Annotated in this window: 52 protein-coding genes (1 of these 52 running past the window's edge); 15 read left to right on the top strand and 37 right to left on the bottom strand. The window is 32.4% G+C overall.

What is annotated here, in order from left to right; genetic code table 11:
* Position 1: 1 nt before the first annotated feature.
* The 5 genes from PG914_RS04910 to PG914_RS04930 form a co-directional block, all read right to left on the bottom strand.
* Positions 2-1,282, bottom strand: a complete 1,281-nt coding sequence (locus tag PG914_RS04910) for an alpha-amylase family glycosyl hydrolase (protein ID WP_488822595.1) — start codon at positions 1,280-1,282, stop codon at positions 2-4.
* Positions 1,283-1,286: 4 nt separating this feature from the next.
* Complete coding sequence (locus PG914_RS04915) at positions 1,287-2,675, bottom strand: sugar ABC transporter permease (RefSeq protein ID WP_488822596.1); 1,389 nt, start codon at positions 2,673-2,675, stop codon at positions 1,287-1,289.
* A gap of 3 nt (positions 2,676-2,678) precedes the next feature.
* Entirely contained in the window at positions 2,679-5,120 is a 2,442-nt protein-coding gene (locus PG914_RS04920; protein ID WP_488822597.1) for a carbohydrate ABC transporter permease, read from the bottom strand.
* 96 nt (positions 5,121-5,216) lie between these two features.
* On the bottom strand, positions 5,217-6,566 hold the full coding sequence (locus PG914_RS04925; RefSeq protein ID WP_488822598.1) for an extracellular solute-binding protein: 1,350 nt from the start codon (positions 6,564-6,566) through the stop codon (positions 5,217-5,219).
* 11 nt (positions 6,567-6,577) lie between these two features.
* Complete coding sequence (locus PG914_RS04930; protein WP_488822599.1) at positions 6,578-8,080, bottom strand: pullulanase-associated domain-containing protein; 1,503 nt, start codon at positions 8,078-8,080, stop codon at positions 6,578-6,580.
* A gap of 189 nt (positions 8,081-8,269) precedes the next feature.
* Here PG914_RS04930 and pulA point away from each other — a divergent pair, with 189 nt between their 5' ends.
* The 3 genes from pulA to PG914_RS04945 all read left to right on the top strand — a co-directional run bounded on the left by pulA (position 8,270) and on the right by PG914_RS04945 (position 13,209).
* Positions 8,270-11,221: a type I pullulanase gene (gene pulA, locus PG914_RS04935; RefSeq protein WP_488822600.1), complete on the top strand. Its 2,952-nt coding sequence runs from the start codon at positions 8,270-8,272 to the stop codon at positions 11,219-11,221.
* Positions 11,218-11,586, top strand: coding sequence for a hypothetical protein (locus PG914_RS04940; RefSeq protein ID WP_488822601.1), 369 nt, complete (start codon positions 11,218-11,220; stop codon positions 11,584-11,586). The genes pulA and PG914_RS04940 overlap by 4 nt, the downstream gene beginning before the upstream one ends.
* A gap of 279 nt (positions 11,587-11,865) precedes the next feature.
* Positions 11,866-13,209 carry a hypothetical protein gene (locus PG914_RS04945; protein WP_488822602.1) on the top strand — a complete coding sequence of 448 codons (1,344 nt, stop codon included), beginning with the start codon at positions 11,866-11,868 and terminating at the stop codon, positions 13,207-13,209.
* Positions 13,210-13,264: 55 nt separating this feature from the next.
* Here the strand turns inward: PG914_RS04945 and PG914_RS04950 are convergent, their stop codons facing one another.
* From PG914_RS04950 to PG914_RS04960, 3 genes are all read right to left on the bottom strand, one after another.
* A complete protein-coding gene (locus tag PG914_RS04950; protein ID WP_488822603.1) occupies positions 13,265-14,836 on the bottom strand; it encodes an alpha-amylase family glycosyl hydrolase in 1,572 nt (523 codons plus the stop codon).
* A 99-nt stretch (positions 14,837-14,935) separates the two neighbouring features.
* Positions 14,936-15,751: a DUF1189 family protein gene (locus PG914_RS04955; protein WP_488822604.1), complete on the bottom strand. Its 816-nt coding sequence runs from the start codon at positions 15,749-15,751 to the stop codon at positions 14,936-14,938.
* A 1-nt stretch (position 15,752) separates the two neighbouring features.
* Positions 15,753-16,247 (bottom strand): RDD family protein, encoded by a 495-nt coding sequence (locus tag PG914_RS04960; RefSeq protein ID WP_488822605.1) that lies wholly within the window; start codon positions 16,245-16,247, stop codon positions 15,753-15,755.
* A gap of 121 nt (positions 16,248-16,368) precedes the next feature.
* Here PG914_RS04960 and PG914_RS04965 point away from each other — a divergent pair, with 121 nt between their 5' ends.
* The 5 genes from PG914_RS04965 (at position 16,369) to PG914_RS04985 (ending at position 22,295) form a co-directional block, all read left to right on the top strand.
* Positions 16,369-17,490, top strand: a complete 1,122-nt coding sequence (locus tag PG914_RS04965; protein WP_488822606.1) for an ABC transporter ATP-binding protein — start codon at positions 16,369-16,371, stop codon at positions 17,488-17,490.
* Positions 17,491-17,583: 93 nt separating this feature from the next.
* Positions 17,584-18,108 carry a glutathione peroxidase gene (locus PG914_RS04970; protein ID WP_488822607.1) on the top strand — a complete coding sequence of 175 codons (525 nt, stop codon included), beginning with the start codon at positions 17,584-17,586 and terminating at the stop codon, positions 18,106-18,108.
* A gap of 136 nt (positions 18,109-18,244) precedes the next feature.
* Positions 18,245-19,585, top strand: coding sequence for a hemolysin family protein (locus PG914_RS04975; protein WP_488822608.1), 1,341 nt, complete (start codon positions 18,245-18,247; stop codon positions 19,583-19,585).
* 56 nt (positions 19,586-19,641) lie between these two features.
* Complete coding sequence (locus PG914_RS04980) at positions 19,642-21,066, top strand: glycogen synthase (protein ID WP_488822609.1); 1,425 nt, start codon at positions 19,642-19,644, stop codon at positions 21,064-21,066.
* Between the two features lie 2 nt (positions 21,067-21,068).
* The gene (locus PG914_RS04985; protein ID WP_488822610.1) at positions 21,069-22,295 is read left to right on the top strand and encodes a glucose-1-phosphate adenylyltransferase; all 1,227 of its coding nucleotides are present in this window, start codon (positions 21,069-21,071) and stop codon (positions 22,293-22,295) included.
* Between the two features lie 109 nt (positions 22,296-22,404).
* Here PG914_RS04985 and PG914_RS04990 read toward each other — a convergent pair whose 3' ends face one another.
* Both PG914_RS04990 and PG914_RS04995 read right to left on the bottom strand, forming a co-directional pair.
* Complete coding sequence (locus PG914_RS04990) at positions 22,405-23,235, bottom strand: VOC family protein (RefSeq protein ID WP_488822611.1); 831 nt, start codon at positions 23,233-23,235, stop codon at positions 22,405-22,407.
* A gap of 139 nt (positions 23,236-23,374) precedes the next feature.
* On the bottom strand, positions 23,375-24,337 hold the full coding sequence (locus tag PG914_RS04995; protein ID WP_488822612.1) for a hypothetical protein: 963 nt from the start codon (positions 24,335-24,337) through the stop codon (positions 23,375-23,377).
* Positions 24,338-24,518: 181 nt separating this feature from the next.
* On the opposite strand from PG914_RS04995, the gene lepA reads away from it, so the two are divergent.
* From lepA to deoB, 5 genes are all read left to right on the top strand, one after another.
* Positions 24,519-26,339: a translation elongation factor 4 gene (gene lepA, locus PG914_RS05000; protein WP_488822613.1), complete on the top strand. Its 1,821-nt coding sequence runs from the start codon at positions 24,519-24,521 to the stop codon at positions 26,337-26,339.
* Positions 26,340-26,587: 248 nt separating this feature from the next.
* The gene (locus PG914_RS05005) at positions 26,588-26,740 is read left to right on the top strand and encodes a hypothetical protein (RefSeq protein ID WP_488822614.1); all 153 of its coding nucleotides are present in this window, start codon (positions 26,588-26,590) and stop codon (positions 26,738-26,740) included.
* A 108-nt stretch (positions 26,741-26,848) separates the two neighbouring features.
* A complete protein-coding gene (gene hemW / locus PG914_RS05010; RefSeq protein WP_488822615.1) occupies positions 26,849-27,940 on the top strand; it encodes a radical SAM family heme chaperone HemW in 1,092 nt (363 codons plus the stop codon).
* Complete coding sequence (gene xerD / locus PG914_RS05015; RefSeq protein ID WP_488822616.1) at positions 27,937-28,836, top strand: site-specific tyrosine recombinase XerD; 900 nt, start codon at positions 27,937-27,939, stop codon at positions 28,834-28,836. The genes hemW and xerD overlap by 4 nt, the downstream gene beginning before the upstream one ends.
* A 2-nt stretch (positions 28,837-28,838) precedes the next feature.
* A complete protein-coding gene (gene deoB / locus PG914_RS05020) occupies positions 28,839-30,032 on the top strand; it encodes a phosphopentomutase (protein WP_488822617.1) in 1,194 nt (397 codons plus the stop codon).
* 46 nt (positions 30,033-30,078) lie between these two features.
* Here deoB and PG914_RS05025 read toward each other — a convergent pair whose 3' ends face one another.
* The 5 genes from PG914_RS05025 to PG914_RS05045 all read right to left on the bottom strand — a co-directional run bounded on the left by PG914_RS05025 (position 30,079) and on the right by PG914_RS05045 (position 34,370).
* Entirely contained in the window at positions 30,079-31,062 is a 984-nt protein-coding gene (locus PG914_RS05025) for an asparaginase (RefSeq protein ID WP_488822618.1), read from the bottom strand.
* Between the two features lie 842 nt (positions 31,063-31,904).
* A complete protein-coding gene (locus tag PG914_RS05030; RefSeq protein WP_488822619.1) occupies positions 31,905-32,126 on the bottom strand; it encodes a YneF family protein in 222 nt (73 codons plus the stop codon).
* A gap of 62 nt (positions 32,127-32,188) precedes the next feature.
* Complete coding sequence (gene rsmD, locus PG914_RS05035) at positions 32,189-32,737, bottom strand: 16S rRNA (guanine(966)-N(2))-methyltransferase RsmD (RefSeq protein WP_488822620.1); 549 nt, start codon at positions 32,735-32,737, stop codon at positions 32,189-32,191.
* Positions 32,737-34,035, bottom strand: a complete 1,299-nt coding sequence (locus PG914_RS05040; RefSeq protein WP_488822621.1) for a pyrimidine-nucleoside phosphorylase — start codon at positions 34,033-34,035, stop codon at positions 32,737-32,739. The genes rsmD and PG914_RS05040 overlap by 1 nt, the downstream gene beginning before the upstream one ends.
* Before the next feature lie 44 nt (positions 34,036-34,079).
* Complete coding sequence (locus tag PG914_RS05045; RefSeq protein ID WP_488822622.1) at positions 34,080-34,370, bottom strand: hypothetical protein; 291 nt, start codon at positions 34,368-34,370, stop codon at positions 34,080-34,082.
* A gap of 105 nt (positions 34,371-34,475) precedes the next feature.
* On the opposite strand from PG914_RS05045, the gene PG914_RS05050 reads away from it, so the two are divergent.
* Entirely contained in the window at positions 34,476-35,033 is a 558-nt protein-coding gene (locus tag PG914_RS05050; protein ID WP_488822623.1) for a histidine phosphatase family protein, read from the top strand.
* Here PG914_RS05050 and PG914_RS05055 read toward each other — a convergent pair.
* The 20 genes from PG914_RS05055 to tgt all read right to left on the bottom strand — a co-directional run bounded on the left by PG914_RS05055 (position 34,979) and on the right by tgt (position 53,831).
* Complete coding sequence (locus PG914_RS05055) at positions 34,979-35,464, bottom strand: hypothetical protein (protein ID WP_488822624.1); 486 nt, start codon at positions 35,462-35,464, stop codon at positions 34,979-34,981. The two genes, PG914_RS05050 and PG914_RS05055, sit on opposite strands and share 55 nt — an antisense overlap.
* Before the next feature lie 211 nt (positions 35,465-35,675).
* Positions 35,676-36,476 carry a 1-acyl-sn-glycerol-3-phosphate acyltransferase gene (locus PG914_RS05060; protein WP_488822625.1) on the bottom strand — a complete coding sequence of 267 codons (801 nt, stop codon included), beginning with the start codon at positions 36,474-36,476 and terminating at the stop codon, positions 35,676-35,678.
* Between the two features lie 10 nt (positions 36,477-36,486).
* Complete coding sequence (locus PG914_RS05065) at positions 36,487-36,951, bottom strand: dihydrofolate reductase (protein ID WP_488822626.1); 465 nt, start codon at positions 36,949-36,951, stop codon at positions 36,487-36,489.
* Positions 36,948-37,814: a thymidylate synthase gene (gene thyA, locus PG914_RS05070; RefSeq protein WP_488822627.1), complete on the bottom strand. Its 867-nt coding sequence runs from the start codon at positions 37,812-37,814 to the stop codon at positions 36,948-36,950. The genes PG914_RS05065 and thyA overlap by 4 nt, the downstream gene beginning before the upstream one ends.
* Positions 37,815-37,835: 21 nt before the next feature.
* Positions 37,836-39,212, bottom strand: a complete 1,377-nt coding sequence (gene pepV, locus PG914_RS05075; RefSeq protein ID WP_488822628.1) for a dipeptidase PepV — start codon at positions 39,210-39,212, stop codon at positions 37,836-37,838.
* 86 nt (positions 39,213-39,298) lie between these two features.
* A complete protein-coding gene (locus tag PG914_RS05080) occupies positions 39,299-40,072 on the bottom strand; it encodes a hypothetical protein (RefSeq protein WP_488822629.1) in 774 nt (257 codons plus the stop codon).
* Between the two features lie 45 nt (positions 40,073-40,117).
* Positions 40,118-40,462: a single-stranded DNA-binding protein gene (locus PG914_RS05085; RefSeq protein WP_488822630.1), complete on the bottom strand. Its 345-nt coding sequence runs from the start codon at positions 40,460-40,462 to the stop codon at positions 40,118-40,120.
* Positions 40,463-40,632: 170 nt separating this feature from the next.
* Positions 40,633-41,889 carry a M16 family metallopeptidase gene (locus PG914_RS05090; RefSeq protein ID WP_488822631.1) on the bottom strand — a complete coding sequence of 419 codons (1,257 nt, stop codon included), beginning with the start codon at positions 41,887-41,889 and terminating at the stop codon, positions 40,633-40,635.
* Positions 41,879-43,093 (bottom strand): M16 family metallopeptidase, encoded by a 1,215-nt coding sequence (locus PG914_RS05095; RefSeq protein WP_488822632.1) that lies wholly within the window; start codon positions 43,091-43,093, stop codon positions 41,879-41,881. Before PG914_RS05095 ends, PG914_RS05090 begins: the two co-directional genes overlap by 11 nt.
* Entirely contained in the window at positions 43,090-43,800 is a 711-nt protein-coding gene (gene deoD / locus PG914_RS05100) for a purine-nucleoside phosphorylase (protein ID WP_488822633.1), read from the bottom strand. The genes PG914_RS05095 and deoD overlap by 4 nt, the downstream gene beginning before the upstream one ends.
* Positions 43,781-44,449, bottom strand: coding sequence for a deoxyribose-phosphate aldolase (gene deoC, locus PG914_RS05105; protein ID WP_488822634.1), 669 nt, complete (start codon positions 44,447-44,449; stop codon positions 43,781-43,783). The genes deoD and deoC overlap by 20 nt, the downstream gene beginning before the upstream one ends.
* Before the next feature lie 13 nt (positions 44,450-44,462).
* Positions 44,463-44,918 (bottom strand): nucleoside deaminase, encoded by a 456-nt coding sequence (locus tag PG914_RS05110; RefSeq protein ID WP_488822635.1) that lies wholly within the window; start codon positions 44,916-44,918, stop codon positions 44,463-44,465.
* Positions 44,919-44,935: 17 nt separating this feature from the next.
* Positions 44,936-45,793: a hypothetical protein gene (locus PG914_RS05115; RefSeq protein WP_488822636.1), complete on the bottom strand. Its 858-nt coding sequence runs from the start codon at positions 45,791-45,793 to the stop codon at positions 44,936-44,938.
* A 45-nt stretch (positions 45,794-45,838) separates the two neighbouring features.
* The gene (gene surE / locus PG914_RS05120) at positions 45,839-46,567 is read right to left on the bottom strand and encodes a 5'/3'-nucleotidase SurE (protein ID WP_488822637.1); all 729 of its coding nucleotides are present in this window, start codon (positions 46,565-46,567) and stop codon (positions 45,839-45,841) included.
* A complete protein-coding gene (gene ileS, locus PG914_RS05125) occupies positions 46,564-49,251 on the bottom strand; it encodes an isoleucine--tRNA ligase (protein ID WP_488822638.1) in 2,688 nt (895 codons plus the stop codon). The genes surE and ileS overlap by 4 nt, the downstream gene beginning before the upstream one ends.
* Positions 49,252-49,488: 237 nt before the next feature.
* Positions 49,489-49,806: a cell division protein SepF gene (gene sepF, locus PG914_RS05130; protein ID WP_488822639.1), complete on the bottom strand. Its 318-nt coding sequence runs from the start codon at positions 49,804-49,806 to the stop codon at positions 49,489-49,491.
* Positions 49,806-50,402: a YggS family pyridoxal phosphate-dependent enzyme gene (locus tag PG914_RS05135; RefSeq protein ID WP_488822640.1), complete on the bottom strand. Its 597-nt coding sequence runs from the start codon at positions 50,400-50,402 to the stop codon at positions 49,806-49,808. The genes sepF and PG914_RS05135 overlap by 1 nt, the downstream gene beginning before the upstream one ends.
* A complete protein-coding gene (ychF, locus tag PG914_RS05140) occupies positions 50,399-51,499 on the bottom strand; it encodes a redox-regulated ATPase YchF (RefSeq protein ID WP_488822641.1) in 1,101 nt (366 codons plus the stop codon). Before ychF ends, PG914_RS05135 begins: the two co-directional genes overlap by 4 nt.
* A gap of 38 nt (positions 51,500-51,537) precedes the next feature.
* Positions 51,538-52,665 carry a cell division protein FtsZ gene (gene ftsZ, locus PG914_RS05145; protein ID WP_488822655.1) on the bottom strand — a complete coding sequence of 376 codons (1,128 nt, stop codon included), beginning with the start codon at positions 52,663-52,665 and terminating at the stop codon, positions 51,538-51,540.
* Positions 52,666-52,715: 50 nt separating this feature from the next.
* Positions 52,716-53,831 (bottom strand): tRNA guanosine(34) transglycosylase Tgt, encoded by a 1,116-nt coding sequence (gene tgt, locus PG914_RS05150; protein WP_488822642.1) that lies wholly within the window; start codon positions 53,829-53,831, stop codon positions 52,716-52,718.
* A gap of 109 nt (positions 53,832-53,940) precedes the next feature.
* Here tgt and PG914_RS05155 point away from each other — a divergent pair, with 109 nt between their 5' ends.
* On the top strand, positions 53,941-54,432 hold the full coding sequence (locus PG914_RS05155) for a QueT transporter family protein (protein ID WP_488822643.1): 492 nt from the start codon (positions 53,941-53,943) through the stop codon (positions 54,430-54,432).
* Here the strand turns inward: PG914_RS05155 and mutY are convergent.
* Together mutY and PG914_RS05165 are read right to left on the bottom strand one after the other, a co-directional pair.
* A complete protein-coding gene (gene mutY, locus PG914_RS05160; RefSeq protein WP_488822644.1) occupies positions 54,420-55,427 on the bottom strand; it encodes an A/G-specific adenine glycosylase in 1,008 nt (335 codons plus the stop codon). The two genes, PG914_RS05155 and mutY, sit on opposite strands and share 13 nt — an antisense overlap.
* Before the next feature lie 37 nt (positions 55,428-55,464).
* Positions 55,465-57,671, bottom strand: the 3' portion of a protein-coding gene (locus PG914_RS05165) for an ATP-binding cassette domain-containing protein (protein ID WP_488822645.1). Its footprint extends 46 nt past the window's final position; 2,207 of the gene's 2,253 nt are visible here — the last part of the coding sequence; its start codon lies beyond the right edge, outside the window; it ends in the stop codon at positions 55,465-55,467.

A 57,671-nucleotide genomic window follows, 5' to 3' on the forward strand; every position in this document is an offset into this window, starting at 1 on the left:
TTTATAGTTTTATATCAAAAATTAGAGGTTGGTTGTCGAGTTTAAGGATGGAATCATTAATTTCATATGTTTTATTGGTTAAAAGGTTTTTATATAAACCATCTTTTAAATCAACTTTGACTTCTGATTTACTTTCTAAATTAAAGATACCTATTAATTTTCTTTGAGTATCTTTATAGGATAATACTGCAATTTCTTTAGATTCTAAGATTTCGAAAATTCCTTCACTAAGTAACGGATCTTTCTTGATTGTTGCTAGTCTAGTTATTAATGGTTCAATAGAATTTTCTTTATTCCAAGGTACTAAATCTTTTTCAAAAAGATCTGGTCTTTTAGTTACTTGATGTTCTTGTCCTGCGTAAATCATTACTGCACCTTTTAAGAAGAATTGAAGTGCAGTCATTTGAATTAATTGATCATAATTCTTGGTTTTAGATGCAATTCGATCTTGGTCATGATTCTCGAAACTACGTAGTTTAACATAGTTTTTAGGAAATACTGACTCTTGTCTATTAACTTCATATAAGTATCTTTCAAGTGTATTTCTACCTTTTAGATAACCATCCATGAATGAGAAGATATCATATTCATAAGCAATATCAAATGCTTCAAAAATTTGTGAGTCGGTTGATGCGTCAAAACCGATATCACGTAGATATTTAATAAATCCATATTCAACAGATTCAGATAACCATATAATATCAGGTCTAATTGCTGATACTTTTTCTCTTGCTTCCTTCCAAAAATCAAGAGGTAGAAGAGGAGCTACGTCACAACGGAATCCATCAACATATTGTGCCCAATATTTTAAGACATCAATTAAGTAATCCCAAACTTGTCTTTTACCAAAATCTAAGTCAGCGATATCACTCCAATCGCCAACGCGATTTGCTAAACTTCCATCAACTTTACGATAGAACCAGTCTGGATTAGTCTTAGTTAATTCGGAGTCACGTGATGTATGATTGAACACAATGTCAATCATTAATTTCATGTCTCGTTTATGAACTTCAGTGATTAATTCTTTGAAACTATTTAGATCACCATGTGCTTCATCAATTGCATAGTAATCTTTAATTGAATAAGGTGAACCAACTTCACCCTTTCGGTCGAGTTTTCCGATTGGGTGAATCGGTAATAAGTAGACAATATCTGTGCCTAATGATTTAATTCTGTCTAAGTCTTCAATTAAACCTTTAAAATCACCAGTTTTGGTATGTTGTCTAACAAAAACTTGATATAACATTAAGTTTCTGTAGCTGTTTGGTGTATTTTGAGCCATATGATTAACCTTTCGTTGCTCCAGCCATGATACCTTCAATTAAGTAACGTTGGAATACCATGTATATAATAGCAATTGGAAGACCTACAATTAAAGCTGCTGCAGCAAATGCTGGGTAGTTCGCGTTGTTTAAGTCATTAATGTAAGAGAAGATACCAACTGCAAGTGTCCATTGTTCTTGAATTTGACTAATATCTTTTCCAGGAGCTGGAACATTTAGTAAATATCCAGGAAGCATATAGTCCATCCAAGGTGCCATGAACATACCAACTGCTACGAATGTAAGAATTGGAACTGCAAGAGGTAGAATAATCTTTGTAAAGATTTGTAGTTTTGATGCACCATCAATCATTGCTGATTCATCTAAATCTTTTGGAATTTGAGATAAGAAACCTTTAATTAACCATAAGTTACCAGGGATTGATCCACCGATATAAAGAATTGTTAAGTAAATTGGTTGTCCAAGTAAATTAAACTTCCAGAATAAGACGAACATTGCGATTAATCCCATGAAGGATGGGAATGCTTGTAAAACTAAGATTGCAAGTAGTCCTGCTTTTTTACCCTTAAATGAGAATCTAGCAAATACGTATGAAGCACCAGTAATAATAACTGTACCAACAATCATATTAACTAATGCAATTAAGAATGTATTTAAGTACCAAGTTCCGAATTTAGATTCGCTGCTTGTAAATAAGTAGATAAATCCATTTAAACTTGGGTTTTCTGGCCAAATAGTATTTGGAACAGATGATAGTGATTCAGAGAATGCCATACCGAAGATGTACATAATTGGAATTAAGACAATAACCACGAGTAATGACAATTCTGCATACACTAGTAATTTTTTAACAATGTTACCTAATGAGAAGGTAGCTTTTAAAGCTTGAATTGAAATGTTACGACGTTTTGGACGTAATTTAAAATGAATAAATCCATATACTGGTACTAGACCAATTAATCCCGGCTCAATGCCTTCATAACCTTTCTTAAATGCATATTCTACAACTAAACCTTGATGAAGTAGAAGTATAACAACAATTAAGAAAATAGTAAGAGAAGTTGCCATGACGTTATTAACAAGTGATAAGTAACCTAGGATTGAAATTGGAATCATTAATAGGAAGAAACCTAATACAATTAATGATACTAAACCAACACGTTTGATAATATAGCTAAATGAATAAATGTATTCAAATTCAGCTGTTGAAACCATTGGCTTAAGGTTTTCTAAACGATCAACGTATTTATTACCCCAAAACGGTACTAAACTTGCTAATTTTATTTTTGTTACGCCTTCGTAACCCTTTTTCTTAGCAGTATCCCAAACTAAAGAGTAGTTTGTAAATAATGCAACTAATATTAAGAATATTGGAATGATATAAATTAACATAGACTAATCCTCGATAAATGCACGGGTTCTTGATAGGTTCCATGCAGTAATACTTCCGACAATTAAGAAGATCAAGACTGAGAATACTGATGCCATATTGTACAGCGCAATATGTGGATCAGTAGTTAATCGATACATCCAAGAAATTAAGATGTCCGTATCCCCAGCATATCCCTTATTTGGGTCAGTTAAGTCACCTGGACCACCACCTGTGATAAAGTAGATGACCCCGAAGTTATTAAAGTTACCTGAGAAAGTCATAATCAGAATTGGTGCGGTTGAATATAAAACAAGTGGCATTGTAATTGATGCAAGTTTTTGGAATCCAGAAGCACCATCGATATCTGCTGCTTCGTATAAAGATTTATCGATTGCAGTCATAATACCGGTCATTAATGCCATGAAATAAGGGAATCCTAACCAAATGTTTACAATAATTAAAGTTGCGCGAACGAAGTTTGGATTATGAGGGTTAGTAAACCATTGAATATTATCAAAACCTAACCAGAATGTCTTAGCCCAACCAACTGCATCTTGATAAGCAACACCTAAAATACCCCAATCTCTAAATAGATCATAGAGACCCATTGTTTGGAATATTTGGTTTACTAGTCCGTTTTCATTGAAAATAACTGAGAAGACCATTTGCGATAGAAGTGCTGGAATTGCCCAAGGTAAGATAAGTATTGTACGCCATAGTTTTCTAAATACAACTGATTCAGAGTTTAGAATTAATGCTTGGAAGAATCCTCCGAAGAATACAGTTACAGTAGACATAACTGCCCAAACAATTGTCCAACCAAGTACACGCCAGAATGCAATAGAGAAACCTTGTCCAATGCCTGACTCAGGATTAAAGATAGCAATAAAGTTTTCAAATCCTACCCAATTAAAGATATCATCCATTGATCCACTACCTTTAATTGATGTGAACGCAATGAAGAAACCGAAGATAATTGGCATGATTGAGATAAATGCTAATACAAATAGTGCAGGAGATAAAATAATGTACTCAAATCCGTTATCCCAAACTGATTTGAAATATTCTTTAGTTGATAATACTTGTTTTGCTAATCGTCTTTCTTCTGAAACTTTCCAAGTGTCGATCATTGACCATACACCAAAGATTAAGAAGAAGAATAGTAAGATAAGTGAAATTAAACCTTCAATTAATAATAAAGTTGATACGTGTCCACGAACAACGACTTGACCATCATAAGCAATCTTACCGCGTAAGTTTGAATTTGATGCCTCTCCTTCTTTACCAACCATTACATCATATAATGCCTGATGAGAGGTGAAAGTAATTTGTTCTGCTTCACCTAATGATGTTACTTGCCAGAAACCTTTAATGAAGATACCTGCTTTATCATAGAAGAAATTATCGAAACTATCCATGAAAGAGGATTTAATTTCTGGGTTCAACTCAAGATATACTCTAACCATTAATTTCTTGAAATCTTCAGATTGAATAGGATTGTTTAAGTGACCTTGAACCATTGCAAGTCTGAAGTATTTAGAAAATTCAGTTTGTTTGTATTGTAAACGGACACCATTGTGGAATTCGCCAGCTTTATATTTCTCATATATTACACTATCTTTTTCATATAGTGCACCAATGATTGAAGATTGAAGTGTTGGTGCAAAAACACCAACTACAGCTTGTTGAAGATTGAAATTAGTTGATGATAGTTCTAAGTATCTGGTAGCACCACCAACAATTACCTCAACATAATATGTGTTTAGGTTTTTATAAATACGTCCAGTCTTGTTGAATGTTGTAAAACCTTGTACTGATGTAATTACTGTTGTATTTGCATTATTAGCATATAAGTAATGTGTTTCAGTATATTCTTTGTTATCGTTTCCGCTTGTCGATGTTTCGATGTAGAATTTGTTATTAACTTGATCCCAATATAGATTTTCTTTTGTAACAAATCTAATCGCAGAATTAATTTCAAAATCAGCTTCAGGAATGAATGCTGATGTTGTCAAGTTTGTGAAGCCTGGTTTTGAACCCTCAGCAATGTCTTCTGCGAAGAATTTAATGAATTGTTCTTCTGTGAATAAACTTGCAGTAGGATTTGAAATTCCTGTTGGCCCACCGTAATAACGACCATTAGTCCCCTTTTGAACCCCTATTTCAGTTAAAAACTCTTCAAAGGCTTCATGAGGATTATTATTATTGATCGCTTGGTCATCGTATGTTTGGAATAATCTTTTTTCATACCAAGTACCAAATGATTCGCCGGCAATTTTGCTTAAAGCGACCTCATTCTCGTATTTTGGTTGATAGAAGTAGTTAGATGTCGCTAACTCGATTGTAACCATTATTGCGAAAAATATAAAAAAGAATAAAGACTTTAAGTATTGTCTATTAAAGAGTTGACCCAGTCCCCAAATAAAACCAGAAAGAATGGTTTTTATGACATTCCATGCTTTCATGTTGCACAACCTTTCTCTATAAAATAATCAAATGGAGGCGATAGAAAAGTCTATCGCCTTCACACTTGATGGATTAATGTTTATTTAAAATATTATTTATGCGCCAAGATTTTTTAAAGCTTGGTAAGCAATTTCTGCAGCAGCCACAGCATCTGAAGGAGCAGTACCTGTATTCCAAACAGAAATTACCATTGATTCACCAGGACCCCAGTAGTGTTGAACTTCTGGAATTGTTGGCATTGGGATAGCGTCGTTTAATTGTTCTGAGATAGCAACCATTAAATCATCATTCATAAAGCCATCGATGTTTGGTAATAATTCAGTCTTTAATGCAGGAACTTTGTACTTCATATCAAATTGAAGTTGCATAGCTTCATCACTTAACATGAATTCTAAGAAAGCAGATGCAGCAGCAGTATGTTTAGAGTACTTGTAAATTGCTAACATTTGGGCACCAGCAAATGGTTTACCAACTTGACCGTTAATTGATGGTAATGGAGCGATACCGAAATCACCTAAAGTAGTTGAATCTTTGTATTCTTGGATATTCCATGGACCAGCAATGATGTAAGGAATCTTACCTGCAACGAAGTTAGCATTAGCTGATACTGAATTGTGGTTACCGTTACCAGTAACAACAGGTTTTAAGCTATTAACCATCCAAGTTAATGCAGATTCAGCTTGAGCAAAACCAACATTATTTGGATTGTTTAATTCTGGACCAAATGGTTGGAAACCAAATGATGAGTAAATATGTTGAATGAAGTATGAGTCAGCCCAGTGAGAAGATGTACCTAAGTAGTAGTAACCTTTAGCAGCGTTTGTTAAACCTGAACCATCACTAGCTTGAGCAGCATTCCAAGTAGCACCAGCAGTTAGAATTTCTTCATAAGTTGTAGCTGGAGTTGATACTAATGCTTTGTTGTAGTATAAACCTACAGCTTCTAATGACATTGGAACAGCATATAGTTGTTCAGTAGCATTTGCACCAGGACCGAATTCGCCAGTTTCTTCATTATAAAGTAATGTAGCGATGTCTAATCCAAGTGGATGTGCACGTTCAGCAACTTTAGAAGCAGTACCTGCAGGAATTGGATATACTAAATCTTCTAAGACAGCAGTAGCTAAGTGGTCATGAGGGAATTGGAAAATATCCGCACCGTTACCAGTTAAACCATAAGTCTTTAATTTTTCACGAGCTTCAACTGATCCCATATGTTGGTGTTTAACAATAATGTTTTTACCAGCATCAGTAGCATTGAAAGCTTCGATTACAGCTTGCATATATTCACCGTCTTGGTCATCAATCCAAACAGTGATTGTTTCTTTTTCACCACGTAATTCTGAGAAATCGTAGATAGCACCATTATTTGTTTCACTTGGTGTACATGCGATAATTACAGCAGAGAATACAACTAAAAGTAATGCTAAGAATATTTTTTTCATGTTTTTCCTCCTTATGCCGCACTCTTAGTTACACGGAATGTGAATGTAACTTCACCCACGTTACCCCATGTATCTTCAACTTGTAATTTAATTACATAATCGCCTTCAGTTCTAGTGTCTAAAATTGAATTTGGACCAGCAGGAACGTAAACAGCTTGAGTTAAATTACCATCGCGATCATCATTTGCTTCATATAGTGGGAAGTCATCTAAGTCGAATGGTTGACCCCATGCAACAATAACAACACCATCTTCATCTAATAATGGGAAAGTGATTACTGGAGCTTGAGTATCCATAGCAACAGCGATTTCTGCTTCATTAGTTCCATCATTATAGAATAATACATATTCTTTAGTGTTATCTAACGGAGTAGCTTCTGGTAATACTACAACGAAGTCAGTTAATGATGCAGATCTAACTGAGAAGTCAACACGTTCTAATGCAATAGCATTACCGAATGTGTTTTCACCAGTCTTTTGTTTTAAAACAAACCAACCAACCATAGTTTCCATTGCGTCTTCTTTTTCATCAGCTTCTTCAGCTTCTGCATAAATGTTAGTAACAGCAGCAGAAAGTTTAACAATGATTTGAGTTGGACGTGGAGCATATGTACCATTAAATTGACCAGTCTTAGAATCGATTTGGAAAGGCATTAATTTAAATGAGAATGCGTCTTCTTCAAAATCAGCATATGCATCTAAACCATAGAATACATTGTCGTTAGCAGTATAAGCATCACCTTTTGATACTACCCATGCAAATGAAGTATCACCAACAGCATGAGTACCTTCACCAAATGCACCTTGTAAAGTCACGTCACCAGTTTTCTTATTAGCATCGCCACCAGCATAGATTAATAAACCAGCACCTGGAACTGCATCATCAGCAGCAGGAGCAGCAGATAACATACCAGCTTTAACTTGAACACCAGCAGCAGTTTCACCTGCAGTTGAGAATACTTTTAATGGAGTTCCCCAACCTGATGCTTCTTGTGACCAACCTGACCAGTTATGAACACCAAGGTTTTCTTCATAGTTACCAGTTGGATCAAAATAAACTAATAACATATTGAATTTATCAGAATCAGCTACATAATATCTTGGATCATCAGCTGATGAGTTTGCAGTTCCTTGGAAAACATAAACGTGTGTAGTTTTATTTGCTTGAACAACTGTTCTAGCGATGTTGATGTCACCAGTATATTTTGTGTTCCAGTCTGGATCACCACCACCAGGTCTACTTACACCAATAAAACCAATTGTTTCTGTGTTGTCAGCAGCAACAACTGGAACGTTGTTGAAGTTGAATACAGCACCGAAATCATCAAGTGCATCGTAAGTTGCTTTGTCACTTACGTTAGCACCCCAACCCCAGCTACCTAAATCTTGATAGTTATCATCCCATTTTTTGAAATGAACTACAAGGTTACCAGTTTCAACTTCATCAGCAAAAAATTGAGGAAGCGAAACAAGTAAGGCAACTAAAGCGAATAAAGATAAGATAATCTTTTTCATTTTACCCTCCTAAAAAGTATTGTTGTGATTCATCTTACAGCATTAAGTATATCACGAAATAGGTCTCGAATGTAAACGCTTTACAAGTGTAACGATTATGCAAACGGTTTCCTTTTGTAATCGCTAACATGTAAAAGTAATTTTTTTTAAGATTATGATATAGTGAGAACGTAAAGGAGGGTTTTTCGATTGAAAAAATTAGTTATATTTATGATGTTGTTTGTGTTTTCTGTTGTACTTTCGTTAAATTTTTCGTACGCAGCTACACCTAACACATTAGTGGTTCATTATTATCGCTACGACGATACATATGATCATACATTTTGGATGTGGGAATCAAAACCAACAGGGGGAACTGGTAAAGAATTTACTTTTAATCCAAGTAATAAGGATGAACACGGAGTTTATTTTGAAGTAAATCTTGGTGTCGAATATCCTAGTGCAACAGAAGTTGGTATCATTATTAAAAAAGGTGCCGGTTGGAGTGGTGAAAGAGAACCTGGCGGTGACAGATTCATCAACCTTTCAGATATTGAAGTAAAAAACGGTAAAGCACATGCTTACTTTGTTCAAGGATCAGTCAAATTTGCTACATCAGACGCTGACTTAGAAAATGGTGTGGTTGAATATGGTGCAACCATATTATATAACGGGTTTGCACGTAGAAATAATAAATTCTACATTGATGTGAATTTATCGAATTCGGCAGTAGATTATAAAGTTTATGCTAGTGGTGAACAAGTTCAATCTGGTGTTTTTGGCAATGGATTAACTCATTCAATTGAAATCACTTCATTAGACTTATCTAAAACTTATGAGATTGAAGTTAACTTTGGGGAAAAGGTTTCTAGAAAATTTGTTCAACTAAGTGGTATTTATGATACACCTGAATTTGAAGAAGAATATACTTATAATGGTCAACTTGGTGCAACCTATTCTAAAGAAAAAACTACATTTAGAGTATGGGCTCCTTTGGCATCAGAGTTAACATTAAATCTTTATAATCAAGGTCATCCAAATTATGATAGATTAGGAAATCCGAATCAAGAATTATTACCTTACGAAACTCATGATTTCGTAAAAATTGAGAATGGTGCATGGGAAGTAGAAGTTGACGGTGACTTAGATGCTAAATATTATACTTTCTCTGTAACTAATTATGAAATTACATCAGAAGTAACAGACCCATATAGTTATTCAACTGGTGCCAACGGTTTAAGAAGTATGGTTGTTAATTTTGATAAAACAGACCCAGCAAATTGGGAATTTGTTGAACGACCACAAACAATCGTTAATTTTACTGATTACATCATATGGGAACTTCATGTTAGAGATTTAACCACACATTCAAGTTGGGGTGGAAATCAAGCATGGCGTGGTAAGTTCTTAGGTTTATCACAAGGTGGTACTTCCTATACACAAGATGGAGTAACGGTTACAACTGGTTTAGACCATATTGAAGAATTAGGTGTAAATGCAGTTCATTTACTACCAATCTTTGATTTTGGTTATGTAGATGAAGTCGAATTATTTCAAAATCCAAATGCAACAAAATCATTTAACTGGGGTTATATGCCTTACCACTTTAATACTTTAGAAGGTTCTTATTCTACAAATCCTTTCGATGGATATGTTAGAATGTATGAATTTAAACAAGCAGTCAAAGCTATGTCTGACAAAGGTATAAGAGTAATTATGGATGTGGTTTATAACCATACAGCAGAATCTGAAGGCTCTAACTTTAATAAGTTAGTCCCAGGATATTATCATAGATTAACATCAAATGGAAGTTTTTCAAACGGTTCAGGAACTGGTAATGAAACTGCATCTGAACGTTCAATGTTTAGAAAATTTATGATCGATTCAACTACATTCTTGGTAACTGAATATAAACTTTCAGGATTACGTTTTGACTTAATGTCATTACATGATGTTGATACAATGAATGAAATTAGACAAGCAATGAATGCTATCGACCCAACAATCATCTTATATGGTGAACCTTGGGCAGGTGGTGACACATTAATTGATGGTTCAATCGCCGCTGGTATGACAAATACAAATGGTTGGGATAGAACACAAATTAGAAAATTAGATAATGGTGTGGCTGCATTTAATGATTTATTACGAAATGCTTTAAAAGGTGATCCTGATGGCCAAGGACGTGGTTTCTTGCAGGGTGATATGGATTATAACAAGATGCAAGACTTAAGAAAAGGTATCCTAGGTGCAACAGATCAATTTACTAATGAACCAACTCAAAATATCGTTTATAATGAAGCACATGATAACTTAACGCTACATGATAAATTAAGAAATACAGGATTCTCAGCAGCAGATGTTAAATTTGGTCAAATGCAATCCAATGCAATTGTGTTAACCTCAATGGGTATTCCATTCCTTCATGCTGGTACTGAATTCTTGCGCAGTAAACCACTACAAGGTGGTGGTTATGAACACAATTCATATGAATCACCAGATTCAGTAAACCAATTACGTTGGGATCGTAAATTACAGTACAATGAAGTATTTGAGTTCACAAAAGCATTAATTCATATTAGAAAAACTTATTCTGGTCTAAGAATGAGCACTACAGCTGAAATTCAATCAAGATTTGAATGGGTTACAACTTCTCAAGATGGATCAGATAAAGCATTAGCATTTAAGATTAAAGGTACAGCAACAGAACCAACCATCTTGGTTATTCATGCAGGTAAAACATCTGGTGCCACAAACGTGACATTAAGTGATGGAAAAACATATATGCAATTAACTGGTAGAGCTGGCACACAAGCTCTATATGATACCGAAATAGGTCTCGTTTCAAGAAAAGGCAATATCTCAATTGGCTCACAAAATACATCAGCAATTTTTGTAGAAGTGATGTCAACTGATAAAGCATCTATTAAATCTCAAAATGTGAATATAGAATTAGGTGCTTCATTTAATGCACTTTCAAATGTAAATATACCTACAGGTTCACAAGTTTATGCATCTTCAATTGATACATCTATCCCTGGATTTAAATTAGTTACAGTTATTGAAGTTGATTATCTTGGTAATAAGAATATACTATTCTATACTGTTAATGTTGCTGGTGGAAGATTCACAGGTTCAATCACTGTAGGAGGTCTAGCATGAAAAAATTATTAGTTAGTTTACTGCTATTAATGAGTTTTGTTTTAGTCGCATGTGATGGAACTGCTGATTCAGTTGTTGAAGTTCAGAATGCAACAATTACTGGTAAAACATTTACTGCAGATATTGTTATTTCGATTGAGATTGATGATGAAGATTATTTAACTGAAATAGTTACAAATGCAGTTTATAGTACTTACAATTCATTTAAAGAAGATTTTGGCGTAGATACCTATACATTGTATTTCACAGTATATTTATCAGATAGTGAAGAATCAATTGGTTCAATCGCTTATAAGATTAATGCCTCACTTCAAAAACCTGGTTTAAGTTATATTTCTGATACGTTAAAATTGTCATTAGAATAGTGGATATATTAAAGGTATGTTTATTAAGAACATACCTTTTTTTTGTGTTTAAAATTATGGCAACGATTTTACAAACAGCATAATTGATAAATGTAAGCGCATACTATATACTAATTATAAATATTTATCAGTATTTCACGAATACTTAAGGGGAGGGACTTTTGTGAAAGAAAAGAAAAAATATGTAGAACCTTTTGTTGAGGTGCTAGAATTTTCGTTTGAGGAGAGTATCGCATCAAGTGGGGTTGCATTCATTGAAGAGATGTGGGGTGAATTGTGATGAGACATAAATTTTCATTAATTTCACTCATTTTAGTTTGGATATTTGTATTTGTATTAGCAGTTATTCCAAGTTTGTATGCAGATGGTCCAGTTGGTAAAATTAATCTTAAAGTATATAAAGATGCTAGTGAGCCAGTTGTAAATATTGAATTATCAGGCTCATTGGGAGAATTAATTGATATAGAACTAGATGGTATTAAACCAAGTGATAAAGAATTTGCATTCTATGTTTACAATGGTCAGAAAGTCGATGATTCTGAGAGTTTTTTAGTAAGCGAATCAACAAATATTGCTGTATTTTTTAAGGCTGAAGAGGAAATAATCGCTGCATATGTGGATACAAATGGATATATTTTAGGTGTTCAATACGGAATTGATGAAATTGAACTAAACTTCCCGGGCATGGAAAATCCAACAAAACCTGGATTATCATTTTCTGGATGGAATTTGACAGGAGTAATTACTGAAGATGTCATAGTTAAAGCAGAATATGAGTTGAGTGATAATAATAAATACACAGTTACATTAGATAACGAAGCTGGTGTTTATGGTGCTGGCGAATACGACTATAATGAAATTGCTACAATTTCAACGGATTTGGAAGACTTCAGCCATTGGGTACAAGTTGGAAGTTGGACTGATGGTGCAATCGTAAGTTATAATAGAGAACTAAAGTTTACAGTCCTTGAGAATATTACATTAAAAGCAGTAACTGGATCGATAGAACCTCAGAATATAATTTACTTAAATGAAGTAACAGGTATTAGACCAGGTTATGAATCCTATGTAGGTCAAGTAAATTTAATTTCAGGATATACATTAGTAGAAGCGGGATTGGTATTGTCTAATATCATTCCAATGCCATCAATTAGTGATGAATTTGTTGATAAAGGTGCAAGTACTTCAATTCATTCGGTGACTAAAGAATTCTTATTAAGTATAGTTGATGATGCATTTAGATATGTAAGGGCATATGCAATTATTAGAAATGAATTAGGTGAATTTACAACTATTTATAGTCAAAATAGTAAGCACTCAACAGATGTAACTTTTCAACTTTGGGTAAATACTGATTGGCATCCTAGACCTACTGTGGAAGTAGTTTTTGATTATGACGGTGCTAATAATGATGTCCTTCTGATGTATCAACAGCCAAGTCCAGATAATGATTACTTAGCTACGAAGCGATTTGAGTGGTTTGGTGACGATGATAAATGGTTAATAATTCATTACAAATACAGATATAATTATGATTTTAATAAACCTGATGATGAAGACATTACTAGTTATATCGATTTCGAAGTCACTGATTTATTTTTAGAATGGGTTGGTGGACATTAAGATTTAAGTGGGTAATAAAATAAAACCGGGTCTCTTAATGAGAACCGGTTTTTAATTATTTAATATAATTATTCAATTGTGATGGATTGATTTCTAAAACAATTGTTCCATAAGCTGGAATATTTAATGATGAACCATATACAAAATCAATATAATCAGTACTTACTGAAGCTGCTGATGATGATACATTATGTAGGACTAATAATGCTTGTTCAACACCATGCGCATTGTAATATCTTACAAAACCTTGTATATTAGATGAATTATTCTTCCATGCTTTTAAGTAATTACCATACATTAGAGCTGGATTATCTTGTCTTAAATTTGCAAATGTTTTGTATGTATTTAATAGTGAATTTGAATTGTTTAATGACTGTGTAACACTTGGTGCATCATTAGAACCGTCATATGGCATTAGCCATGTAGTTTGTTTTGATGCATCACCCCAAATAAATGGTGCTCTTCGGTATTGATCCCAAATTGGACCTTGACCATTAAAGTCATTACCACCATAGCTTACACCTTTCATACCTAACTCATCTCCATAATAAATATGCGGTGAACCAGGGAGTGTTAACATAAAGGCAGCAGATTGTTTTAATTTTTCTAAACCATTAGCTCCAGAGTATTCACCACGAGAGGCAACCCTATCGATATCATGATTACTGATAAATACACCAGGAGTATAATTTGGATTATATGTCTTATAACTATCAAAAGCTCTAACGACATTTGAAACTAATTGATTTACACTGTTTCCGCTACCAATTTTACCCCAAATTTGACTAGCAACATAAAAATCAAATAATGAGTCAAGACCGATATAATATTGGTTATATGCGATATATTCATATTCGAATACTTCACCGACAAAGAATACATCAGGATTAATTGTCTTAGCATAATCTTTAAGATTTTTTAAGAATTGATAATTTTTTGCTTGCATTGAAGCAGGATTTGTATTTGGATTACCTAAGAAGAAGTGTTTCGCAGCATCGAATCTGAAACCATGAACACCTTTTTCAATCCAATAAGCCATGATTTCCTTAATTTCATTAACTACTTCAGTGTTGTCTAAGTTTAAATCCTTCATACCACCAGCAAAACTTTCAAAAGAAGTGTCTGGTGATGTCCATATGTACCAATCACGATATGGACTGTTTACACTAGATTGGGCTGATGTATACCAAGGATGTGTATCGGATGTATGGTTAATAACAAAATCCATAACAATTCTAATACCCATTTGATCAGCTGTTTCAATGAGGTTTTCTAAATCTTCTGATGTACCATATTCAGGATTAACTTTATAGTAATCTTTGACTCTATATCCGTGATACGAATTCCAATCGGTATCAGTCTCATTCCATGGTAACATCCAAATAGCAGTAGCACCTAAATCTTTTATGTACTCTAAATTTTCAGTAACACCATTAAAATCACCAACCCCATCACCATCACTATCAGCAAAAGAGCGAATAAATAATTGGTAATAAATATCGTTTTTAGGGTTTAGTGCTCTAAGATCAACATCAGGGTTTTCACCATCAGTATTGTCATTAGGATTACAAGCGATTAATACTAAAGCTACGAAAGCTAGTATCCATATAGTAAATATCTTTTTCATAATATCCCCCTTAAGGATTTTTACAAAGTTAATTTATCATAGCAAATGATAATTTCCCTAATACTTTGGCAAAAATATAAATATGTAAACGGTTTACTTTTATGCAACTGTCTTTTTAGCAAATACTAATAGTGTTATCATTACGATCAAGCCTAAAGCTAAATTGAATACCACTGGCGCAAATCCAGGAAGAATTAATCCTAAAATCATAGCAAGTATAGCCGGAATTGTTGATGAGAAAATAACAAAGTTAAGACCATCTTTATAATTTAAGAATTTAGCAAATCCAAAACGATAAATTTGGATGATACCTGATAGAAGTAAAGCAAACAGAATGGTTGCAGAAGTATTGAATACTTGGTTTCTAATGGTAACAAACAAAATGATGTAACCAGAGAAAGATGACTCAACACTTAAAGCAAATTCTTGGAACATTTGTTCACGTTCTAATCCGGTAGAATAGTTTAAATCATTTAAATTAATTATGGTTTTGAACCCATAATATCCATCAGAATCTAAGAAGTTACCTTCAAGGTCAATATATCTAATAAAGTCTTCGTAAAAGATAACTTGGTGCTTGTCGCTTGGATAATCAATATCTTCATCGTATCCAAAAATGAAAACATATTCTTTATATGTTAAATATCTGCCATCAGCATAATCTGAATCAAATCCTGTAAGTTTGCTCATTGTACCATCTGGAAGATTCGACCAAGTAGGTACACCATCAGTTAGATTTTCACGAATGAAATTGATTTGTTGTTGTTCATTTTGAAAGCCCATGACTGTTAATGGAAAATTCATAAATGAAACAATAAGTAAGAAGTAAATCAATGTTTTAATTAATGATTCACCACGATGTGTTAATAATTTTGGAATTTGAAATCCATATTTAAAATATCTAACTAAAAACATATTAATGTAGGTCCGTATCTCTCATAGTTTTTGTTCTAATGGCTTCATTAGCACGTTTATTTTGTGGAGAATAATCTAAATCGATTACTTTTGTCTTAAAAATGAAGTCATGAATTGTTCTTGAAACTTGATTTTCTGAAATAAAGAAATAAGCTACGATTAGGTAAACACCAAAGGTTGCAAGTGATAATCCGTACTTAACAAATTCTCTAGCAATTAACTTAATAACGTGTGGTTCACGATCATCCATGTTAACAACTTTTATTTTTTGAATTCTTTGTCCAAATGTTTGATGAGATTTCAAACATAGCGGTAAAATAATGATTAATATGAAGGCAACCGCTATAACAATAAATTGAACTAAATTTTTACCTTCAAAGTCAGGTAAGCCTAATGCTGTTAATAAAACTGCTACAGATAAACCTGAAATATCTGCTGCAAATGCTCTAACTCTTTTTTCAAATCTTGGAACCATATTTACACCTCGTCTTGTCATAACTATTATAACATTAAAATTTACTGAAACCGTTTGCAATAAAAATTATATTATTGTATAATAACTTTGATAGAAATCTTGCGTCTATCTAAATCAAAAATATAATTATTAGGGGGCTACAATGGCTACATTAGTTTTAAAAGACATTAACAAAGTCTATCCTAATGGTGTTCAAGCGGTCTTTGACTTCAACTTAAACATCAAGGATAAAGAATTTATCGTTTTTGTCGGACCATCTGGTTGCGGTAAATCAACCACCCTCCGTATGATCGCGGGCCTAGAGGACATTAGTTCAGGCGAATTATATATTGATGATGAATACAAGAACGACACTGCTCCAAAAGACAGAGATATCGCAATGGTATTCCAAAGTTATGCGTTATATCCACATATGACTGTGTATGATAACATCGCCTTTGGTTTAAAATTACGTAAAGTTCCAAAAGCAATCATCAAAGAAAAAGTACAAGCGGCAGCGGAAATTTTAGGTTTAGTTCCATACTTGGATCGTAAACCAAAGGCTCTTTCTGGGGGGCAAAGACAACGTGTTGCATTAGGACGTTCAATCGTTCGTGATGCTAAAGTATTCTTGATGGACGAACCATTATCAAACTTAGACGCGAAACTACGTGTGCAAATGCGTGGAGAATTAATCAAACTTCACAAGAAGTTAGACACTACAACAATTTATGTAACCCATGACCAAATCGAAGCTATGACAATGGCTACTCGTATTGTTGTTATGAACAAAGGTTACATCATGCAAGTTGGCGAACCTAAAGAAATTTATGACAAACCAGCTAACATGTTCGTTGCAGGCTTCATTGGTACACCTCCAATGAACTTTATCAATGGTAAAGTTGATGGTAAAGGTGTATTCCATGCAGGTCAATACAAGATTCAATTACCACAAGATAAATTTGAAGTTGTTAAACAAAACAAATTTATCGATAAACCTATCGTTTTAGGTATCCGTGCAGAAGATATTCATGACGACGAAGTTGTTATGCAAGCTCATCCTGCTGGTATCTTAGACGTTGTTGTCGACGTTGCTGAATTATTAGGTGCTGAAACTAACATCTATACTGTAATTAACGATTGCAATGTTATTGCTAAAGTTAATGCACGTACAAATGTTACTATGGGTGACAAGATCAAATTAGGATTTGACTTACATAAAGTTCATTTCTTCGATCCTGAAACTGAAGTAAGATTAGTATTCGACCCAAATAAAGCTGAATAAGCTTAAAAATCAATATAAATTGATAAATTACGGAGTAATCATGCAAGAGGGTTACTCCGTTTTCATTTATAATAAGACTAGGAGGTAGGTACTATGAACTTATTTGATATTAAAGTAAAGAATTTTAAACATGAAGTAACAACCCTTTCTGAATATAAAGGAAAAGTTATTTTGATTGTAAATACTGCAACTCGTTGTGGACATACGAAACAATATGATGGTTTACAAAAACTATATGCAGCTTATGAAGATAAAGGATTTGTGATCCTAGATTTTCCATGTAATCAATTTTTAGCGCAAGCACCAGGAAATGTAGAAGAAATTAAGGAATTTTGTGATTTAAACTTTCATACTACATTCCCGTTATTTGACAAAATTAAAGTGAATGGATTCTTTTCGCATCCGCTCTATAGATTTTTAAAATCAAATGCACCGTATGAGTTACAACCAAATCAAACTTTAGAGGACGTTAATAAGTTAAAAAAGACACCAAAACGAATTAAGTGGAACTTCACGAAATTCTTAATTGATCAAAATGGTGAAATTAAATATCGATTCTCACCTGGTTTTCAACCAAGTGATATTGAACCGTTTATAAATCGATTATTAATCACATAATTGACATTCGTACCGATTTTTGGTATGATATTAAACGTTACACACGATGTACACACGGAGGAAATAATATAATTATGGAAGATACAAGTTGTGGCCAGAGGACGAAAATAGACGAACCTGAGGAGGATATATTCTCATGGTTGTCAGTATAATATTAATATTTGTCTTTATAGGTCTCAATGGCATATTTGCCGCAAGTGAAATTGCATTAGTTTCAGCCAATCGTAAAAAGGTTGAAGCAGATGTTGAATTAGGTAAAAAGAAAGCTAAAAAAGCCAAAAAATTATTAGCTTTAATGGAGAATCCAACTAAATTCTTATCAACTATTCAAATTGGTATTACAATGTTTGGATTTATCAATGGTGCGATTGCCGCGAACTCATTTACAGAACAAATCGCTGGTACTTTATCAGTGGATTTCAACTGGGATATTGCTATTGCATCACCTATCATCACTGTTATCGTTACATTATTGCTGACGTACTTACAAGTCGTACTAGGTGAACTAGTACCAAAACGCCTTGCAATGAAAGCACCTGAACCAGTTGCTTATTTCTTTGTAGGTTTCTTAAGCGCTATTGCTTTAGTTATGCGTCCGTTTGTTATATTACTTACAGGCACAGCGAACTTACTTGTTAGAATGTTTGGTATTAATCCTAACGAAAACGATGATACGATGACAGAAGATGAATTAAGATTAGAACTTAATGCATCTGAACAAAAAGGTGTCATTGACAGTTCTGAAAACGAAATGATTCAAAACATTTTTGAATTTGATACAACAACTGTTGAAGAAGTTATGACACACCGAACAGAAGTGTCAGCAATCGATATTGAAGCAACTAGAGAAGAAGTTATTTCTTATGTAACAAATGAGAAATATACAAGATTCCCTGTTTATGAAGGAACGATTGATAAAATCATTGGTACACTTCATGTTAAAGATCTATTAAAATTCTTAGAGTTAAATCCTAATCAAGAAGAATTTAACTTAAGAAAATTGTTAAGAGATCCACTTTTCGTCCCTCAATCTAAAAATACTAGACAATTATTTAAAGATATGCAGGCATCAAAAGTACATATTGCAATTGTTATCGATGAATATGGCGGAACAGCTGGTATTGTAACATTTGAAGACTTAATCGAAGAAATCGTTGGTAATATTTTTGACGAATACGATGAAGATGAAGTTGAAATTGCAACAATTAAAGAAGATCAATATGAAATAGATGGTCTAACAAACATCGATGATGTTGAAGAATTGCTGGATGCACATTTACCTGTTGAAGAATATGACACGTTATCAGGATTTATCTTAGGTCAATTAGGCCGCTTCCCTGAACCAGATGAAACAATTGTTATTGTATACAATAATTATCGTTTTGAAGTTTTAGAAGTTGATGATAAAGTCATTGAAAGAGTCAAAGTTACTAAAATTGAAGATAATCAAATAAATGACGAAGCAGATGAAGGTTAATTCATCTGCTTTTTTCTTGCTTTTCTATGCTAAAATGAATATAAGGAGATGAGGATATGAATGTAGCATTTATAACATCTGAAATGTTTCCTTTTTCAAAAACAGGCGGTCTAGCTGACATTGCTTACTTTTTGCCAAAAGGACTTCAAAAACTTGGTGTTAAAATATCTGTTTTTACACCGTATTACGCAAATTTAAAATCAGTTAAACATGAGAATATGACTTTTATTGGTGAGAGAAACATTCAAATGGGTGGTATTCAAACTGTGTTTAACTATTATAAATATGATTTTGAAGGTGTAGATGTCATATTTATACAAAATATGCATTATTTTGAACGAGATCGATTTTATGGCTTTAATGATGATGCAGAGCGATTTACTTCATTTTCATTTGCTGTTTTAGAAGGGTTAGAACTGCTAGATTCCATACCAGATTTATTACATATTAATGACTGGCAAACTGGTATGATTCCATATTTGCTTGAAAAACACTATAAATGGAAATTAAACTATACAAAAATAAGAACTTTGTTAACGATTCACAACATGGAGTACCAAGGAAATTTTGATACATATGTTGCAAGATTCTTTAATCATGATTTTGATTATGAATATATTCATTTTGATCGAGTTAATTTCTTAAAAGCGGGAATACTTAAAGCAGATCGAATTAATACTGTTTCACCAACATATAAAGAAGAAATATTAACAAGATCATTTGGATTTTCATTAGATGGTATTCTAGACTTTAGGCGAACAGATTTAACTGGTATCTTAAACGGTATTGATTCAGAAACATTTGATCCAACTAAAGATAATTTTATTGAAAAATATTCAGTATCTAATGTAAGAGAAGGCAAACTAGCCAATAAGATGAAAGTCTACAAACAATTTGGTTTAGGTGATGAATACGATGTACCATTTGTTGTCTATATTGGGCGTTATGCAAATCAAAAAGGACTTTGGATGATTAAGGATGTATTATTTGAACTGGCGAATTATTCAAATGCTAAATTCTTTTTCTTGGGCTCTGGAGACCCAGTATATGAAAATTTCTTTAAAGTTATGACAGATAAATTTCCAGGTAAAATAGGAAATTACATTGGGTATAATGAAAAACTTGCACATGAATTATATGCGGCTAGCGATATATTCTTAATGCCTAGTGAATTTGAACCATGTGGATTAGGTCAAATGATTTCAATGAAATATGGTTCATTACCAGTTGTTAGAGAGACTGGTGGTCTAAAAGATACTGTGATTCCATATAATAAATATACAAATCAAGGTACAGGCTTTAGTTTTAGAAACCTGTCATCAATAGAATTTAAAGAAAAAGTGTTTGAAGCACTCAGTTTATTTAAAGAACAACCAAAAACATGGGATAAACTTGTTTCTCAAGCGATGAAAAAAGATTATTCATTGGAAAAAATGGCATCGAACTATAAAAATTTATATAAAGATATTATCGGGGGATAAATATGGAAACTTTAGCACTTATACTAGCTGGTGGCAAGGGAACAAGATTAGATCTTTTATCCAATAGACGCAGTAAGCCGGCCATGCCTTTTGCAGGTAAATATCGTATTATTGATTTTGCTTTATCAAATTGTAGTCAATCAGGTATTTATGATATTGCTATACTTACGCAATATTTACCATTATCATTAAATGAACATATTGGTTCAGGTAAACCTTGGGATTTAGATAGAAATAATTCAGGTGTCACCTTACTTCAACCACATGCTATGTGGTATAACGGAACAGCTGATGCGGTATCTAAAAATATGGAATTTATTAAGAAAAAAGCACCAAAATATGTTCTCATTTTATCTGGTGACCATATTTATAAGATGGATTATCGAAAAATGATTCAATCACATAAAGCTACTGGTGCAAAACTAACGATTGCATGTCAAGAAGTAGACCCAAAAGAAGTGTCAAGATTTGGTATCATGTCAGTCAATCGTGCCGATGAAATTCTAGATTTTGAAGAGAAACCAAAAGAATCAAAAAGTAATCTTGCAAGTATGGGGATATACTTATTTGATATTGATTTACTTGAGTATGTTATTTCACAAATAAAAGAAGATGATCTAGATTTCGGCAAACATATCATTCCATATCTCATTAAGAATACATCTAAAATGGTTTATGCCTTTAAATTTAATGATTATTGGCAAGATGTTGGAACATATGATTCATATTTAGAAACAAATCTAGATATGATAAAATCATATACTCAACTTGATTTATACGATCCTAGCTGGAAAGTATTTACTAAGTCTGAAGAAAAACCACCTGTTAAGATTTATGGTAATGCTAAAATTGAAAATGCCCTACTTTCAAATGGATGTGTCATTGAAGGAACAGTTATAAACTCTGTCTTATCACCAGGTGTTAGAGTTGGGAAAGGATCGGTCGTGAAAGATTCAATTATATTAAATGATACGATCATTTCTGAAAATGTGACAATCAATAAGTGTATTATTGATAAACACGTAGTTGTTGGTCGAGATTCACACTTAGGATTTGGTGATGATTTTACACCAAATATTGAGAAACCAGATTTATTAACATCTGGTATTACAGTAGTTGAAAAGTCAGCAATTATTCCGGCAAATACTAAAATTGGAAGAAATTGTAGAATATTTAGAACCGCTAAATATACATCAAATAATATTCCAAGTGGTTCAACTTTAAAATAACATTTAAATAAAAATACTCCTGATTTGGAGTATTTTTTTATGCATAGTCAGTTAAAATGATTTTTCTATGTTTACTAAATATAAACACAGTATACAAATGGTAAACATATTATTTGAGCGTTTTCTCTAAACTTTTTATATTTAATTTCTTCATTTGAAAGATTTCAGTGAACATTTTATTAAGTGAATTTAAATCGTTTCTCATTGTTGCATCATGGAGTAAACGAGGAACGATTTGCCAGGATAATCCAGCTGCATCTTTTAACCATCCACAAGCCTCATTTTCAGGAAAAGCAGACAGTTTCCAATAGTAATCAATTTCTTTTTGGTTATCACAAATAACCATAAAAGAAAATGCTTCGGTAAAAGGTAAATCACTACCGATTTCACAACTTAAAATGGGAATTCCAAATAAATTAAATTCTAATTTTTGAATTTGGTCATTTAATTCAATACGTTCAATAACTTTTAAATCTTTAAAAGTATCTTTATATATACTCATGTAAACATCTAGTTGGTTTTGATACATAACAAATGGTTTGACTATATTCTCATTAGTTAAGCCTAGATGCCAAGTTAAATTAAATTTATCTCTAACTTTACCGAATGTTCTTTCACCATATTTTGCAAATGGAACGATGATGTTTCCGCCATCACTAAGTTTAGCAAAAATAAGTGATAGTTTATCAAAACTAGACATCTCATTTTTATCCAAACCGTAGAATAATCCAGTATTTTCATAAAGCTTAAATGGACCATTCCCGATGATCATAATTTTTAAGTTCTGTAATTTAAAGTAAATAACAGTTGATTCATAAGACTCACCTTCGTGTAACAATTGTTTAAGCAATAATTCATATTCATTAAAAATACTTTCATAAAATGCATTAACTTCGTTAACATCCTTCTCATACCAAATAGAAGTAATAAACTTATCCATAATTCACCCCTTGTTTCATATAACCTCATTATATGACTGATAGATAAACAGATGTTATGATTTGCAAGATGATTCCATTTCGAAACAAAGAAAAAAAGGTGCTTCCCAGAGTGAGCACCTTTTGTTTAAATATAATTTATTAAGCTTTTGGAAGCATTTGCCATAGAGTTACGAAATCAGTAGCAGTGATTGTTACACCAGCAACGCTATCAAAGTCACCATTTTCATTAACTTCTGGTAAATTTTGATTCTTAACTAAGTATTCACCAGCTAACTTAGCTTGTTCATCGTATTCTTTTTGACCTGAAACAACTGACATACCATATGATAAGCCTAATTCATTCTTAGTCTTAAATAATGTTGGATTAGCAGAAGTATAAGGAGCAATTACTGAAAGTTTAACTGCTGGAGTTTCAGGATTGTTGTCGATGTCAACTTCTTGTTTAACAATCTTACCTTGTTCATTAAATTGAACTCTGTAACCGTAGAATACGTTGTTGTAATATGCCATTACAATTCTACCGTTAACAACCACAAAACTACCGAATGTGTAAGCATCCCAAACACCAGTTGATCTAACTGTTTCAGTTTGTGGATCCCAATAGTTTACTGAAGCATGTTCTTCACCATTAGCTTTTAATGTTTTGAAGTAATAACCGTCTTTATATTCACCTTTTTCAACTGGGTCAGAAGCTAATGCTTTTTCAACTAAAGCATAGAAATCTGAAGAATCAATTGATGCACCAGCAGGAACAGGGATTCTATCATTAACATCTTGAGTTTGGATTAATTTATCAATTAATAACTCAGCTTGTTCATGCCACCATAGGCCATCGTTTCTCATGTTGTAGATATGTTCCACTGAAGCTTGGTATTTATCCATACCCTTATATGTAGCATTTGCATCACCTTGGATGTTAAATGCATTCCATTCTACATCGACAATTTTGTCGCCTTCTTTTTCAACTACGACCCAATAAACCCATGATGAGTCTTGGTTGAACTCGTTCATCGCAAAGTAATATGTCTTCTCTGCTGCACCACATGCACTTAAAAGGAGCATGCTAATGACTGCGAACATCATTAAAAAAACTTTTTTCATATACTATATTTTCCTCCGTATTTTTTCTAGTATCGTGCTTTACGACTACATTATATATAGAATAATTTGTGTTGTCAAAGAAAGTTATAAAAGAAAATGAAAATTGTGTGAAAATTCTATCATTGTTTACAACAGTTATGATATGATACAATAGTATCGATTATGAAAGGTATGAAAAAGATTGAAATACTCATCACTTAATGAACGTCAAAAATACATAAGAAACTTCTCAATTATTGCCCACATCGACCACGGAAAGTCAACACTAGCTGACCGTATTTTAGAAATGACATCATCTGTTCAAAAAAGAGACATGAAAGAACAAATGTTGGACTCGATGGAATTGGAAAGAGAACGCGGTATTACTATTAAATTAAACGCTGTTCAATTAACCTATAAGGCAAAAGATGGACAAGAATATATCCTACACTTAATCGACACTCCGGGACACGTCGATTTTACTTATGAAGTTTCAAGATCTTTAGCAGCTTGTGAAGGCGCAATTTTAGTTGTCGATGCAGCTCAAGGTATACAAGCACAAACACTTGCTAATGTCTATTTAGCATTAGATAATGATTTGGAAATTATTCCTGTACTAAATAAAATTGATTTACCATCAGCAGAACCAGAAAAAGTTAGACATGAAATAGAAGAAGTCATCGGTATTGATGCATCAGATGCAGTAAAAGCATCTGGGAAATCAGGGTTAGGTGTTGATGAAATTCTAGAAAGAATCGTAAAACATGTTCCTGCTCCAGAAGGTGATGAAAATGCACCGCTTCAAGCCTTAATTTTTGATTCATTCTTCGATGCTTACCGTGGTGTTATTCCAACAGTTAGAGTCATCAACGGATCTATTAAAAAAGGTGATATGATTGAATTCATGGCCACAAATGCGAAATTTGAAGTTGTTGAAGTTGGGGTTTATACACCTAGTCAAAAAGTTGTTGATGTTTTAGGGCCAGGAGATGTAGGTTACTTAACTGCAGCGATTAAAACAATCGGAGATGTACGTGTCGGTGATACGATTACTCATGCAAATAAAAAGGCAGCCAATCAATTACCGGGTTATAGAACTTTAAATCCGGTTGTATTCTGCGGATTCTATCCAATTGACCCAGATCAATACGAAGATTTAAAAGAAGCATTAGAAAAATTAAAATTAAATGATGCATCACTTGTATTTGAACCAGAATCTTCACAAGCACTAGGTTTTGGATTTAGATCAGGTTTCTTAGGTCTTCTACACATGGATATCATCCAAGAAAGAATCTTAAGAGAGTTTAATATCGACTTAATTGCCACAGCTCCATCGGTTATTTATCATGTATATATGACAGATGGTAATATGGTTTTAGTAGACAATCCAAGTCTTTTACCAGATGTACAAAAAATTGAAAAAATTGAAGAACCATATGTTAAAGCTACCATTATGTGTCCAAAAGACTACGTTGGTGCAGTAATGGATATTTGTCAAAAGAAACGTGGAACATTTGGTGATATGACATATATTGATCAAACACGTGTCATGTTAACTTATCACTTACCACTTGCAGAAATCGTATATGATTTCTTTGATAAATTAAAATCTACTACAAAAGGTTATGCGTCATTTGACTACGAGCTTGCAGGCTATCGCCCATCAGAACTACGCAAGATGGATATTCTATTAAATGGCGATGTTGTGGATGCTCTATCTGTAATCGTTCATAGAGATTTTGCATACTCACGTGGTAAAGCAATTGTAGAAAAACTTAAAACATTAATTCCTCGTCAAATGTTTGAGATTCCAGTTCAAGCAGCACTTGGTGGTAAAATCATCGCAAGAGAAACAATTAAAGCATTACGTAAAGACGTTTTAGCTAAATGTTATGGTGGTGATATCTCACGTAAGAAGAAGCTTCTTGAGAAACAAAAAGAAGGTAAAAAACGTATGAAAACCTTCGGTCGTGTTGAAATTCCTCAAACTGCATTTATGGCAATTCTTTCAAACGAAGATTAACCCATATTTCACACACATTAACACAGTGATATTTCTTGACATGAATGCGCTTACATGATATCATGATTATGGAATGATAAATATGTCATTTCAGGAGATTTAATATGAAAGTAAAATCATTTATGATTGAACTTAATATTGACTCAATGGTTGTAGACGCAGGTGCTACAAGATTTTCTTATAATATTAAAAAAACAAGGGCATAGTATATCTATACCCTTTTTTATTGCTAAAAGGAGATAAGGAAAGTGACAAACATTACACAAACTGAATCTAAGCATAATGTATATGAAGTAAAGGTGAAAGGTACCAAGAAAGGCCTTGGTAAATCAATCACAGTGAATGAAGATAAAGTTATCGATGAACTACTAGAAATACTTACACAGGAAAAAGATAAATAAATACACATAAGCTGAAACAAATCAGCTTTCTCTCTCTTCTAAAGAGGTGTCCATTGTTGGCTGGATACCTCTTATTTTTTGGTATAATAAAAGGAGAGGTTAGCTACTATGAAAGGTTTATACATCCATATCCCATTTTGTGAGTACATCTGTCACTATTGTGACTTTGTTAAGCGTGTACCCAAAGACCAAAATATGGTTGATACATATTTAATAAGGTTAAGGGATGAAATACAAACATATCAAAAACACTTTGATTCAATTGAAACTATTTACATTGGTGGTGGTACACCTTCGATGTTAACTGTTGATCAATTGACTTACCTTTTTGACTCGCTAAAAGCAATCAATCCTATTGAGTTTTCAATTGAAGTCAATCCAGAAAGTTATTCATATGAAAAAGGTGAAGTCTTTAAAAAGTATGGTGTAAACCGTGTCTCACTAGGTGTTCAAAGTTTTGATGATAAGATTTTAGCTTATATGAATAGAGGTCATAAGGCTGAACAAGTTGAAGATATCATTAGACATTTAAAATCAATTGGCATTAAAGATATTTCGATTGATTTAATATTTGCGATACCTGGTCAAACCATGGATCATATTACTTACGATTTAGAGAAGTATATGTCCTTAGATATCGATCATATTTCTTATTATTCACTTATTTTAGAAGATAAGACATATTTTTACCATCAGTACTTAAAAGGTAATTTTAAGCCAATGGATGAAGATATTGAAGCTGAAATGTATCACTACATTATTGAGTATTTAGAGTCCCATGGTTATGAACAATATGAAGTAAGTAACTTTGCTAGAAATGGTAAATATTCACTTCATAATTCAATTTATTGGTCATTAGGTGAATATATTGGAGTTGGTATGGGAGCCCATGGATTTATCGATGGAAATCGTACGTATAATGAACGTGGTATGAGTCAATATTTAGACCACTTTACAAAAGAAAAGGTGCTTCAAACCAAACAAGATTTACTTCAAGATGACTTAATCTTTGGTCTTCGTATGACTAAAGGTGTTGATATAGCGAGAATCGAAAATGAATACGGTATCCATTTATTTGAAGCATATCCACAAATTAAGGATAAGATTGAGTTAGGTTTATTAAGAGTTGTGAACAATCATCTACAATTAACGAAAGAGGGTATGATGCTTGGAAACCAAGTCTTCATGTTATTCATATGAAATATATAATAAATGATTTTATTTATTTTCTAAATCATGAAAAAGGATTATCGAAAAATACACAACAAGCTTACCTAACAGATATTGAAGGATACCAAGCTTTCTTAGAAAAATATCATAAGATTACTAAGGTTGATAAAATTGAAAGAAAGCATTTAGAAGCATATTTAAAGAGCCTAAAGAATAAAGGTTTAAGTGCTAAATCAATGGCACGAAAATTGACATCTATTAAAGCTTTTCATCAGTTTTTATTAGATGAAAAAGAAGTTGATACGAATATTGCACTCAGAGTTGAAAGACCGAAAATTGAAAAGAGTTTACCTTCAGTCTTAAGTATAGATGAAGTTGGTAAACTATTAGAAGTTGTTGATAAGTCAACACCACTTGGCCTAAGAAATACTGCACTATTAGAACTCATTTATGGCTCAGGCTTAAGAGTATCAGAATTACTGGATATTCAAACCTCAGACATTCATATGGCTCAAGCATATGTGGTAGTAACTGGTAAGGGCTCTAAAGAACGTATGGTACCAATCTCTGACATGGCTGTTATAGCAATTAGAAACTATTTAACAGATGGCAGAGATGCTTTATTAAAAAAACCATCAACTTATTTATTCTTGAATTTAAATGGTGAAAAATTAAGCCGTGTTGGGTTTTTCAAGGTATTAAAGAAATTAGCAACTGATGCCAATTTAAATCCTGAGGCAATTAGTCCTCATACCTTAAGACACTCATTTGCAACACACTTATTAGAAGGCGGAATGGATCTTAGAAGCATACAAAACTTATTGGGACATGAGGATATTTCTACCACTCAAATATACACTCATATTTCCCAAAAACGATTAAAAGAAGAATATGAAAAAACTCATCCAAGAGCAAGAAAGGACTAACTATGAGATTTAAAAGAATATTCGTAATAGTTATGGATTCAGTTGGAATTGGTTATCAACATGATGCTGATAAATTCTTTAATGCTGGACATAATGATATAGGTTCAAATACCCTAGGTCATATTGCAGAACGATATGATTTAAAGGTTCCTAATTTAGAACGATTAGGACTTGGAAATATTGCACTATTAAGAGGTGTGAAACCACAAGAAAAGCTATCTACATTTGTAACAAAAATGGAAGAAGCTAGTAATGGAAAAGACACTATGACAGGGCACTGGGAGATGATGGGATTATACATTACAACACCTTTCCAAACCTTCACTGATACTGGTTTTCCTAAAGAATTAATTGACTTATTAGAAGCAAGAACTGGTCGTAAAGTGGTTGGTAATATTTCAGCAAGTGGTACTGAAATTATTAAGGACTTTGGCGAGCACCATATGAAGACAGGAGACTTAATTGTCTACACTTCAGCAGACTCAGTTTTACAAATTGCAATGCATGAAGAAGTGATACCAATTGAAGAACAATACCGCATTTGCGAGATTGCTCGTGATATCACAATGAAACCTGAATGGAAGGTTGGACGCGTTATCGCTAGACCGTTCTTAGGGACTAATAAAGATGACTTTAAACGTACCTCTAACAGACACGATTATGCCTTAAAACCAAGTGATAAAACTGCCTTAAATTTCCTTGATGAAAAAGGGTTAGATGTCATTGCTTTAGGTAAGATAAATGACATCTTTGATGGCTATGGAATTAACAAATATGCTAAGACAGTTTCTAATGATGATGGTATGCTAAAAATCACTGAATGGAGTAAAAAAGACTTCACAGGATTGGTGTTCTTAAACCTAGTAGATTTTGATGCTTTATATGGACATAGACGTGATGTAGAGGGGTATGCAAAAGCAATTGAAGCGTTTGATTCTCAACTGCCTGATTTACTAAAAAACCTTAAAGCGGATGACCTGTTAATGATTACTGCTGACCATGGAAACGACCCTACATTCTATGGTACAGATCATACTAGAGAACATGTTCCGCTTATCCTTTACTCACCTCAATTTAAAGAGGGTAAACTCATCGATGTTAGAAAAACATTTGCTGACATTGGACAAACAATTGCTGATAATTTTGGAACAGAATTACCTAAACATGGTAAATCATTCCTGGATAAAATTAAGTAGTATAGTTTAATAAAGATAAACAAAGGTGCGATTGCTCGCACCTTTTTTAATGTTCAAAATATTTAAATAAATCGGTTTTATCTTGGGCTGATTCAAGAGCAAGCATAAGAAGAATTCTAGCTTTCTGAGATGGTAAATTTCCACTAAATAAACAACCTAATTGTTTAAGGTGATATCCTCCACCAGTATATGCGTATGTATCAAAAACTCTTCCTTTTGGACAACGAGAAGTTATCACAACAGAAATACCATTTTTGATTGCACGTTCAATACCAGGTACCATCATTGGAGGTACATTTCCACGACCTAAAGCTTCAATAACAATGCCGTCAACTTTTTGATCAACTAAGAAATTGAGTACTAAATCATCAACACCGGTAGCGGATTTAATTATATCGACCCTTTTTGTAAGTTTAGTAATTGTAAAATTAGGTTTAGTATAATTATTCGCTCTATAGAAGAAAACTCTTGATGAATCTACAACACCAAGTGGTCCAAACTCTAATGATTTGAAAGTATCTAAAGCAACCGTATGAGTTTTGGTAACTTCACGAGCTGCATTAATTTCATCATTCATTACAAGAAGTACACCACGGTTTTTTGATTGATCATCTGCAGCAACTAAAATAGATGAGACAACATTTGAAAGACCATCATATCCAAGTTCTGATAGGTTACGCATAGCACCAGTGAATACAATTGGAGTTTCCATTTTGAAATAGAGATCTAAGAAGTAAGCAGACTCTTCAATAGTATCTGTACCATGTGTAATGACGATTCCATCATAATTTGTATGTTTAGTTTCATGCTCAATTAGTTTACAAATGTTAAACATATTTTGAGGCGTCATATAAGGGCTTGGGTAATAGGAATGCTCGATGAATTTAATTTCGATCTCTTTAAACACATCATTCAATGCTGACTGTAATTGAGTATTTCCTGATGACATAACAGATTTCATTGTATGCTCATCATTGACCATAGCGATTGTGCCGCCAGTAAATATAACTAGTATTTTCTTGTTTTTCATAATATCACCTATAAATATTATACCAATAACGCATCACTAGAGAAATCGAAAAGTTTAGCAAAATAAATATACTCATTTCATGTGATTTTAGATAGAAAGGGTATTATCAACCGACGGAAGCCCGAAATTTATCAATTAATAGTTATCAACTTTTCCACACAAAACCCATTGACCGCACCACTAGGCTCACATTGGATGGTTAACATAATATACATTATCGGCACAAATATAAGAATCAAAGTATACTTCTACAACAAATAAAAGGGTATATTAAATGTGTAATGATTATGATTAATGTGAGTAAAAGCATACATTTTGTACACTAAATACTATCACAATGATTGGATGATGGTTTTTAATTATTTAGAGAGAAGGAAATTAGCGTTTGAGACTGCTTTTATCGAGTGAATATATGTCTCATACGCTCAGAGCTTTAAAATTGATATTATTAAACTTTGTAGGTATGGATCTTCCATTGATTGTGGATTTCGCTTCTACTTCTTTTACCTGGTATACATGTCTTAAAAAGTAAGTTCGATACTTTAGTGTTTGGAAAAATCATGTTACGTTTTGAGCGATCGAGAATTTAAAAGTTGTATGTTTCATCATTTGGATTTGTCTCCATAATTTGATTTCTTACTTTTATCGTAGTAAAATTTATTTTCTCTAATTATCAAGTAGTTTAAATTTAATAAACTCACCATGCATTAAATCAAAAATCCTATGTTTATCAATATTAAACATAGTATAGATATAGTAAACATACATTTTTACATAATTAAAATAAAAAGATGCACCATGAGTGTGCATCTTAATTATTTAGTATCAATTTCTATATATGATTACTTGTTGTTTTTCATTGATTGCATTACTGCACGAACTTGTTTCTCAGATGGTGTTCTTCCCATTTGTCTGAACATTTCTCTGATTTGGTTCTCATTGATTGGAGGGTTCTTCTCTAACATCTTTTGGAAAACTTTTCTTGAGATGAAGAATCCAGCGATACCACCAACTAATAATGCTACTACAAGTCCTACTATAAATACCCATAAATCTACTGGCATGATTTTCTACTCCTTTTAAGTGTCATCATAATTTTACTTTAAATGTTTCTTAATTACAATACTTATATCTTTTCTATAAAATAAACTTTTTTAATTCCATAAACTTTTGGTTCTCTGATATTAAATCCTTGAAGCTTTTCTATAACCAATTCAACATCTTTATGCGTTTCAACAATAACAATTGAGTCGTCATTTAAAACATTGAACAGTTCATTAATTAAACTTTCTAAATCTACTTTTTTATACGGTGGATCTAAGAATATAATATCAAATTTATGGTTTTCTTTTTTAATTTTTTCTACTGCTTTTTGATAGTCTAATTTTAGTACTTCAGATTGTACTTCCACCTTTAAATTCTTAATATTTTCAAGTATAGTATTTATCGCATGAAGTTTACTATCATTAAACATACATTTTTTTGCACCACGAGAGATTGCTTCAAGTCCATACGCTCCAGAACCTGCAAATAAGTCTAATACATATGCACTTTCAACTCGATCTCCAAGACTGTTAAAGATTGCACCTCTTACTTTATCAGAGGTTTCTCTTGTCTCTTCTGATGGTACCATTTTAATAATTCTTGATCGATGGATACCACTGATAATTCTCATTAATAGATAGTCTCTTCAATTAGCTTTAAATCAATTTTTTTCGGACCGACAACATAAGATTTATTGATAATTTCTTTAGCTTCAGACAGTCCTTTATCACGATGATATATTGTTACAATTGGGTCACCAACTTTTACAACATCACCAATTTTTTTATGTAAATCTAAGCCAACAAATAAATCAATTTTATCTTCTTTCTTCATACGACCTGCACCTAACTTCATAGCTGCAATACCGAAGTTTAAAGCATCAATTTTTTCTAAGAATCCGTCCTTAGTTGCACGTACGATTTCAACCTTTGTATCACCAATTAAATTAGCTTTATTTTTAAGGAAATCTACATCTCCACCTTGTGCTTTTACAAAGGTGTAGAAGCTCTCTAAAGCCTTGCCTGTTTGAAGTGTTTCTAACGCTAATTTATAACCTTCTTCATATGACTTAACAACTTCTGCATCTCTTAATAAATGACCAGTTATGACGGAAACTACTTCAGTTAAATCATGAGGTCCGTTACCTTCAAGTGTTTCGATTGCTTCATAAATTTCAAGTGAATTACCAATCTTATGACCTAATGGTTCATCCATTGATGTTAGGATTGCTGTTACTTTTTTACCAGCCTTCTTACCAATTTCAACCATCAGTTTAGATAGTTCAATTGCATCTTCTTTAGTCTTCATGAATGCACCAGATCCAACCTTAACATCAAGCACAATTGCATCAGCACCTGATGCCAATTTTTTACTCATAATCGATGATGCAATTAGAGGCATTGAATCGACTGTTGCAGTCACATCACGTAGTGCATAAATCAATTTATCAGCTGGTGCAATATCACCTGATTGGCCAACGATTGAACATCCAATCTCATTAACTTGAGATTTGAATTTATCAAGTGGTAATACGACGTTAAATCCAGGGATTGCTTCTAATTTATCGATAGTGCCACCTGTATGTCCTAAACCTCTACCGCTCATTTTAGCAAGCTTCGCTCCTAAGTATGCAACCAGTGGAGCAAGCACTAAACTGACTTTATCACCAACACCACCGGTTGAGTGTTTATCAACTTTAACACCTTTGATTTCGCTTAAATCTAATACTTCACCAGAATCACGCATTGCTATTGCAAGCATCGTTGATTCATCTGAATTCATACCTTGGAAATATACAGCCATTAAGAATGCTGACATTTGATAATCGGGGATTCTACCATTTGTATATCCATCGATTACAAATTCGATTTCTTCTTTTGTTAGTGCGTTGCCATATTTTTTCTTGGCAATAATATCTACCATTTCCATAATTAAATTTCTCCTATATAAATATAAAAAGGGCTAATTAAAAATTAGCCATTTAAAACCATAAAGATTACAACAATGATACCAACTACTATGACTAATTTTAATGATTTCTTGATTAATGAAATCAATCCCATAAGAAGTAGTACTGCAATAAATCCAACAAAGACTAATTGGAATGCCACTGGGAATGTATTGAAATAATCAAACCCACCTTGCCACCATTGATCAGTTGTTGGTTTTAATAATGGATCCAACCATCCGGTTACATCTTGGAACCAGCTTACAATGGTATTCCAGATTTCAAGAAGTACTTCTTGCCACCCACCATTTTCCATATTCTAGTCACCTACGCTTTCAAATAGTATTTTACCAAAAAATAAGGTTGTTTAAAAGTGTTTACAATGTTATAATCAACTTCGGTGATAAAAATGATACTTGCGATGATAAGACATGGCGAAACGGAATACAATAGACAAAGACTTGTTCAAGGTAGAATGGATAATATTTTAAACGAGACTGGTAGAAATCAAGCTAAAAAGACTGGTGAATTACTTAAATCTTTAAATGATACTTTTGATGTTTTAGGGGCATCACCATTAAAACGCGCATATGAGACTGCAGAGATAGTTGGATCAATATTAGGTATGAATGTCGAGTTCACATTCGATGGCATGCTAGAACGTGATTTTGGCCCATTTGAAGGTAAGTCAATAGATGAAGTATTAGAAATTTGTACTAAAGATGATTATAAAGAATCAGGTTTTGAAGATAATGATTTATTACAAGAACGCATTAAGAAAGCAACCTATGAATTATTTAATGAATTCGATGGGAAGAAAGTTTTATTTGTCGCACATTCTCATGTGATCAAATCACTACTTATTCTTGCTGACAAATCTAAATACACTTATACCAACCACTATGTAGGAAATTCAAGTGTATGTTACTTTAATATAACAAAAAATTCAATCGAGTTAATTAAACAAATTGATTTATAAAAATATAGCACACTGATTAGAAGTGTGCTTTTTTCTTTGTCGATGTATACTTGTTTAATTTGAAAAACTTCAATAGCAATTGACCCTATGAGTAAACTCATTGATAATAAGCCAAAGAAACTAAACTCTAAATGCTTAGGATCAATTTTCAAGAAATGAAAAGGTGAATCAAATTCAAGTGTATAGTTAGCTAGTAAAATTGTTAAGACCATTAATGTTAGTGCGATGAACTTTAATCCAGTGTTAATAACTATTTGGAAAGGCAATGATTTATCATTAAATGATGTCCCTGCTAGAATAATTGAAAAGACTAGAAAAATGATGATAATGAATAGTATCCATGAAAAACCCAATCTGGTATATGTTGGTACTGGATGATCAAGAGATATTGGTTCTGTTCTAAATCCAAAAATAAATTGTAACCCAGTCATACCGCTAGGTTCAATCTCACCATTAGAATTTACGATTTTAAAAAAATAGATAAATCAAAATACTTAAAACCGTTAAAACAAGTGATACAAATGAAATCACTTTTCTTTTAGTCATTTACTTATCCCCGTAATCTAATGAGTAATTTTTTACTACCCACTTTTACTTTACATGAAAAAAATAAAGCATAAAAAAAACCTACTTTGCAGTAGGTTATTTGTTATTTTTATTTTCGATTAAGCCAGAATTAATAGCATCCATTACCATGTCACCAATTTCTGATGTTTGCATATCCTTATATGTTTCATAAGGTATTGGATCATGTACGACAACAGTGATTCTAGTGTGTCTAAATGGGGCATTATGCTGTATTTGAGAGTTACCATTGATTGTGATAGGTAAAATGGTTGCTTGCGGTTTAACGGCCATTTTGAAGGCTCCAGCACGAGTAGCTTTAACCTCATCTGTCTCGCGATCTTTACGTCCTCCTTCAGGGAAGACTGTCATAACAAATCCATTTTCAACTTTTTTAATGGCATCAACTAATGCTTTAGCAGTTTTTCTATCATCACCACGATAAACAGGCATACAGCCCATGACTTTTAAGACCGTTTTAAATAGTGGGATTTTATATAATGATGATTTAGGTGTGAAAGCACTTGGACGTTTGATTGTTTGCATCATGATCATTGGATCAAGATATGATTTATGATTAGAGTAAACAACTAATTTACCGTCTTTTGGAATCTTTTCTCCACCGACAATTTTAACACTTACATTAAACATAAATATGCCAACTGCAACAGATGCTGAGCGCCATCCGTAATTCTTATATCGATTCATATAAGATGACTTATATAAAATTAGTGCATGTACATAAATACCTAGCCATACCATAAAGATACCAACTAGATAAGCTAAGATGAACCAAAGGATCATCCACCATCCGCTTAAAACGAATGACATTCCAATAAAGAATGCTAAAAATGAAATTATAAATAAAACTGTAAACATAATTTAATTCCTATTTTTCATAGGTTGCAAATATCAACCCAGGAACGACTTTCTTTTCAATTAGTTTATATTGAGATAATGGAAATTTTGAAAAATAAACGTTACCATCATGATAATTTAAAACGTGTGTAATATATAAGCGATCAACAAAAGGCAGCGTAAGTTCATATATCTTTTTACCACCGATAACGATGAGATCTTCTTTATAGTTTTTGATAAAGTCAATGACATCAGTTATGCATTCGGCATCATGATATTGAACTTTTTGAAGGTTGGCAACATACATTTTACCATAAGGTAAAGGTTTATCTTTGTAATAACCTTTTAATGAACGATATGTAGCATCTCCCATTAAAACTGTCTTACCTTCCGTCATTTTCTTAAAGAAAGCTAAATCTTCTTTATAATGCCAAGGTAAAACATTGTCTTTACCAATTAACCAATTAATGTCCATTGCCCAAATGGATGAAATCATACGGCTACCTCACCTTTTATTGGTGGATATGGATCATATCCTTCTAATGTAAAGTCTTCAAATTTGAAATCTTCGATATTTTTAACATTAGGATTAATTTTTAAAGTTGGAAGTTTGCGTGGTTCTCTTGTTAACTGCAGATTCACTTGATCAAAGTGATTAGAGTAAATATGAGCATCACCAATCGTATGAACAAATTCATGAGCTTCCATTCCTGTGACTTGTGCAACCATCATTAAGAATAGTGCATAGGATGCAATATTAAATGGAATACCTAAAAAGACATCACCACTTCTTTGATATAATTGTAAACTTAATTTATTATTTACTGAGTAAAATTGTATTAAGGTATGACAAGGTGGTAAAGTCATTTGTCCTATTTCAGCTGGATTCCAACTAGATAAGACCAATCTTCTTGAGTCTGGATTCTTTTTTAACTCGGTTAAGATATAAGAAATTTGATCAACCCCATTAAAATTTCTCCATTGACTTCCATAAACCGGTCCTAAATCACCCCATTTTTCAGCAAAACCAGGAACATTGACAATTTTTTCTGCAAATTCCTTCATTGATTCGCCTTCATATTGAGGAGATTCTTTATATTTTTTATATGGCCAATCAGTCCAAATACCAACACCATTCTCAACTAAGAATTTAATGTTGGTATCACCTTTAATAAACCATAATAATTCATATATTATGCCTTTTAAAAAGGTTTTTTTAGTTGTTAATAAGGGAAATCCTTCTTTTAAATCAAAACGCATTTGATAGCCAAATACTGATTTAGTGCCTGTCCCAGTTCTATCGGATTTAAACTCACCTTTATCAAGGATGTGTCTAACTAAATCCAAATATTGCTTCATAATAATCCCCCTTAAAGTTTGTTATTTAGCTAATTCGTATAAGCTCTCTGTATAAATGATTGTTGCAATAATTAAATCATCAATATCGATGAATTCATCTTTTTGGTGAATATATGATGGTTTATCCATGAAGTGTGGCCCAAAAGCAACAACATTATCTGTTGCTCTTGCAAATGTACCACCACCGATTGAGATTGGACCTCTTTCATCACCAGTGTGTTTCTTGTAAACTTTCATTAATGCTTTAATTTGATCTGATTTTGGATCTTTATATAATAATTTTTGGTGATGGTTCACAGATAGAATATAGTTTGATGGTAATAAAGATGCAATCCTTTCAAAAACATCTTTTTGATAATTAACACCTTTTGGATAACGAATATTTAAAATCATTTCAAACTTGTTACCATCAGTTTTTAAAACACCAAAGTTATTTGTTAATGGACCCATTTCTTCATCAGTATATGCAATACCTAATTTTTGACCAAATACATCTTTATTTAAATATTTATTGATGAAATCAGTAAGTTCGTTTGATAAGCCTGCTTGATTTAGGCCATCAACTAAACGATGAATTGCATTCGCACCATCTTCTGGTAATGACCCATGTGCTGATTTACCTTCAACATAAAGTTTCATTTCACCATTTGCTTCAGTTACTGAACCTATGTAATTGTTTTCTTTTAAGAAGGCTTCAAATGTAGATTTAACAGCTTTGCTTGATTTAACTGTTGCAGTAGCTGATTCTGGCACCATGTTTGTGCGTAGACCACCTTCTAGTTTTAAAATATCACCAGGTTCAAATGTACCTTTAATGATGGTATTTGTAATACCTTTTTCAGCATAAATTAATGGGAAGTCAGCATCTGGAATAAATCCTGAGATTGGAGCTTGTGGATACTTTTTGAAGTAATAATCCATACATCTCCAACCTGATTCTTCATCTAAACCTAAAATTAACTTAATTCGTTTAGATAATTTAATACCAGATTCTTTTAAAATCTTCATTGCAAAATATACTGCCATTGTAGGACCTTTATCGTCTTCACTACCTCTAGCGTAAATTTTATTATCATGAATTTCTGCAGCATATGCAGGGTAAGTCCAGCCTGATCCTGCTGGAACAACATCTAAGTGACCAATCGAACCGACATACTCTTCTGAGTCACCAAATTCAATATGACCGGCATAGCCATCGACATTTTCAAATCTAAATCCATCACGTTTTGCTAAATCTAACATAAAATCTAATGCAGCTTTAGTACCTTCACCAAAAGGAGCGCCTTCACGGTTAGGATCAAAACTTGTTAGCTCTGAATTAATTTGCAGTAATTTTTGTGTATCCTTGATTAATTGATCCTTATATTTTAAGACCAATGCTTTAAAATCTATAGACATAATATCATCTCCTTTTATATATTGTATCACTATCTCTATAAAATAGTATTTTATAAGCGATAAAAAAAGAGGTTAATTTAACCTCTTTAATCGTTATTTGATATATCATCTATAAATTGATTATAACTATGTTCTAAGCCTTCAAAAGTTTCAATATCTTTCTTTATAGCTTCATATAACATTGATTCATATGGAGTAAATTGACTAGATTCTAATTCGATTTCTTCTTCAATATAGTAAATATAGTGAAGTTGTCCATTCTCTTGAAAAATACCACGAGGTTTAACAAAGACATCTTTACCTACTGTTTTTAATACACTAAGTTTTGATTTTCTACTTTGAAGTCGATAAATCCTCTTAGTGTCTTTACCGACAACTAAAATAATTGAATATGCTTTTTTAAAGCCTACAACAATGACGATGATTGCAACAATGATTCCAATTAACCCCTGAACTGCAATACTCCATATATTTTCAGGTTTTAAACCATCATTTAGAATATCTGCAAGAGTCATTAATGAACCAAGAATTAAAACACCTAAAACCATCCATGAAGAATGTAAAACCAAATTAAATACAGCATAAAATTTTTTTGATTTAACATCATCATTAGGTAACACATATTGTCTAATTAAATTCTTAACAAAATTGTCTACCGGAATTAAGATTAGAATCGGAATGATAAACGCGAATAAATCAAGCGTATAAAGACCAGGATAAGCAAAATATATTATCACCGATGTTAAAACTGACGCACCAATGTAAATGAGTAATGTTGCGAGCAATTTTTGATATCCAATAATTAAGTATAGGATTGCCATAAAAAACATAGATACCAACAATAATGTCCAAAAAATCATATAAACTCCCTCATCTTTATATGATATTATATCATATTTGATAAATTAGTCGTTCATTGCTTGGAAATATTCTTCATCGTCTTTTGGTAGGAAAATAATACGTTCAACGATGATTTGAATATTTGAACGATTCTTATCATCATCGTCAATCCACTTTGATACTTCTAATCTTCCTTTTAATGCAATACCCATCCCTTTATGAAAATAATCTTGAGCTTTTCTATGGTTATGATCAAATAATGCAATTCTAAAGTAATCTGTATCATAAGTACCTTGATAGTTTTTATATGGTCTCATTACTGAAACTCTAAGATCAGTGTATTCAACACCATTTTCACTTGTTTTTTTGTCGAATGATACCACGCGACCAATTAAATTTACGAATGTCATGTTCGTTCTCCTAAATAATTTTTCTTCTATTATGTATGAAGATAGATATTTATCAAATTTCCACTTTTTTTATTAAAGTCATGTTTTGATTCATTTTTGACATAAAAAAAGTGATGCAGCATTGCATCACTCATAATTTTGGTTCATTTTTTTTACAAAACTAGTGTTTTTTAACTTTTTGGATAAACATATAATTTTGAGATAAATTCCATTTTTATCGCGTGATAAATCGATAAAATGTCATCTAATTCAAAGTTGTTTAAATACAATATAGCATCCTCTAATGAAAGTCCTGCTAAATGATACTTTCCATATAAGAAAATTCTATTCTCGATATCATCTAATGCCATAATATATGAACCTAGATAAGCACGTTTAAGTGTATTAAAGGTTTTATTTGTTAAAGCATCTAGTCCATCTTCAAAATAATATTTAAGCATTTTTTGAGCAAGTAATTTAGGATCTTCTGTTTGATTATCAATAACAAAAATCATAGTTTCATCTTCCATAGTTACATTCATGTTAAAACCATCATTGATCAATCCAACTTTTACCATTTCTTCAGCAAATGAAGATTGATTGCCGAATAGCATTTGCATAAGAAATAAAATAGACATTTCTGTTTTAAATAAACTAAATTCATCCGTTCTAGACAGATTATATTTAATCCCCATAAGCAGACTAGGCATTGTAACATCAATGAAGATTTGGTCCTCAGTTTGTTTAACTTGATTAGGTTCTTTAAAAGTGATTGTTTTAACTGTAACATCTTTTGTAACGTAATCTAGTTCATAAAGTTTTGATTTTAATAACTCAAAATCTAAATCGCCTAAAATAATTAATTGACGTTGTTTAGACTTGTAGAAGTGCTCATAAACTCTATCTAATTCTTCTTTAGTTATCTTTTGGATATTTTCGACATTACCTAGAATATCATGTAACATCGGATGTACAAATAACATCATTTCATAAAGTTTTTGATGTGTAATGGTATCTTTATCATCATCATACATCATAATTTCTTCTTTAATAATTTTCTTTTCGTTTTCAATTGACGTTTTGGTGAAATATGGTGTTTCGACGACTTCAATTAAATAAAGGAGTGCTTCGATAAAGTTATAACTACCATTTAAGGTATATGATGTTTGACGATAGGTAGTTAGGGCATTAGCACTGACACCTAAATTTGATAACTTTTTAAAAGCATCGCCTTCTTTCATTTGAAACATTTGATGTTCCATAAAGTGAGCAAGGCCAGGTGTAATATCATAGACTTCTCCATCGACTTCATAATTAAGGTTAAATGAACCAAATGGAATATCTATTTGTGCATAATTTACTTTTGTTTTTTCATGAATTAAATGCACATTTAACCCACTTTTTAAGGTGATTATTTCTGGTTTATTAGCAAATATTTTAATATCCATTGTTATCTCCTTTGAGTATATAGGTCGTTTTAAGTTCTAACAAGGATAAAACTTTCATAATATCTTCTTTTGTTACAGCATCAATTTTAGCCAATGTCTTATCAAGATTAATTTCAGTTTGATAAAGTGTAGATAAAAACTTTCTTGGAATTAATGCATTTTGTTGATCTAGTGATGATAAAATCTGAGATTTTAAGAAAATTTTCGCATCTTTTAATTCATTATCACTTGGCCCATCTAATTGATAATTTGAAATAGTTTCAATCATTTGATCAAATGCAAAATCTTTTTCTTCTAAATTAACACCTGCATAGATAAATAAGTATTTTTTATCATACTCAAAGTGGCAATCCACTTCATATGCAAGTCCAAATTCTTCTCGTATTTTTTTAAATAAAATACTATCTGGGTATCCACCTAAAATTAAAGATGCGAGTTGAGCAGCTGTATATAACTTATCTTTTCTTTCAACCGGTAATGAGTAACCAAGGAAAATCATTGCTTGATGCATTGATATGGTTTCTTCATGTTTAGTTAATTCTTTAGTTACTTCTGGAATAACAACTAAAAGTTCTTGTTTTTTAGATTCATACTGTGATAATCGATTTAATTTTGATTGAATGGAGTGATCAATATCACCTGAGACATAAATTTGTAAAATATTATCTTTAAAATCTCCTAAATAATATTGATATAAATCTGTTTCATTAATTGATTCTACTTGCTGAACTCTTCCATATATTGGAAGTCCATAAGGATGTGAACCAAATGTATGGGCCATGAATTCTTCTTTAGCATATTCAAACTTGCGATCTTTACGCGTTTGAATATATTCCAAACAGAATCGTTTTACTTCTTCAAATTGTGTTTTATCAAATAAATTACGATTAAAGAAGGTCTCTTCAAATAATGAAATGACATCGTCTAAATAATTTGGATCATCAACAAGTTTTGGATTAGGTAAGACAAAGTTAAATCTGATAATTTGATACGAACCTAACATATATATTTGATTTCCTACATACATCCCATATAAATGAGCGAAGCGTTCAATCAAAGCTTTTTTAGTTGGATAATTCTTTGTATATGAAGTTAGTAGTCTAGTTAATAAAAAACGATACGGTATCGTATCTTTTTTTAGTTTTTCTAAAAAGTAGAAAGATACGTGTATCGTTTTAAATGTTTCATCGTGAATAAAAGTCATAATTTAGCGTTTAATGCGATCTCCATCATACGAGTAAATGCATTTTGACGTTCTTCTGCTGAAGTTGCTTCATGGGTAACAAGTGAGTCTGAAATTGTTAATAAGCAAGCAGCTTTTTTACCGGTTGCCATTGCGTTTGCAAATAATGCAAAGCTTTCCATTTCAACACACATTGCACCTTGTTTTTCAAAGATTTCTTTATACTCATCACCATTGATTCTGTAGAATACATCTGATGAATGAATTGTTCCTTCATGTAAAGGAATACCTAATTTTTTAGCTGCTGATTTAATCTTAGAGTTTACTGATTTATCAGAAGCTAACTTTTTCTTAGATGATACACCCATAGTTTTTGCATAAGTAGATTCACTCCATGCATTTTTAGCAAGTACAACATCATAAAGATTTAAATCTTTAGTATAAGCACCAGCTGAACCAATACGAATAATTACATCTACATCATAAAATTTAAATAATTCGTATGAGTAAATACCGATTGATGGCATACCCATACCTGAACCCATAACGGTAATTCTTCTACCTTTGTAAGTACCAGTGAATCCAAACATATTACGTACAGAGTTAATTTGTACGACATCTTTTAAGTAAGTATCTGCGATGTATTTAGCACGAAGAGGGTCTCCAGGCATTAATACAACTTTCGCGATTTGTGATTTATCATTTAACTCAATATGTGGTGTTGCCATTAATTTTTTCTCCTTCCATTAAGTTGACACCTGCTGATGTACCTAAACGGGTAGCACCAGCTTCTATCATAGCTTTTGCATCTTCGATTGAACGGATTCCACCAGATGCTTTAACTTCACCTGATTCTCCGATTGCTTTTTTCATTGTTTTGACATCATCAACACTAGCACCTCTTACTGCGTATCCTGTTGATGTTTTAACAAAATGAGCACCAGCTTTAACTGCAATTTTAGATACAAAAGTAATTTCTTTCTTTTCTAAGAATGCTGTTTCAATAATAACTTTAACTGTTCTGCCTTGAGCAGCTTTAACAATACCTTTAATTTCTTTTGAAATTGCTTTTTTATTTTGTGCTTTAACATCAGCAACATGAACAACCATGTCAATTTCGTCAGCACCATCTTTTACAGCTTCTTTGGTTTCGAAAATCTTAACTTTAGTTGTACTTGTTCCGTGAGGGAAACCAATCACAGTACACACAAGCACACCACTTCCTGCTAATTTATTCTTAGCATAATTAACCCATACAGGCGAAACGCACACGCTCTTGAATTGATATTTGATTGCTTCATCAATTAATTGATCAATTTGAGCTTGTGAAACGGTTGGACCTAATTTTGTATGGTCGATATATTGATTTAAATTCATCCTTTTCCTCCTTTTAATAGTTTGGACGATGTTCTTTATCTAAATAATACTGATATAGTTTTAATACTTCACTACGATCTAATTCTTGTAGAATTCTTTCTTTTTTACCATTTGCAATTTCGTAGAATACAGAATCTCTAAACCCGATTTTTTCTGTATCATCGATATTTGCACCAAAGTAAATTTTACCAATATTTGCCCAAAGAATAGCTCCTAAGCACATAGGACATGGTTCACCAGTGGTATAGATTTCGCAACCTGTTAGGTCAAATGACTTTAATTTTTTAGTTGCATTACGGATTGCATTAACTTCTCCGTGAGCAGTTGGGTCGTTATCTTTTAAAACAGTATTATGTCCTTTGGCAATAACTACACCATCTTTAACAATGACAGCGCCAAAAGGTCCACCATGAACATGGTCAATACCTTTTTTAGCTTCATTGATTGCTAATTTCATGAATTTATTCATTTATACTTAACCTCTTATTAATCTAAAAGTTCATGTAAATGGTATTTAGCAAAGCTGTGTGAAACCGGAGTCCATTTATCTTTTTTAGCACTTTTAGATAGTTTTTTAACTTGTTTTTTAGGTATAACTTTAGTTCCTTGTAAGAATCCTGGTACATCAAGTAATAGTTTTTTATTCTTTTCCAAGAATTCTTGGTAATCAATCACTTTTAAAACACCATCTGCTTGATGGAATAACAGTAAGTCTGTATAAGGTGGAATGACAGTTAAAGTCATTTCTTTCCATTCACAAGCAAAGTATGGTTTATTATTTTCATCTTTAATTAAGTGATATTTAGGAACAATTGTTTCAAGATCGTCGTAATAATCTTGTAACACTTTAATTTCATCGATATATCTTAAAACACCTGATAATTTGTCCTCTTTAACAAAGAAGTATTTTTCTTCATTTTGAGGATATTTTTCCAAGAAAGCTTTTTTAACCATTTGAAAAACCTTCAAAATTCTTTCTTGATTAAATTCTAAAACATCAGAAAACATTTCAGATAGGACATATAAATTAAACTTATCACAAATCTTTTTAACAATTTGGATGACTGATTTAACAAAATATGTCGGACTTAAAATAGGTAACTCCAAATGGAAATTAACTTCTAAGTATTTAGGCGAAATTCTTTGAATGTTAGGAACTTGAGATTTTGGTGTTAAATAAAATGCACAAGGATAGCCTAAGGTAGGATGGGTGTAGTATATTCTAACACTTCTTTCATCCATTTCTACTTCGAATCCAGGTTCATTATCGAAAAATTCAATGACTTTTTCTTTATCAAGTTCACGAGACTTTTCTTTAAAGAAATGTAGGTAAAATTGGCTCAAACGTATCTCCCCTTTAGTTCATTTTATCACATAAATGTGATGTAATCATTTTGTAATCTTAGCAATCTTTTTATAATCAGTTCGATCGATTGTAAGTGGAGTGATTGAAACATAACCGTTTTCATAAGCATAGACATCTGAATCTTCATCTTCAACGATTTTCATAATCGAATGTGACAAATGATACATATTTGGTTTATCACTCTTCATAAACTCTAAATGTTGTAGTCTCTTACCAACTTTTGTAATTTTAGTTCCTAAAACCTTAGTATGGTTGTAATGAGGGTAATTAACGTTTAGAACATCAGTTTCAAAGTACAATTTATTCTCAATGAGTTCATCTAAAAGTTTTACTGTTTCATCGTACACATATGGTAATTTAATGTCTGCAGCTGAAAAGGCAATTGCTGGAAGCCCTAAGATTGCAGCTTCAAAAGCAGCACCAACAGTACCAGAATATTGAACATCTCTTGCTATATTAACACCATGATTTACACCAGATAATACTAAATCAAATTCAACATCAAAAATTTTTAAACCAGCTCTCACACAATCAGCAGGGAATCCATCGACTTGGATTGCGCGTACTGAACCCAATAATGGTTCAACTTCTTCAACTAAAATCGGTCCTTTAATTGTAATCGTTGCAGATTTTGCTGATTGCTGATGCATTGGAGCAGCTACATAAACCGTACCAAAATGAGCAGCAGCTTTAGTTAATATTCTTAATCCCTCTGCTTTAATACCATCATCATTTACAACTAAAATATTCATTTTTTCCCCCTAATAACACGGTTGCATCGATCGCATAGGCCATCATGTGTATGTGAAACAATTGTCCAACAACGTTCACACATTTGTCCTTCTGCTTTTCTCACTTCAACCTTAGTTTCATCCCCGAGTTTTAATGTAACACTTGAAACAATAAATTGTTTATCTAATTTTTGATCAATATCTAAGTATTTAAGTGCTTCATATGTTTCTTTTGATACAGTTAAATCTAAATGTGCTTCTAATGATTTACCAATAACTTTTCCTGCACGTGCAAGTTCTAAATGTTTTAAGACTTGATCACGTAATTCCATAAATAATGGGAATTTTTCATGCATTACTGGATCTTTTTTTCCACCTGAATGTGGCATATTTTCTAAGTAAACATCTTCATATCTTCTACCAGGTAAGAATTGATAAGCCTCACTTGTTGTATGTGGGATGATTGGTGTTAATAAACGAAGTGTACCATGTAAAATATCATAGATTGTTGATTGGATTGCACGACGTTCAAAATCATCTTTATCATCACAATATAAACTATCTTTTGTATAGTCTAAGTAATATGCAGATAAGTCATTTACAAAGAATGGAACGATGTTTCTTGTCACATCAATAAATTTATAATTATTGTATGCTTCTTCAACTTTTTCGGTTAGTTCATAGAATTTATCTGTCATCATACGGTTCATCTTACCGCGCATAGACCAACCGATATAGTCAGTATCTCTATTAAAATCTGAAACAACGCCTAACATGAAACGGAATGTATTTCTAATCTTACGATAACTTTCAGCAACTTGTTTCATTAAGTCTTGAGAAATTCTAACATCTGCCTCATAGTCAACAGATGCAACCCATAAGCGTAGAACATCTGCACCTTGTTCTGACATTACTTTTAATGGGTCAACAACATTACCTAATGATTTACTCATTTTACGTCCTTGACCATCAAGTACGAATCCATGTGAAACAATTTCTTTATAAGGTGAAACACCATTTACTGCAACTGATGTTGTTAATGATGAGTTAAACCATCCACGATATTGGTCAGAACCTTCTAAATAAAGGTCTGATGGATATGATAAATTACGACGAGTAAGTACATTATATGAAGTACCAGAGTCAAACCAAACGTCCATAATATCAACTTCTTTTGTTAATGGAGTATTTGCTTTAAAGTTTTCAGGTAATAATTTTTCTGCTTCCCATTCATACCAAATATCTGAACCATGTTCTTCAAATAAATTGGCTACATGTTCAATAACTTTAGCATCAAGAATTGCTTTTCCATCCGCTTCATAGAATACTGGAATTGGAACACCCCAAGCTCTTTGACGAGAAATTACCCAGTCTTGACGGTCTTTTAACATGTTAACAAGTCTTGTTTCACCCCATGGTGTATTCCATTTAACAGATTCAGCAGCTTTAATTAAATCTTCTCTAATCATGTCAATTGATGCGAACCATTGAGGAGTTGCTCTAAAGATAATTGGTTTTTTTGTTCTCCAGTCATGAGGATATTGGTGACGGATTGTTGTATGTTTCATTAAATGACCATTAGCCTTTAGATCTTCAATGATTTGAAGGTTAGCTTTTTCATAGAATAAACCTTCATATTGGTATGCTTCACTAGTCATCATACCTTTATCATCAACTGGTGATAATAATTCAAGATTATATTTTTGACCTACACGGTAGTCATCCTCACCATGTCCAGGAGCCGTATGAACTAAACCAGTACCATCTTCGTTTGTGACATGTTCACCTAAAATAACTGGTGAAGTTCTGTCGAATAATGGATGTTGATATTTAGCAAATTCTAATTCTGAACCTTTAAATGTCTTTAATTCTCTAACAGTTTCAAAACCTAAAACTTCTTTTAATTTTGGTAATAATTCTTTTAATGCAATGTATTTGTTACCATCTGCTTCAAACCAAACATATTCAAAGTATGGATGAACAGATACAGCAAGGTTTGCAGGTAAAGTCCATGGTGTGGTTGTCCACACAAGCAAGCTTGTATTTTCAAATGCTGAGTCTACTAAATCAAATTTGACATAGATTGATTGTGACTCTTTTTCCATGTACTCGATTTCAGCTTCTGCAAATGCAGATTCTGATGATGGTGACCAATATACAGGTTTTAATCCTTTATAGATTAAACCACGTTCAACCATCTTACCAAAAGTTCTGATTTGATCGGCAATAAATGATTTATCTAATGTTAAATATGGTTGATCCCAATCACCTAAAATACCAATACGTTTAAATTGTTCTTTTTGTAGTGAAACTTGACTATTTGCGAAATCACGGCAGATTTTTCTAAATTCTGCTCTTGACATTTCTTTACGGTTTACACCTTTTTTAGTTACTTCGTTTTCGATTGGAAGACCATGAGTATCCCAACCTGGAACATAAGGAACATAAAAACCAGCCATTGTTTTACTTCTTAAAACAAAGTCTTTTAATGTTTTCTGGAATGCATGACCGATGTGAATATTACCATTTGCATAAGGAGGACCATCATGTAAAACAAATGGTGTATTATCCTTGTTCTTTTCTAAAACTTTATTATATAAGTCGATTTCTGCCCAACGTTTTTGGATGAGCGGTTCTTTTGTACCTAAATTTCCTTTCATTTCAAACTCGGTATTAGGCATTAATAATGTATCTTTAAATTCCATAAAATTCCTCCTGAATAAATAAAAAATTCGTCCTTAAAAATCTCTAAGGACGAATGACTAATTCGCGGTACCACCTTAGTTCGTATAAAAAAACATATACGCACTCAATTGATTTGATTTAGTTTACTCCTAGATGATAATCAATAAGTACTCATATAAGGCTTTCACCATTCCCTTACTCGCTAAAAAAGTTTAAATATTGACCGTGTTCTATTCAACGTAAACAGATTAAATTATTTAGTTAAGATTAGTTCTTAACCAAGTTTCTATACTACCATCTTGGTATAAATCTTGATTACCAAAGAGATATGTTGCTTCATTAATTTCGACAATGTGACCATTAATTGCATAGACAACTCCGCTCATGAATGCAATCACTTTGTTTGCTCTATCAATATGTAGATTTTCAAAATTGAGAATTAAAGGAGAACCTGCCATCATTTTACGAGCAAGATCTGTAATAAATGCATCATCATCATTAACTAATTGTTCCATAATTAGTTTTTCAGATGTTAATTCTTCAACTACTGTTTTCTTTTTCTTAAATAAAGCCATTAGATTACCTCTTTAAATAATGAACCAATACGTAGCAGATTTGCGCCATGTTTTAAAGCGAGATTATAGTCTCCGCTCATCCCCATAGAAAGTATTTCAACCCCATATTGTTTCTTTAATTCAGCCATTTTGGAAAAGATTTTATCAGTACTTTCTAGATCATCAGCTACACCGATGGTCATGAAACCGATTAAATTTATTTTATCATATTTTTTAATCTCTTTATAAAAGATATCTAAATCTTTTAATAAAATACCTGATTTTTGAGATTCTTCACTTAAATTTATTTGAATTAAGCAGTTTAATGGTTCAATTCTGTATTTTTGAATTTCTTTTGCAAGTTTGATTGAATCTAATGTGTGTAAATAATCAATTTCATTGATAATCTGTTTTACTTTATTCGATTGGAGATGGCCAATTAGATGCCAACGAATATCTTTTAATTCAACTAGTTCTGACTTTTTCTTTAGTAAATCTTGAACATAATTCTCGCCAAAATTCTTGATGCCTAATGTATAGATTTCTTTCATTTCAGAAACACTAAAGTATTTAGATGCGCATACAATCTTACCTTTATGTTCTAAAAAGTTTGTCATACATTAAACCTGAATAACATAATGTCGCCATCTTGCACGACATAATCTTTACCTTCTAAACGTACCTTACCTTTTTCTTTGGCAGCTTGTGGTGTACCAAATGCCATTAAATCAGTATAAGATAATGTTTCAGCTTTAATAAATCCACGTTCAAAATCAGTATGAATTATACCAGCAGCTTGTGGTGCTTTCGTACCTTCAACAAATGTCCATGCTCGTGTTTCTTGAGGTCCACAAGTAAAATAAGTCTTTAATCCTAATAGTTCATAGCCTCTTTGAATTACTGTATCAAGTCCTGATTTATCAAGACCATAACTCTCTAAGAAAATTGCTTGTTCTTCAGGATCATCAATTGTAGATATTTCGTATTCAACTTGTGCACTAATTGGAATCACGTGAATATTTGTTCCTTCGACCTTAGCTTTTAAAGCTTGGAAGAATTTGTTAGCATCAGGATTCTTTAAATCTGCTTCCGACATATTTGCAATATAAAGATTTGGTTTTAAAGATAAAAGATTCATACTTTTAACTGCAATACGTTCTTCTTCAGTTAAATCTAATGATTCAACAGTTAAATCATTTTCAATCATGTTTTTAACTTTGTTAAGTGCATCAAATTCAAGTAAACCTTGTTTATCCTTAACTTTAACTAGTTTTTCTAGTCTTGGTAATCTTTTATTAATTGATTCTAAATCCGCAAGACGAAGTTCCATTTCGATGATTTCTAAGTCACGAATTGGATCAATTTTACCTTCAACGTGTGTAATATTACCATCTTCGAAACAACGAATGACATGAGCAATTGCATCAACTTGTCTAATGTGACTTAAAAATTGGTTACCTAAACCTTCACCACTTGCTGCACCTTTGACCAAACCTGCAATATCAATAAATTCAATTGCTGTTGGAATAATTTTTGCAGACTTATAGATGGCTGCAAGTTTTTCTAATCTTTCATCCTTAACTTGGACGACACCAACATTTGGGTCGATTGTTGCAAATGGATAATTTGCAGCAAGTACACTTGACTTAGTGATGGCATTAAATAATGTTGACTTACCAACGTTTGGAAGTCCAACGATTCCGATACTTAACATATAGCATTACTCCGTTAAAAAAGGCTTAAAGCCTTTTATTATTTTTTCTTTAACCAAGAAGGTATTGTGCGTTCTTTTACTTCTTTAGGTTTTACTTCACCTGATTCAGAAACAGTTTCTAAACCATCTTTAGTAATTTTAACTTGTTCAGTTGTATTTTTTCTAAATAAAGAGCCAACTAAATCTTCTACAGTATTTTCTTTAGCTCTTAATTCATAACCAGTCGCAATAATGGTTACAATCATTTCATCTTCTAAGTCAACATTCACTGTATGACCATATATAATGTTTAAATCATATTCAGTCGCATTTCGTACTTCTGTTAATGCTTCTTCAATTTCAAATAGTAAAACATTTGGTCCTGTTGTAATATTTACTATGGCGTCAGTTGCACCATCAATTGTGATTTCAAGCAGACTTGAATGAATTGCTTTTCTTGCAGCTTCAATCGCTCTGTTTTCACCTGATGCAATGCCAATTCCCATCAATGCAGTACCTTTGTTTTCCATTACTGTTCTAACGTCAGCAAAGTCTACATTAATCATCCCTGGTACTGCAATAATTTCAGCAATGCCTTGAACACCTTGACGTAAGATTTTATCTGATTCTCTAAATGCATCTAAAAGTTGCATTGTATGATCAGCAATTGTAAATAGTCTTTCATTTGGAATAACAATTAAAGTATCAACATTTGGTTTTAATTCTTCAAGACCCATAATTGCATGTTGCATTCTTAATGGTCCTTCAAATTTAAATGGTTTAGTAACGATACCAATCGTTAAAATTCCCATTTCTTTTGCAATTCTTGCGACAACTGGTGCAGCACCTGTTCCGGTACCACCACCCATACCAGCAGTGATAAAAACCATGTCTGTATTTGATAGACATTCTCTAATTTCAGTTTCAGATTCGATTGCTGCTTGGCGACCAACTTCTGGTTTCGCACCAGCACCTAATCCACGCGTAAGTTTTTTACCTAGTTGAATACGTTCATCTGCTCTAGATACTTTAAGTACTTGAGCATCAGTATTCATTGCAACATAGGATACCCCTTTGACATCATTTTCGATCATTCGGTTGATAGCTGAGTTACCTCCACCTCCAACACCAATGACTTTTATTACGGGCTTTTGATTAAATTCGTCTGACATGCCAAAAACCATGATATCCCTCCTAATACTCTAATTGTAATCTATTTTTGATAAAAAATAAAGCGTTAATACTTCGTTTGAGGGTAATTCGTTTTAGCGTAGAATTCCTTCTTGAAGTCTAATAATCTATCTTCTTTAATGGCTTGTCTGATTTCTGCCATTAAATGTTTTAAGTAGCCTAAATTTTGAATCGTAAGAATTCTCATACCTAATATTTCTTCTGCTTTAAATAAGTGTCGAATATAACTTTTTGAATATTTCGAAATTGAAGTTGGTAAATTTGGATCTAGAGATTCAAAGTCAAATTTATATTTTTCATTTTTAACTTGAATCTTACCAATTGTAGTTAAAGCTGAACCGTGTCTTGCATTTCTAGTTGGTAGAACACAGTCAAACATATCAACACCATTGATTACATTTTCCAGTAAATCTTCTGGTGCACCTACACCCATTAAATATCTTGGTTTATCAAATGGTAAGATTGGATTTAAGAATCTTGTCATTTCATACATTTCTTTTTTAGTTTCACCAACAGATAATCCACCGATTGAATATCCTGGGAAATCAAGTTTCATTAATTCTTCAGCACAATATTTTCGTAATTCAGGATTTAACCCACCTTGTACGATACCAAATAATGCTTGATCAGTCGTTAGTGCTTCTTTACCACGTTTAGCCCAACGAATTGTTCTTTCAACTGAATTTTTCATGTATTCATGGGATTCATAAGGTGGCGGACATTCATCAAATGACATGATGATATCAGCACCTAAATCTTCTTGAATTTTAATTGCATCTTCTGGAGATAAAAATAATGGTGCACCGCTCTTATGATGTTTGAAGGTTACGCCTTCTTCTTTAATATCTCTAATCTTAGCTAATGAGAAAACTTGGAAACCACCAGAGTCAGTTAGTAAAGCACCATCCCATTTCATAAAACCTCTGATACCGCCGTGTGCTTTAACAACATCATTACCTGGTTGTTGCCATAGATGGTAAGTATTTGAAAGGATTAATCCTTCGCTCACTTCTTTTATCTCTTCTGGCGTTAATGTTTTTACTGTGGCAAGTGTTCCTACAGGCATAAAAATAGGTGTTTCAAATACACCATGTGGCGTTGTTAAACGTCCTAATCTTGCCCCACTTTGCTTACAAATGTGTAAGACTTCATATTTTATCAAAGTAAACCACCTTCCGTGCTTGAAATTATATCATAATATGATAAAATTAAACAGGTAAAAAGCGGTATCCTAGTAAAACCCGCTATAAAAAAACGAGGAGCGAATAAAAATGAACAAATTTACTATTAAAGACCTTATTGTTGAGGTCACAATTGCAGCCATCTACGTTTGTTTAGTGTTGGCTTTTTATTTTATGAGTTTTGATGCCATTCAATTTAGAATTGCTGAAGCTCTACTTGTACTTGTGTTTTTAAATAAAAAACATACAATTGGCATAGTTACTGGTACTTTTCTTGCTAATTGGATGGGATCAATCGGTATCGTCGATGCATTATTTGGTTCTCTTGCAACACTCATTGTATGTCTACTTTTAATGCCATTTAAACGTCGTCCACATATCGGTCTTGCAATTATTCCTGCACTTATTAATGGGGTAGTGGTATCATTTGAACTGGCTTTACTATATGATTTATGGGATCAATTCTTAATAAATATGGGTTGGGTTGCCTTAGGTGAAGCAGTTGTAATGATTGTAATTGGTATTCCACTATTGATGACTATAAAAAAAATGAAGCTAGATGAACTGCTTCATTTAAATTGATTTAATATTTTCTTGTGTACAGTTGCGATGGGATAACGACTAAAATCAGAAATTAATTCATATCCTTCTGGAACCTTAGTAGCATATCCCTCATAAACATTAATTTTCCAAAGTAAGTGTGTAAATACATGTTTTACAGGTTTTAATTGGTTTACAATATTAAATTCAAAACCAATAGATGATAATACGCTTTCTGCATAATTTAAACTTTCTGATTCAACTTGTGGGAACTCATAGAATCCATTTAACAAATCTTCATCACGTTTTCTTACCACGTATTGATCTTGATATTTTAGAACAAAGGAGACATAATTTGTTTCCTTTTTCTCTTTTAATGGACTAATTTTTGGATATTCTTCGATGGTATTTGATTGATATGCCATACACATATCTTTTAACGGGCATGAATTACAAACTGGATTATACTTTTTACAAACAGTAGCTCCTAATTCCATCATTGATTGAGTGTAATCATGAGGATTGCCTGAGTTTTCAACCAATGTTTGATTAAAAGAATTTAATTTTTTTCTATTTTTCTCTTGTCTAAAATCATCATCAATTTTATAAACCCTTGATAAAACACGAATAACATTTCCGTCCGTTGCTGCATGGGGTTTATTAAAACAAATTGATGTAATCGCACCAGCTGTATAAGCACCAATTCCAGGTATTTTAATGATTTCTTCATAGGTATTTGGGAAAACACCATTTAGATTCTCAACAATGTATTCAATGCCTTTTTTAAGCACTCTAAATCGTTTATAGTATCCAATGCCTTGAACTGTATGTAAAAATTCTTCTAAAGTTGCATGATATGCAGATTCAATTGTTGGATATTTTTTCATAAAACGATCATAAAAAGGGAGGACTGTATCCACTTGAGTTTGTTGTAGCATAATTTCAGAGACCCATACATAATATGGGTCTTTTGTTTCTCTAAAAGGTAGTTTTCTATGATTTAGTTCGTACCATTTAAACAGTGCTTGATATTGCATAAAACCTCGGTGTCATGTTTCTGTTTAGTATTATATACTACATGTCGTAATTTGAGATAATTTGTGATGGTGTTTTTCTTAATAAAAGTAACATCGGTAATAACCCAATCAGTAAATTACCAAGATAAATCAAGAATATTCCAAGTATTGTAATAATGATATCGACATTAGTTGATGCCAATTGACTTAATGGTGTATTGGCAATGTATGAGCTAATTAATAAGTAAGCAATGAACCCTAAGATTGATGATATGGTTGTGATCATGATAATTTCAACAGCAAACGAACCATATATTTCACGTCGTTTAACACCTAAAGCACGGTAAACTGCAATTTCATAAATACGTTTAATCATACTAGAACGCATCACAAAATAGAAAATGAGTAATCCACCTGAGGCTATGATAATTGAAGGTGTTAGATTAGATGCTAGCTGTACATTTTTATCACGCTCATTTAAAAGGATAGCTTCTTGTGCTGTGTGAGATACAGTTATTCCATCAAAACTAAATAAATCAATGATTTCCCAAGGGTTATCGTAATGAATAAAGTACTTATAATAACCAGTCTCTATCATCATGCTTTCAAATGCCTGTTTAGAAGTATCCTCAATATCCATTCCAGATAAATATGCCAGAGCATAATGATCATAAGTGAAAACTGAAATATAGTCTCTATCCGCAATACCAACAACTTCAAACAGTTCTACTTCATCACTTGAATCGATAAATTGTGCATTAAAGAATTTTTCACCTATAAGTTCTTGAATTGACCAAATACCAATTGATTTAAAATTAATACCACCACCAAAATCACCAGAATCAAAAATAGCTTTAGATAATACAATTTCATATCTATTCACTGGTAATCTACCATATAAGATTTCATCTTGAGATAAATAATCAGCGTATTCTAGACTCATTTGTTTACCAATCATAAATGCATTGTCGTCATCAAAGTAAACTCCAAAATCATGTGTGGTAGTTTTGCGATCTAAAATATCATAATCCCTATCACCAAGACGTTCAGTAATCAAATCATATATATCTGTAAAATCTTGGCCAAAATAAACTGTATTAGCAAAATCGATGACAACCATTTTATCGTCATTGGTAATGTAGCGCTTGTAATCAAGGGTTAAAGTGGTATATAAGCTTACCAGTGAGTTTGCTATTAAAGCACCAGCAATAGCAAAAATGAACAGCATTAATTTACCTTTTGCACCAAATTGAAGCACACGTTTAAAAGCTATCCATAAGCTTGTTTTAAACGATATTGCCAAGCCTCTGCTTTTATTTACTGATGAATGTTCTAATTTGGAAACATCAAATGTGGTTTCAAGTATTTGTTCTCTTGTTTTCTTTTTAAAGTGTTCATCTTTGATTGTTACGTGCGAGTCACGATTAATCAATTGAACTTTTTGAATACCAGATTTAACATCTAGATAAAGTGTTTTGTTCTTAACAATTAACTTAATTTCGACTTCACCAACATCTTCAGTATCTGCATAAAGTTTAGTCGAAAATGCTTCTGATTCTAGTGATGAAAGTTCATTTAAGTCTTTTAAATATATGATATTTTCATTATCAAATTGATGGTCACCAGTAGTTTCATTTACTCGGTCATCAATTACTTTTCCATCTTTGATTTCAATAATTCGGTCACCATAAAACTCAGCTATTTCTTTTTCATGAGTAACTAAAATTACTGGTTTTGTTAATGAAATTTGCTTGATGATATTCATAACGTCTTGCGTATTTCTTGAGTCAAGGTTACCAGTTGGTTCATCAGCAATAATAACTTTAGGATTTTTTACAAGTGCTCTTGCGATTGCAACACGTTGTTGTTGTCCACCAGAAAGTTGTGTCGCTCGTTTTTTTCTAAATCTAAACATACCAACTTGATTTAAGATGTAATTTACACGTTCTTCAATCGCATTTTGATCTGTGATACCAATCATTTTTAAAACAAAAGCAACATTATCAAAGACTGATAAATCATTCATTAAATAGTAGTTTTGAAAAATATAGCCAACTTCATGACTTCTAATCTTGTCCCAAACTGCTGGTTTATAATGTTTTATCTCATGTTCATAGAAATTTATGACACCTTTATCTACTTTATCTAATCCACCTATTACATTAAGCAAGGTGGTTTTACCAGAACCTGATGCACCTAAAAGTACAACGAGTCCTTTTTCAGGAAAATCAATTGAAATATCATTTAAGACATGAATTGAATTAG

Source organism: Acholeplasma sp. ORD1043 (assembly GCF_057808485.1).

Excerpts from the sequence above, each read along its gene's own strand:
- deoD (WP_488822633.1), bottom strand. The coding sequence starts at position 43,800 with ATGGCAACACCACATATTGAGTTAAATGATAAATCACAAATCGCGAAA.
- PG914_RS05030 (WP_488822619.1), bottom strand. The coding sequence starts at position 32,126 with ATGCCAGTAGATTTATGGGTATTTATAGTAGGACTTGTAGTAGCATTA.
- PG914_RS04930 (WP_488822599.1), bottom strand. The coding sequence starts at position 8,080 with ATGAAAAAGATTATCTTATCTTTATTCGCTTTAGTTGCCTTACTTGTT.
- ychF (WP_488822641.1), bottom strand. The coding sequence starts at position 51,499 with ATGTTAAGTATCGGAATCGTTGGACTTCCAAACGTTGGTAAGTCAACA.
- PG914_RS05025 (WP_488822618.1), bottom strand. The coding sequence starts at position 31,062 with ATGAAAAACAAGAAAATACTAGTTATATTTACTGGCGGCACAATCGCT.
- sepF (WP_488822639.1), bottom strand. The coding sequence starts at position 49,806 with ATGGCTTTATTTAAGAAAAAGAAAACAGTAGTTGAAGAATTAACATCT.
- PG914_RS05110 (WP_488822635.1), bottom strand. The coding sequence starts at position 44,918 with ATGAATAAATTCATGAAATTAGCAATCAATGAAGCTAAAAAAGGTATT.
- PG914_RS04920 (WP_488822597.1), bottom strand. The coding sequence starts at position 5,120 with ATGAAAGCATGGAATGTCATAAAAACCATTCTTTCTGGTTTTATTTGG.
- PG914_RS05045 (WP_488822622.1), bottom strand. The coding sequence starts at position 34,370 with ATGGAAAATGGTGGGTGGCAAGAAGTACTTCTTGAAATCTGGAATACC.
- PG914_RS04960 (WP_488822605.1), bottom strand. The coding sequence starts at position 16,247 with ATGACAAGACGAGGTGTAAATATGGTTCCAAGATTTGAAAAAAGAGTT.
- PG914_RS04980 (WP_488822609.1), top strand. The coding sequence starts at position 19,642 with ATGAATGTAGCATTTATAACATCTGAAATGTTTCCTTTTTCAAAAACA.
- PG914_RS05040 (WP_488822621.1), bottom strand. The coding sequence starts at position 34,035 with ATGGAAATGGTAGATATTATTGCCAAGAAAAAATATGGCAACGCACTA.
- PG914_RS05080 (WP_488822629.1), bottom strand. The coding sequence starts at position 40,072 with ATGATTTTTTGGACATTATTGTTGGTATCTATGTTTTTTATGGCAATC.
- mutY (WP_488822644.1), bottom strand. The coding sequence starts at position 55,427 with ATGCAATATCAAGCACTGTTTAAATGGTACGAACTAAATCATAGAAAA.
- PG914_RS05095 (WP_488822632.1), bottom strand. The coding sequence starts at position 43,093 with ATGACTTTTATTCACGATGAAACATTTAAAACGATACACGTATCTTTC.
- deoB (WP_488822617.1), top strand. The coding sequence starts at position 28,839 with ATGAGATTTAAAAGAATATTCGTAATAGTTATGGATTCAGTTGGAATT.
- PG914_RS05060 (WP_488822625.1), bottom strand. The coding sequence starts at position 36,476 with ATGTTTACAGTTTTATTTATAATTTCATTTTTAGCATTCTTTATTGGA.
- PG914_RS05155 (WP_488822643.1), top strand. The coding sequence starts at position 53,941 with ATGAACAAATTTACTATTAAAGACCTTATTGTTGAGGTCACAATTGCA.
- PG914_RS04940 (WP_488822601.1), top strand. The coding sequence starts at position 11,218 with ATGAAAAAATTATTAGTTAGTTTACTGCTATTAATGAGTTTTGTTTTA.
- deoC (WP_488822634.1), bottom strand. The coding sequence starts at position 44,449 with ATGAATTTAAATCAATATATCGACCATACAAAATTAGGTCCAACCGTT.
- PG914_RS05085 (WP_488822630.1), bottom strand. The coding sequence starts at position 40,462 with ATGACATTCGTAAATTTAATTGGTCGCGTGGTATCATTCGACAAAAAA.
- PG914_RS05090 (WP_488822631.1), bottom strand. The coding sequence starts at position 41,889 with ATGGATATTAAAATATTTGCTAATAAACCAGAAATAATCACCTTAAAA.
- PG914_RS05050 (WP_488822623.1), top strand. The coding sequence starts at position 34,476 with ATGATAAGACATGGCGAAACGGAATACAATAGACAAAGACTTGTTCAA.
- PG914_RS04925 (WP_488822598.1), bottom strand. The coding sequence starts at position 6,566 with ATGAAAAAAATATTCTTAGCATTACTTTTAGTTGTATTCTCTGCTGTA.
- thyA (WP_488822627.1), bottom strand. The coding sequence starts at position 37,814 with ATGAAGCAATATTTGGATTTAGTTAGACACATCCTTGATAAAGGTGAG.
- hemW (WP_488822615.1), top strand. The coding sequence starts at position 26,849 with ATGAAAGGTTTATACATCCATATCCCATTTTGTGAGTACATCTGTCAC.
- PG914_RS04965 (WP_488822606.1), top strand. The coding sequence starts at position 16,369 with ATGGCTACATTAGTTTTAAAAGACATTAACAAAGTCTATCCTAATGGT.
- PG914_RS04985 (WP_488822610.1), top strand. The coding sequence starts at position 21,069 with ATGGAAACTTTAGCACTTATACTAGCTGGTGGCAAGGGAACAAGATTA.
- PG914_RS04910 (WP_488822595.1), bottom strand. The coding sequence starts at position 1,282 with ATGGCTCAAAATACACCAAACAGCTACAGAAACTTAATGTTATATCAA.
- PG914_RS04915 (WP_488822596.1), bottom strand. The coding sequence starts at position 2,675 with ATGTTAATTTATATCATTCCAATATTCTTAATATTAGTTGCATTATTT.
- PG914_RS05065 (WP_488822626.1), bottom strand. The coding sequence starts at position 36,951 with ATGATTTCATCCATTTGGGCAATGGACATTAATTGGTTAATTGGTAAA.
- PG914_RS04970 (WP_488822607.1), top strand. The coding sequence starts at position 17,584 with ATGAACTTATTTGATATTAAAGTAAAGAATTTTAAACATGAAGTAACA.
- PG914_RS04950 (WP_488822603.1), bottom strand. The coding sequence starts at position 14,836 with ATGAAAAAGATATTTACTATATGGATACTAGCTTTCGTAGCTTTAGTA.
- PG914_RS04955 (WP_488822604.1), bottom strand. The coding sequence starts at position 15,751 with ATGTTTTTAGTTAGATATTTTAAATATGGATTTCAAATTCCAAAATTA.
- surE (WP_488822637.1), bottom strand. The coding sequence starts at position 46,567 with ATGAATATTTTAGTTGTAAATGATGATGGTATTAAAGCAGAGGGATTA.
- PG914_RS05135 (WP_488822640.1), bottom strand. The coding sequence starts at position 50,402 with ATGACAAACTTTTTAGAACATAAAGGTAAGATTGTATGCGCATCTAAA.
- PG914_RS04945 (WP_488822602.1), top strand. The coding sequence starts at position 11,866 with ATGAGACATAAATTTTCATTAATTTCACTCATTTTAGTTTGGATATTT.
- PG914_RS04995 (WP_488822612.1), bottom strand. The coding sequence starts at position 24,337 with ATGAAAAAAGTTTTTTTAATGATGTTCGCAGTCATTAGCATGCTCCTT.
- PG914_RS04975 (WP_488822608.1), top strand. The coding sequence starts at position 18,245 with ATGGTTGTCAGTATAATATTAATATTTGTCTTTATAGGTCTCAATGGC.
- rsmD (WP_488822620.1), bottom strand. The coding sequence starts at position 32,737 with ATGAGAATTATCAGTGGTATCCATCGATCAAGAATTATTAAAATGGTA.
- pepV (WP_488822628.1), bottom strand. The coding sequence starts at position 39,212 with ATGTCTATAGATTTTAAAGCATTGGTCTTAAAATATAAGGATCAATTA.
- ileS (WP_488822638.1), bottom strand. The coding sequence starts at position 49,251 with ATGGAATTTAAAGATACATTATTAATGCCTAATACCGAGTTTGAAATG.
- xerD (WP_488822616.1), top strand. The coding sequence starts at position 27,937 with ATGAAATATATAATAAATGATTTTATTTATTTTCTAAATCATGAAAAA.
- PG914_RS04990 (WP_488822611.1), bottom strand. The coding sequence starts at position 23,235 with ATGGATAAGTTTATTACTTCTATTTGGTATGAGAAGGATGTTAACGAA.
- PG914_RS05055 (WP_488822624.1), bottom strand. The coding sequence starts at position 35,464 with ATGACTGGGTTACAATTTATTTTTGGATTTAGAACAGAACCAATATCT.